The sequence below is a fragment of the Ercella succinigenes genome (assembly GCF_900002895.1).
This window is the reverse complement of record NZ_CDHP01000040.1, coordinates 1-57671: the sequence shown is the minus strand read 5'-3', so window position 1 is coordinate 57671 and position 57671 is coordinate 1. Positions and strand designations below refer to the sequence as shown.

Annotated in this window: 47 protein-coding genes, 1 tRNA gene and 1 riboswitch (1 of these 49 running past the window's edge); of the genes, 32 read left to right on the top strand and 16 right to left on the bottom strand. The window is 35.3% G+C overall.

The features are described 5' to 3' along the window. The 3 genes in view from AC0KSB_RS09000 to AC0KSB_RS08990 are tightly spaced (at most 29 nt apart) and all read right to left on the bottom strand, a layout consistent with a single transcriptional unit that may run on beyond the window. A protein-coding gene (locus AC0KSB_RS09000; RefSeq protein WP_472308435.1) for a sn-glycerol-1-phosphate dehydrogenase crosses the window boundary here: on the bottom strand, window positions 1-829 show its 5' portion. 626 nt of this gene lie to the left of the window's left edge; 829 of the gene's 1455 nt are visible here — the first part of the coding sequence; it begins with the start codon at window positions 827-829; the stop codon falls past the left edge of the window. 29 nt (window positions 830-858) lie between these two features. After that, on the bottom strand, window positions 859-1524 hold the full coding sequence (locus AC0KSB_RS08995; RefSeq protein WP_472308433.1) for an HAD family hydrolase: 666 nt from the start codon (window positions 1522-1524) through the stop codon (window positions 859-861). 11 nt (window positions 1525-1535) lie between these two features. Beyond that, complete coding sequence (locus AC0KSB_RS08990; protein ID WP_472308431.1) at window positions 1536-1799, bottom strand: hypothetical protein; 264 nt, start codon at window positions 1797-1799, stop codon at window positions 1536-1538. A gap of 157 nt (window positions 1800-1956) precedes the next feature. On the opposite strand from AC0KSB_RS08990, the gene dnaA reads away from it, so the two are divergent. The 8 genes from dnaA (at window position 1957) to AC0KSB_RS08950 (ending at window position 10575) form a co-directional block, all read left to right on the top strand. Then, window positions 1957-3309, top strand: coding sequence for a chromosomal replication initiator protein DnaA (gene dnaA / locus AC0KSB_RS08985; RefSeq protein ID WP_472308429.1), 1353 nt, complete (start codon window positions 1957-1959; stop codon window positions 3307-3309). A 316-nt stretch (window positions 3310-3625) separates the two neighbouring features. Then, window positions 3626-4729, top strand: a complete 1104-nt coding sequence (gene dnaN, locus AC0KSB_RS08980) for a DNA polymerase III subunit beta (RefSeq protein ID WP_472308427.1) — start codon at window positions 3626-3628, stop codon at window positions 4727-4729. Between the two features lie 2 nt (window positions 4730-4731). Further along, on the top strand, window positions 4732-5946 hold the full coding sequence (gene recF, locus AC0KSB_RS08975; RefSeq protein ID WP_472308425.1) for a DNA replication/repair protein RecF: 1215 nt from the start codon (window positions 4732-4734) through the stop codon (window positions 5944-5946). A gap of 160 nt (window positions 5947-6106) precedes the next feature. Next, the gene (gene remB, locus AC0KSB_RS08970) at window positions 6107-6376 is read left to right on the top strand and encodes an extracellular matrix regulator RemB (protein WP_472308423.1); all 270 of its coding nucleotides are present in this window, start codon (window positions 6107-6109) and stop codon (window positions 6374-6376) included. 28 nt (window positions 6377-6404) lie between these two features. Then, window positions 6405-8471, top strand: coding sequence for a DNA topoisomerase (ATP-hydrolyzing) subunit B (gene gyrB / locus AC0KSB_RS08965; protein WP_472308421.1), 2067 nt, complete (start codon window positions 6405-6407; stop codon window positions 8469-8471). 261 nt (window positions 8472-8732) lie between these two features. After that, the gene (locus tag AC0KSB_RS08960) at window positions 8733-9503 is read left to right on the top strand and encodes a ParA family protein (protein ID WP_472308419.1); all 771 of its coding nucleotides are present in this window, start codon (window positions 8733-8735) and stop codon (window positions 9501-9503) included. Window positions 9504-9522: 19 nt separating this feature from the next. Further along, on the top strand, window positions 9523-10395 hold the full coding sequence (locus AC0KSB_RS08955) for a ParB/RepB/Spo0J family partition protein (RefSeq protein WP_472308417.1): 873 nt from the start codon (window positions 9523-9525) through the stop codon (window positions 10393-10395). Window positions 10396-10483: 88 nt separating this feature from the next. Beyond that, window positions 10484-10575, top strand: a tRNA-Ser gene (locus tag AC0KSB_RS08950). Between the two features lie 215 nt (window positions 10576-10790). Here AC0KSB_RS08950 and AC0KSB_RS08945 read toward each other — a convergent pair. After that, window positions 10791-12422, bottom strand: coding sequence for a CotH kinase family protein (locus AC0KSB_RS08945; protein ID WP_472308415.1), 1632 nt, complete (start codon window positions 12420-12422; stop codon window positions 10791-10793). A gap of 260 nt (window positions 12423-12682) precedes the next feature. Next, a riboswitch (cobalamin riboswitch) is annotated at window positions 12683-12876 on the top strand. A 111-nt stretch (window positions 12877-12987) separates the two neighbouring features. Here AC0KSB_RS08945 and AC0KSB_RS08940 point away from each other — a divergent pair. From AC0KSB_RS08940 to AC0KSB_RS08855, 18 genes are all read left to right on the top strand, one after another. Further along, entirely contained in the window at window positions 12988-13662 is a 675-nt protein-coding gene (locus tag AC0KSB_RS08940; RefSeq protein ID WP_472308767.1) for an energy-coupling factor ABC transporter permease, read from the top strand. A gap of 25 nt (window positions 13663-13687) precedes the next feature. After that, window positions 13688-13990: an energy-coupling factor ABC transporter substrate-binding protein gene (locus tag AC0KSB_RS08935; RefSeq protein ID WP_472308413.1), complete on the top strand. Its 303-nt coding sequence runs from the start codon at window positions 13688-13690 to the stop codon at window positions 13988-13990. Beyond that, on the top strand, window positions 13980-14684 hold the full coding sequence (locus tag AC0KSB_RS08930) for an energy-coupling factor transporter transmembrane component T family protein (RefSeq protein ID WP_472308411.1): 705 nt from the start codon (window positions 13980-13982) through the stop codon (window positions 14682-14684). Before AC0KSB_RS08935 ends, AC0KSB_RS08930 begins: the two co-directional genes overlap by 11 nt. 2 nt (window positions 14685-14686) lie before the next feature. Then, window positions 14687-16765: a cobalt-precorrin-5B (C(1))-methyltransferase CbiD gene (gene cbiD / locus AC0KSB_RS08925; protein ID WP_472308409.1), complete on the top strand. Its 2079-nt coding sequence runs from the start codon at window positions 14687-14689 to the stop codon at window positions 16763-16765. Further along, the gene (cbiE, locus tag AC0KSB_RS08920) at window positions 16758-18083 is read left to right on the top strand and encodes a precorrin-6y C5,15-methyltransferase (decarboxylating) subunit CbiE (protein WP_472308407.1); all 1326 of its coding nucleotides are present in this window, start codon (window positions 16758-16760) and stop codon (window positions 18081-18083) included. Before cbiD ends, cbiE begins: the two co-directional genes overlap by 8 nt. Before the next feature lie 31 nt (window positions 18084-18114). Next, window positions 18115-18843, top strand: a complete 729-nt coding sequence (gene cobI, locus AC0KSB_RS08915) for a precorrin-2 C(20)-methyltransferase (RefSeq protein ID WP_472308405.1) — start codon at window positions 18115-18117, stop codon at window positions 18841-18843. Window positions 18844-18904: 61 nt separating this feature from the next. After that, window positions 18905-19657, top strand: a complete 753-nt coding sequence (cobM, locus tag AC0KSB_RS08910) for a precorrin-4 C(11)-methyltransferase (RefSeq protein WP_472308403.1) — start codon at window positions 18905-18907, stop codon at window positions 19655-19657. Between the two features lie 2 nt (window positions 19658-19659). Continuing rightward, window positions 19660-20727, top strand: a complete 1068-nt coding sequence (locus AC0KSB_RS08905) for a cobalt-precorrin 5A hydrolase (protein WP_472308401.1) — start codon at window positions 19660-19662, stop codon at window positions 20725-20727. 54 nt (window positions 20728-20781) lie between these two features. Beyond that, window positions 20782-22836, top strand: coding sequence for a precorrin-3B C(17)-methyltransferase (gene cobJ / locus AC0KSB_RS08900; protein ID WP_472308399.1), 2055 nt, complete (start codon window positions 20782-20784; stop codon window positions 22834-22836). A 1-nt stretch (window position 22837) separates the two neighbouring features. Continuing rightward, a complete protein-coding gene (locus AC0KSB_RS08895; protein ID WP_472308397.1) occupies window positions 22838-23539 on the top strand; it encodes a precorrin-2 dehydrogenase/sirohydrochlorin ferrochelatase family protein in 702 nt (233 codons plus the stop codon). Continuing rightward, window positions 23532-26099, top strand: coding sequence for a uroporphyrinogen-III C-methyltransferase (gene cobA / locus AC0KSB_RS08890; protein WP_472308395.1), 2568 nt, complete (start codon window positions 23532-23534; stop codon window positions 26097-26099). Before AC0KSB_RS08895 ends, cobA begins: the two co-directional genes overlap by 8 nt. Window positions 26100-26142: 43 nt before the next feature. Further along, a complete protein-coding gene (hemB, locus tag AC0KSB_RS08885; protein WP_472308393.1) occupies window positions 26143-27177 on the top strand; it encodes a porphobilinogen synthase in 1035 nt (344 codons plus the stop codon). Window positions 27178-27227: 50 nt separating this feature from the next. Beyond that, window positions 27228-28556 carry a glutamate-1-semialdehyde 2,1-aminomutase gene (gene hemL, locus AC0KSB_RS08880; RefSeq protein ID WP_472308391.1) on the top strand — a complete coding sequence of 443 codons (1329 nt, stop codon included), beginning with the start codon at window positions 27228-27230 and terminating at the stop codon, window positions 28554-28556. A gap of 38 nt (window positions 28557-28594) precedes the next feature. After that, the gene (locus tag AC0KSB_RS08875; protein ID WP_472308389.1) at window positions 28595-28972 is read left to right on the top strand and encodes a sirohydrochlorin chelatase; all 378 of its coding nucleotides are present in this window, start codon (window positions 28595-28597) and stop codon (window positions 28970-28972) included. 56 nt (window positions 28973-29028) lie between these two features. Then, window positions 29029-31353, top strand: a complete 2325-nt coding sequence (locus AC0KSB_RS08870; protein WP_472308387.1) for a cobyrinate a,c-diamide synthase — start codon at window positions 29029-29031, stop codon at window positions 31351-31353. Then, the gene (locus AC0KSB_RS08865) at window positions 31337-32959 is read left to right on the top strand and encodes a cobyric acid synthase (protein WP_472308385.1); all 1623 of its coding nucleotides are present in this window, start codon (window positions 31337-31339) and stop codon (window positions 32957-32959) included. Before AC0KSB_RS08870 ends, AC0KSB_RS08865 begins: the two co-directional genes overlap by 17 nt. 18 nt (window positions 32960-32977) lie before the next feature. Further along, the gene (locus AC0KSB_RS08860; RefSeq protein WP_472308383.1) at window positions 32978-33757 is read left to right on the top strand and encodes a precorrin-8X methylmutase; all 780 of its coding nucleotides are present in this window, start codon (window positions 32978-32980) and stop codon (window positions 33755-33757) included. A 49-nt stretch (window positions 33758-33806) separates the two neighbouring features. Further along, on the top strand, window positions 33807-34688 hold the full coding sequence (locus tag AC0KSB_RS08855; protein ID WP_472308381.1) for a PmeII family type II restriction endonuclease: 882 nt from the start codon (window positions 33807-33809) through the stop codon (window positions 34686-34688). Window positions 34689-34731: 43 nt separating this feature from the next. Here AC0KSB_RS08855 and dcm read toward each other — a convergent pair whose 3' ends face one another. The 7 genes from dcm to AC0KSB_RS08820 form a co-directional block, all read right to left on the bottom strand. Continuing rightward, window positions 34732-36027 carry a DNA (cytosine-5-)-methyltransferase gene (gene dcm, locus AC0KSB_RS08850; RefSeq protein WP_472308379.1) on the bottom strand — a complete coding sequence of 432 codons (1296 nt, stop codon included), beginning with the start codon at window positions 36025-36027 and terminating at the stop codon, window positions 34732-34734. Between the two features lie 259 nt (window positions 36028-36286). Then, window positions 36287-37123, bottom strand: coding sequence for a hypothetical protein (locus AC0KSB_RS08845; protein WP_472308377.1), 837 nt, complete (start codon window positions 37121-37123; stop codon window positions 36287-36289). Further along, a complete protein-coding gene (locus tag AC0KSB_RS08840; protein WP_472308375.1) occupies window positions 37110-38636 on the bottom strand; it encodes an AAA family ATPase in 1527 nt (508 codons plus the stop codon). Before AC0KSB_RS08840 ends, AC0KSB_RS08845 begins: the two co-directional genes overlap by 14 nt. Before the next feature lie 183 nt (window positions 38637-38819). After that, on the bottom strand, window positions 38820-39866 hold the full coding sequence (locus tag AC0KSB_RS08835) for a siderophore ABC transporter substrate-binding protein (protein ID WP_472308373.1): 1047 nt from the start codon (window positions 39864-39866) through the stop codon (window positions 38820-38822). Window positions 39867-39966: 100 nt separating this feature from the next. Further along, entirely contained in the window at window positions 39967-40722 is a 756-nt protein-coding gene (locus tag AC0KSB_RS08830; protein ID WP_472308371.1) for an iron ABC transporter ATP-binding protein, read from the bottom strand. A 55-nt stretch (window positions 40723-40777) separates the two neighbouring features. Next, a complete protein-coding gene (locus AC0KSB_RS08825; protein WP_472308369.1) occupies window positions 40778-41731 on the bottom strand; it encodes an iron chelate uptake ABC transporter family permease subunit in 954 nt (317 codons plus the stop codon). Beyond that, window positions 41718-42659 carry an ABC transporter permease gene (locus AC0KSB_RS08820; protein WP_472308765.1) on the bottom strand — a complete coding sequence of 314 codons (942 nt, stop codon included), beginning with the start codon at window positions 42657-42659 and terminating at the stop codon, window positions 41718-41720. Before AC0KSB_RS08820 ends, AC0KSB_RS08825 begins: the two co-directional genes overlap by 14 nt. A 198-nt stretch (window positions 42660-42857) precedes the next feature. Between AC0KSB_RS08820 and AC0KSB_RS08815 the strand changes: the two genes are divergently transcribed. Next, the gene (locus AC0KSB_RS08815; protein ID WP_472308367.1) at window positions 42858-43688 is read left to right on the top strand and encodes a helix-turn-helix domain-containing protein; all 831 of its coding nucleotides are present in this window, start codon (window positions 42858-42860) and stop codon (window positions 43686-43688) included. Here the strand turns inward: AC0KSB_RS08815 and AC0KSB_RS08810 are convergent. Then, on the bottom strand, window positions 43685-45499 hold the full coding sequence (locus AC0KSB_RS08810) for an AMP-dependent synthetase/ligase (RefSeq protein ID WP_472308365.1): 1815 nt from the start codon (window positions 45497-45499) through the stop codon (window positions 43685-43687). The genes AC0KSB_RS08815 and AC0KSB_RS08810 overlap by 4 nt on opposite strands. 614 nt (window positions 45500-46113) lie before the next feature. On the opposite strand from AC0KSB_RS08810, the gene AC0KSB_RS08805 reads away from it, so the two are divergent. Both AC0KSB_RS08805 and AC0KSB_RS08800 read left to right on the top strand, forming a co-directional pair. After that, window positions 46114-47523, top strand: a complete 1410-nt coding sequence (locus AC0KSB_RS08805; RefSeq protein ID WP_472308363.1) for a helix-turn-helix transcriptional regulator — start codon at window positions 46114-46116, stop codon at window positions 47521-47523. 152 nt (window positions 47524-47675) lie between these two features. Further along, window positions 47676-49592: a leucine-rich repeat domain-containing protein gene (locus AC0KSB_RS08800; RefSeq protein WP_472308361.1), complete on the top strand. Its 1917-nt coding sequence runs from the start codon at window positions 47676-47678 to the stop codon at window positions 49590-49592. 18 nt (window positions 49593-49610) lie between these two features. Here AC0KSB_RS08800 and AC0KSB_RS08795 read toward each other — a convergent pair whose 3' ends face one another. The 4 genes from AC0KSB_RS08795 to AC0KSB_RS08780 form a co-directional block, all read right to left on the bottom strand. Beyond that, window positions 49611-50900 carry an MFS transporter gene (locus AC0KSB_RS08795; RefSeq protein ID WP_472308359.1) on the bottom strand — a complete coding sequence of 430 codons (1290 nt, stop codon included), beginning with the start codon at window positions 50898-50900 and terminating at the stop codon, window positions 49611-49613. A gap of 55 nt (window positions 50901-50955) precedes the next feature. Next, window positions 50956-52143 carry a cation:proton antiporter gene (locus tag AC0KSB_RS08790; RefSeq protein ID WP_472308357.1) on the bottom strand — a complete coding sequence of 396 codons (1188 nt, stop codon included), beginning with the start codon at window positions 52141-52143 and terminating at the stop codon, window positions 50956-50958. 70 nt (window positions 52144-52213) lie between these two features. Beyond that, window positions 52214-52969 (bottom strand): elongation factor P 5-aminopentanone reductase, encoded by a 756-nt coding sequence (gene ymfI, locus AC0KSB_RS08785; protein ID WP_472308355.1) that lies wholly within the window; start codon window positions 52967-52969, stop codon window positions 52214-52216. A gap of 280 nt (window positions 52970-53249) precedes the next feature. Then, window positions 53250-54932 (bottom strand): LPXTG cell wall anchor domain-containing protein, encoded by a 1683-nt coding sequence (locus AC0KSB_RS08780; protein ID WP_472308353.1) that lies wholly within the window; start codon window positions 54930-54932, stop codon window positions 53250-53252. A 404-nt stretch (window positions 54933-55336) separates the two neighbouring features. Between AC0KSB_RS08780 and AC0KSB_RS08775 the strand changes: the two genes are divergently transcribed. The 3 genes from AC0KSB_RS08775 (at window position 55337) to AC0KSB_RS08765 (ending at window position 57494) form a co-directional block, all read left to right on the top strand. After that, the gene (locus AC0KSB_RS08775; protein WP_472308351.1) at window positions 55337-55987 is read left to right on the top strand and encodes a redox-sensing transcriptional repressor Rex; all 651 of its coding nucleotides are present in this window, start codon (window positions 55337-55339) and stop codon (window positions 55985-55987) included. Between the two features lie 6 nt (window positions 55988-55993). Beyond that, window positions 55994-56932, top strand: coding sequence for a LysR family transcriptional regulator (locus AC0KSB_RS08770; protein WP_472308349.1), 939 nt, complete (start codon window positions 55994-55996; stop codon window positions 56930-56932). 205 nt (window positions 56933-57137) lie between these two features. Further along, entirely contained in the window at window positions 57138-57494 is a 357-nt protein-coding gene (locus tag AC0KSB_RS08765) for a lactate/malate family dehydrogenase (RefSeq protein WP_472308347.1), read from the top strand. Window positions 57495-57671: the final 177 nt, after the last annotated feature.

The following is a 57671-nucleotide window of genomic DNA, read 5'->3' as shown; positions in this document are numbered from 1 at the left end:
TACAGGCTCTGCCTCTGGCTGCAAAATCTATTTCTCTTTTTACTTCTGATTTGTCTTTTATATCTTTTACTACCAAAGCATCGGCAAGATCCAGACAAGACTGTACTGCTCTATCGACAATGGCTGCAATTAAAGGACAATATGGTTCATCTTCTGCAACAAAAGCAAGTCGCCAGTCTATCAAAGCTATTATTTTTGCCAAAACATCGCCAAAACCTGCAGCAGTCATCTTTTCCGGTGCTTTTGCCAAAACCTCAGCATCATAAAATATGCCTCTTGGTGCTACTCCTGGATATGTTGTTTTAAAACCCTTATCAAGCAAAGGTGTTGTACCTGAAGCAAAACCATCAACAGATGCCGCTGTCGCATACGATATAAAAGGAATTCCTGTTGCATAAGAATTGTACCTTGTTATGTCTGTTATTGTACCACTGCCGCAGGAAACCATAAAATCCGGCTTATCTGAGAGAGCCATTAACAAACTTCCCAGTGAATGTTCATCTGCATGCAAATCTGCTCTTTCAAAAATTACCGTTTTAGGACTATATTTTTCCAGAGAATTAACAATTTTACTACCCGCTGCTCTTTGCGTATTTGTATCCATTACAATTACACATTTTCCGGAAAGACTAAGATCTGGCAAATATTCATTTATTTTTTCCGCCATATTATCTGACTCTGTCATCATCTGTGTACTTATACTATGAATCTGACCACAAGCTGGACATTTCATACTTTTACCAAGCAGTTTTTTTACGGAATTTAAATCTGCCTGATCATGCCAGTATTCAGGATTTTGTTTATCAGAAAAGTAATCAACCTTGCTCATTTTTACCCCCTTTTTTCGTAAACCTTATTTTAATGTATAAACCTAAGTTCTTTCAATAGTGCTAATAATTGCTCTCCACCAAATGAAACAAAGGAATTTATACCTAATTCCTTAGCAGCTTCTATATTTTCTTCCTTATCATCTATATAATATATGTTTTGCGGATTAACATTAATATCAGCCAGCATTGATTTATATATTTTTATGTCTGGCTTCATATATCCCATTTCATAAGAAAGATAGGCTTTTTCAAAATACTGTCCCAATTTCAACTCATCTCTACAATATAACCAATGCTTTTCACTTGTATTTGATAAAATCATAAGGCGGTATTTAGATTTAAGAATACTTAAAATATGATGTGTTTCTTCAAAAACATCTCCTATTATCTCTATAAAATATTTATTAAATTTTTTGTAGTCTATATTATTTAATCCCATTTGCTGAACTGCTTTTTCATAAAACAGATAAAAATCATTTATTTTACCTGTTTCAAGTTCATAAACAGCCATACAATCCGACCATCTTTGCTGACAAATATCAGATTCAACCATATTACTGTTTTCTTGCCACAACAAATCTACACTATTTAATCTAACCAGAATATTTCCAAGATCAAATAGTAAAACTTTTTTTTCTTCTACAACATTATTTTTAGTGGAATACAAATCTTTTTCAATTATCTTCGAATTCATATTTTACCTTTTTATTCAGATTGTTTATGAGTCCATAACAGTGTAAAAAGAACAAATAGCATTATTACAGGCACAGCTATATTTATAAAGAAATACAAAATAGCTATTCTACTGAATATATTTTGGTTTAATATATAAAATACAATTCCTGACAAAACTGCTATAATCCAGTGTCTGAGCAGAAGATCACCGTTGTTATGGCTCATTCTCCAGAATAACAGCAAAACTATCGCTCCAAAACAGATCGAATTTATGGCAAAAAACATATAATCCATATATTTGACCTCCTGACATTTACTTTTCGAGTATATCACAAACAAGGCTCATTATTGTTCTTAAAATAGATTAGTATTATATTTTAAGCTATTCTAACTATTGCCGCTTTCTGATAATATATAGGGTAGCTTTTATATTAATAGGATGGTGTAATCAATGATGCAACCTGATGCTGTAGCAGTTTGGCAGCGAGCTTTAAAATTACTGGAGAATGAGATTTCCGAGATCAGCCTTAACACCTGGATAGAACCCATGGAGGCTATTTCTGCCGATAATGGTGTTTTTGTTCTGTCTGTCCCTAATGATTTTCATAAAGGGTTTGTTGATCAGTATATTCCTTTGATAAAAAATACTATCAAAGTTGCAACATCTACTGATTATGATGTGGAAATAATGGTGGGTAAGCCTGATCCTGTTTCATTACCGGATATACCTATGGAGCCATGCAATCCAGAAAATAACAATGGTTCAGAAAGAACAACTAATCAAAGCAGACTAAATCCTCAATACACTTTTGATTCTTTCGTTGTCGGCAGTGGTAATAGGTATGCACATGCTGCCTGTGTTGGTATTGCCACAACTGAAGGTGGACGTAATTATAATCCTTTATTCTTATATGGCGGTTCAGGTCTTGGTAAAACTCACTTGATGCATGCCATAGGTAATCATATAGTTGAATCTTTTCCTAACAAAAAGATTCTTTATGTTCAATGCGAACAATTTGTTAATGAATTCATTTATACAATTAAGGAAAATAAATATGATGATTTCCGGAGTAAGTATCGTAATGCAGACATGCTTCTGATTGATGATATACAATTTATTGAAGGTAAAGAACAAATGCAGATAGAATTTTTCCATACCTTCAATACTTTATATGAGTCTGGCAAAAATATCATTATGACTTGTGATAAACCACCACAAAGTCTTGCTTCTCTTGAGGAAAGACTTAGAACGAGATTCTCAAGTGGTCTTACTATAGATATTACCCCTCCTGATTATGAAACAAGAGTTGCTATTTTGCGAAGAAGAGCACAATTAAGTAATACGATTGTTCCTGATGAAGTTTATGATTATATTGCAACAAACATAGCTTCCAATATAAGAGAATTGGAAGGAGCTTTTAATACTGTTTTATGCTATGCAGCTCTTGCTGGTAATATTACAATAGAAATAGCTAAAGAAGCTCTTAAAGATCAGATTCAACCTACTACAGTTAAAAAGGTTACCTGTTCTGTAGTTATGGATGTTGTTTCAAGATATTATCATGTCAGTGTGGAAGATCTTAAATCAAATAGACGAAACAAGGAAATAACAAATCCAAGGCAAATAGCTATGTATTTGTGCCGTAACATGCTCAATATGACCTTGCCGCAAATAGGACAGGAATTTGGTAATAGAGATCATACTACGGTGATGCATGCCTGTAACAAGATTACTGATGATCTAGAAAAAAGACCTGAAGTTGCAAGAGCATTGGAAGATATAAAAAAGAGACTTGCTGTATAATTTTTATGTAGTCTTTTTTGTAATAACGAACATTTGAACAGTTATCCACATACTAAATGTGTATATGTGGATAAAAGCCAGTGGAAAGGGATGTGGATTAGCTTGGGATAAAAGTTGTAGGGGATAAGCTGTATATAAAGCTGCTTTTTATCCATAGATATGTTAACACTTTTTCAACAGCATAAATTCACTGTTTTAAGGGCTCTACGCACTTATTAACATAATCAACAGCCTATAAGAAGAACACGAAGAAATATCATCCAGGATGATATAAACAGGACAAAAGATATAAACAGTAAATTGGGAGGAAAACCAGATGAAAGTTATTTGCTCCAGAGAACGCTTAATGGAAAGCATTAGTATTGTACAAAAAGCAGTTGCTACCAGGTCAACAATACCTGTTCTTGATGGTATTTTGATTGAAGCTGATCAGAATATTAAACTTACAGGTTATGATCTTGAAACAGGGATAGAATGTCTTATTGAAGCAGATGTTCCTGAATCAGGAAGTCTGGTTGTTAATTCACGTATGTTTGGAGATATTATACGCAAAATGCCTGAAGATGTTGTTACTATTGAATCAGGTGATAATTTATCTATAAAAATAGAATGTGGTAATGCACATTTTTCTATAAAAGGACAGGCTGCAGATGATTATCCTAAAATTCCTGTTGTAGACGATGAACAGCAACTTAAAATGAAACAACATATGCTTAAGGATATGATAAGGCAGACTATTTTTGCAGTAAGTACAGATGAAAACAGGCAAACTCTTAACGGTGTCTATTTTAAGAGTGAAGGTAAGTTTATTGAAATGGTTTCAATAGATGGTTTTAGATTAGCATTGAGAAAAAATGAATTTGAGGAAGATTTGCCAGATGTTAATTTTATTGTTCCAGGTAAAGCTCTTGCTGAAGTAGGGAGAATTCTTTCAAGTACTCAGGAAGATTTTGTAGATATATATACTTCTAGAAACCATATAATGTTCAATACAGGTAAGGTTAAGCTTGTAGCTCGTTTAATTCAAGGTGAATATATGAATTACCGCAGTATTTTGCCTCAAACAGCAGAGACAACTATTACCATTTCTCCACAGGCTATGATGTCTGCTGTAGAGAGAGCTTCTTTGGTTATAACATCTGAAGATAGAAGATATCCTGTTAGACTTACTACAACAGATGAAGATAATTTAATAGTTAGTGCCAGTACTGAAATAGGTACTTTGAGAGAGGAATTGCAAGTTTCTGTTCAAGGAAATAAAATTGATATTGATTTTAATCCCAGATATTTTATGGATGCTTTAAAGGTTATTGATGAAGATGAAATAGCTATTATTTTTAATGGAAATATGGGTCCTTGCGTTTTGAAACCTCTTGATAGTGATGAATTCTCTTATCTGGTATTGCCTTTGCGCCGCTGATTATGCAAATAGAGAATATAAAACTTGAAAAATTTAGAAATTATGATGATCAGTCCATTAAAGTAGAAAGTGGAATAAATGTTTTTTTTGGCGATAATGCTCAGGGAAAAACAAATATTCTTGAAGCAATTTATCTTTGTGCATGTGCCAGATCTCATAGAACAAGTAAAGATACTGATTTGATTTTTAATGGATCAGATCAGTATCTTGTTACTATTGATTATATAAATGATAATGGAAGTAAAGATACTCTTTCTATTCAATATTTAGATTCTGTATCAGGTGATTCTAAAAGATCAAAAGCAGTAAGGCATATTTTCCATAATGGCTTAAAAGTTGAGCGTATAAGTGATTTGATGGGTCTTTTTCATGCTGTTATTTTTGCACCTGAAGATTTAATGCTGGTAAAGGAAGGACCTTCTACAAGAAGAAGATTTATAGATTTGTTAATATCTCAATTAAGGCCATCTTATTTTAAAAATCTGCAATTATATTCGAGACTGCTTGCTCAAAGAAATAGATTATTAAAGGAATTAAAATCAAGTAATAATAAAATAAAAGAAAATGATCCAATGATGATCCAATTAGAGGTATGGACTTCTTCTTTATGTGAGACAGCCGCCTCTATAATAAAAAGTAGATTTGAATTTATAGAAAGAATAAGCATACAAGCTGAAAAATCACTTTTTCAAATCTCTTCCGGAAAAGAGAAGTTAATTGTAAAATATAAAACATTAAATGGTTTATCCATTGATATGAGCAAAAAAGACGTATCTGATAAATTGTACTATAAACTAAAAAGTATAGTTTACGATGATATTAATAGAGGTAATACAAGTTATGGGCCTCATAGAGATGATTTGGAATTATGGTTGAATGGTGAGCCGCTTAAACCTTATGCTTCACAAGGTCAACAAAGATCAGTAGTTCTTTCATTAAAAATGTCTGAACTTAATATAATTAAAGAGGATATTAATGAATATCCAGTGCTTCTTTTAGATGATGTTATGTCTGAGCTTGATATTAACAGAAGAGGTTGCCTTCTTGCAGGAATATCTGAAGCTCAGGTTTTTGTAACTTGTACTGAAGCAGAACATGTAGTTCAGGAAATGGAACTTGCTTGTAAAATAAATGATGAAAATTGTAAAGAAGATAAATCAGAACGTCTTTATTCCTTTTATAAGGTTGAATCAGGTAATGTTTATCCAACTGAGTAAAGTCGATAATAGTATAGATTTATGTTATAATTTGTTAGGTCTATCTGCCCGTTTTTCTAATATAAAAGGTTGTTATAGATCATATATATAAAAAGATAATAAACTAAAAAATATAATTGTTCAGCAAATATTTTATCTTTTTTAGAAAGGATATTAATTGATGTTTTTACATGTAGGCGGAGAATATAGTATCTCTGATCATTCAATTGTAGGAATATTCGATTTTGACGCTACTACTCAGGCAGGTTCGGATACGATCAATTTTTTAAAGACAGCTGAAAAGTTTGAGATAGTTGATAATGTATCTCCTGATATTCCTAGGTCTTTTGTAGTGACCTCGGATAAAGTATATTTGTCTCCAATATCTGCTCAGACTCTAAGACAAAGATTGGAATCTATAAATGAATATTATTTTGATGATAAATTATAAAGAACGGTAATAAAGAGGTGTAACTTACATGACAATTGATGACAATTTAAAAGAATTAGTGAAAAGAGCTGAAGAAGATGCTGTGTCTAGCGAAGATACAGTTGTTAATATTGCTGAAAATCCTCATTCGCTGATTGATGATGATTTTAAGGAAGAAATAAATTCTGATAGCTTGAATGACAAGTTTGATACTACAAATTCTTCTCAATATAGCGAAAATGATATACAAGTTCTTGAAGGTCTTGAAGCAGTTCGTAAGCGTCCTGGAATGTATATAGGTGATACAGGGCAAAGAGGTTTGCATCATTTAATATATGAAATAGTGGCAAACTCAGTTGATGAAGCTCTTGCAGGAAGATGCGATACAATTGATGTAACAGTAAATCCAGATAATTCAATAACTGTTATAGACAATGGAAGTGGTATTCCAATAGGTTTACATCCAAAGGTAGGTATACCAACAGTAGAAGTAGTACATACTATATTGCATGCTGGTGGTAAATTTGGAGGCGGAGCTTACAGTGTTTCTGGGGGTCTTCATGGTGTAGGGGCTTCAGTAGTAAATGCTTTATCTGAATGGATGGAAGTTACAGTTTATAGAAACGAAAAAACATATCAATTATATTTTGAGAGAGGAGCAACAATTAAACCTCTTACAGAAATAGGTGATTCAGATATAACTGGTACAAAAACAGTATTTAAACCTGATCCGGAAATATTTGAAGATGTGACAATTGATTTTAATTTAATGCTTTCTCGTTATAGGGAAATGGCTTTTCTTAATAAAGAAGTAACAATTAATCTTTGTGATGCCAGACAAGAGCCGGCAATTGTAAAGAATCTTCATTATGAGGGAGGAATTATTTCTTTTGTTGAATATTTAAATAAACACAGAGAAGTTTTGCATAAACCACCTATTTATATAGCAAATCAGATTAACGATAGTTATGTAGAAGTAGCAATCCAATATAATGATTCATATGCAGAAAATGTATATTCTTATGCTAATAATATAGCGACAATAGAAGGTGGAACGCATATGACCGGGTTTAGATCTGCTTTGACAAAGGTCATTAATGATTATGCCCGTAAATATAATATGCTAAAACAAAATGATAAAAATCTGCAAGGTGAGGATGTCAGAGAAGGAGTAGGGGCTATAATAAGTGTAAAACTTCCTAATCCTCAGTTTGAAGGGCAAACTAAAACTAAATTAGGTAATTCAGAAATAAGAACATTAGTAGAAAGTGTTATGAATGATAGATTATCTTCTTTCCTTGAAGAAAATCCATCTGTAGCAAGAACAATAATAGATAAATGTCTTTCTGCTTCAAGAGCAAGAGATGCAGCTAGAAAAGCTAGAGAAATGACTAGAAGAAAAAGTGTTCTTGATTCTAACACTTTGCCCGGTAAATTAGCTGATTGTCAGGAAAAAGATCCAACATTTTGCGAATTATTTATTGTTGAGGGAGATTCTGCGGGAGGATCAGCTAAAGGAGGACGTGAGCGAAAATATCAGGCTATTTTACCATTATGGGGTAAAATGCTTAATGTAGAAAAAGCAAGAATGGATAAAGTTTATGATAATGAAAAATTGCTACCTATAGTAATGGCTCTAGGAGCAGGCATAGGCTCAGATTTTGATCTTGAAAAATTGAGATATCATAAGATAATTCTTATGGCTGATGCTGATGTTGATGGATCACATATAAGAACTTTACTTCTTACTTTCTTTTTCCGTCATATGAAACCATTGGTGGAAGCTGGACATATATATGTAGCATGTCCGCCTCTATATCGAGTTTATGAAGGACAAACAAGTTATTATGCTTATACAGACGAAGAAGTTGAAAAAATAAAGCAGGAAACCGGTTGGAAAGATCCTAAACTTCAGAGATATAAAGGTCTTGGAGAGATGAGTTCAGATCAACTTTGGGAAACAACAATGAATCCTCAGACTAGGAAAATGTTAAAAGTAAAATTAACTGATGCTCAAACTGCTGATGAAACATTTACACTGTTAATGGGAGATAAAGTTGAACCTAGAAAAGAATTTATTCAAATTAATGCCAAATATGCTAATACAGATGTTTAGCAGGTAATTATTCTTTTATAAGCAGTATTTTTAGAAAAAAAACAGTAATAAAAGATCATTCTTGCAAAAAGAATGATCTTTTATGTTTCACGTGAAACATTTAATTATCAATTTGTAAATATAGAAAAAAAGGTTTATAAAAATATTAGTTTAAATGATTTTCTGAAATTATTATTTGTAAAAATAAAAATTATTCTCAATGCAGTTAGTTTATATATATGGTAAAATAGTAAGCACGCTGAAAAAGGAGAAACCCAAAATATGGCAAATGTTTTAGCTTTAGTTAATCAAAAAGGTGGAGTTGGTAAAACAACCACCTGTGTAAATCTTGCTGCTTTTCTTGCAAAAAAAGGAAAAAAAGTTTTATTGATAGATATTGATCCTCAAGGAAATGCTACTTCTGGATTAGGTTTTGATAAAAATGAAATAGAAATGACAGTTTATGATGTTTTGATTAATGATGTTAGTCTGGAAGATGTTTATATTGAAACAGGGAGAAAAAATTTAACTTTATGTCCTGCTAATATACAGCTGGCAGGAGCAGAAATTGAATTAGTATCTGTTGTTTCACGTGAAACAAAATTAAAAAAAGCTGTAGATAAGATTAAAAACAAATTTGACTATGTTTTGATGGATTGTCCTCCTTCTTTAGGTTTATTAACCTTAAATGCACTTACTGCTGCAGAAGGTGTTCTTGTACCTATACAGGGCGAATATTATGCTTTGGAAGGGGTTACTCAATTAATGGAAACAATAACTCTTGTAAAGAAAAACTTAAATACTTCATTAATGGTTTTTGGAGTTATTGTTACTATGTTTGATTCACGAACACAGTTGGCACATCAAGTTGCTAATGAGGTAAAAAAATATTTTGGTTCAAAAGTATTTCGTACAATTATTCCAAGAAATGTAAGATTAAGTGAAGCACCAAGTTTTGGACAGTCAATTTTGGAGTACGATATGAAATCAAAGGGTGCGGAATGTTATGATCAATTAGCAAGAGAAGTAATAAAAAGATCAGCAAATAAATAAAAAGGGGAGAAACTCAAAAATGGCAGCAAGTAAAAGTAAAGGACTTGGTAAAGGACTGGGAGCACTTCTTCAAACTATAGATATGCCAGATGATAAAATTCGTGATGCAATCATGGAATTAAAAATAAATGATATTAATCCTAATGCTGATCAGCCTAGGAAACGTTTTGATCAGGAGAAATTAGAAGAATTATCTGCATCAATTAAAGAAAATGGAATAATACAGCCAATAATAGTGTGTCGCAATACAGATAGTTCAGGATATCAAATAGTAGCAGGTGAAAGAAGATGGAGAGCCGCCCGTTTGGCAGGTTTGACCATCATACCTGCTATAGTAAGAGATCTTACTGATTTACAGATTTTAGAACATGCATTAATAGAAAATATACAAAGACAAGATTTAAATCCAATAGAGGAAGCAGATGCTCTCGATAAATTAATTAAAGAGCATAATATAACACAAGAAAAATTAGCAACAGTTGTGGGAAAAAGTCGGCCGGCAATTGCAAATACATTACGATTATTAAATCTGCCAGATACTATTAAGAAATATGTTATGAATGAAGATTTATCTGCCGGGCATGCTAGAGCTTTATTGACTATTCAAGATAAAGATATACAAATACAAACGGCAGAAAAAATTATAGAGAAAGATCTGAGTGTTAGAGAAACAGAAAGAATTGTAAAAAATATTGGAGAAGAAACAAAAAAGCAAAAAAAGAAAAAAGAATTATCAGAAGCATATTTGCTAAGTATACAAAATGTAGAGAATAAATTAACTAAGCAATTAGGAACAAAGGTTAAATTAAAAGACAGACAAGGAAAAGGAAGTATAGTAATAGATTATTATTCTAATGAAGATCTTGAAAGAATACTGGAAATATTAGGATGATTTAATTATAGAATATTAATAATAACAAATTATAATTATTTGACAAAAGTTATAGGATATATTAAAATATTTCAGCACGGCATTTCATGGAGAGATGGTCGAGTTGGTTGATGGCACCGGTCTTGAAAACCGGCGAAGGTTCATAGCCTTCCGAGAGTTCGAATCTCTCTCTCTCCGCCACAATTTATCCGAAAAGACGGATGTAAATCAAAAAAGCGCTCTAAAGGGCGCTTTTTTTGCGCCCTTTAGAAAGTAAAAAAGTATAAATTAAAAGATATTAAAGATGTTTTATTGAATGTGGTTAAAGAGATAATATAATACTTTACAAGTATTTCTGATATTTAAGGTAGACATTATAGTCTATTTTGATCATATGCTAATTAGCAGAATGTTTTTTATCTCATGTCTCTGCGATTACGGTTTTCTTCCTGACCTCTCCCTACAGACATACTTCCCATATCCTGAAGATTTATTTCTTCCGCATCGATTAACTCTGAAGTGTTTTCCTGTTGACTTTCTGAATCAGAAGGAATAGTTCCATTTAATTGACCACGAATACTTTCAGATCTTAGTAAACAGAAGCTTTTTAATGTTTCTACAGCTATATCAAATTGTTCAACAGTATAAAAAGCAGTTGGATCTGTTTCTACATATGGTCGAATCAAGTTATATAAAGTATTAATTTCTTCTAAAAAACGGTTGTTTTCAAAATAATTTGTTAAAAGATCATCAAAATAGGTATGATAAATTTCTAAATAAGTATTGTTAATAGCAAGCATACTCCACATAGGACGTTCATCCTCTAATGAATTGCTTAATAAAGGGGAATCAATAGGCCAGTTAACAGCTTCTGTGGAATTACTGCTGTTGAATCCGCCGAAAGCTAGATTGTAATCCCAAGGAAGCATGGTTAGTACACCATTTTCTTCGTATAAATAGTAATTATGAAGCATATTTCCAGTATAACTATCATAGTTAATAACAAAATTATGAGCTACAAAATATCGCAGGATAGCTTCTACATCTAAAACTTCTTCTAAATTTTCACCAGTGGAAAGTTGTTTTAAGGAGGCAATAACACGTTGATTGTCTTCCTCATCAGAATTAGTTTTTGAATTATCAAATATATCGCTATAACTTGTAATTTCGTCATCTGTATAGACTAAGCTAGAGCCATTGGAGTTGCCGCTGAAACCGCCTCCCTCCATACCGTTTCTGTCTGGTATATTAAAATCACCATCTTCGGGAAACATGAATTTATCTTCACCAATTATACCTTGTTTGTTGTCATCTGGCATTTGTCTGTCAGTGTCATCTGGCATTTGCCTGTCAGCACCATCTGGTATCTGCATTTCGCCACTGGAAGGAAAATTTTTATCCATATCGCCAGCAACGCCCATATTTTCAAATTGACTGCTTTCAGGTTTATACAGATTGCCGCTGTCTTCTCCATAATTACGTGTCAGAAAGGAATCACCAATTTCTTCTATTGCGATATAAAGACCATAGTATTCATTATTAATGGATAATGCCACAAAACTTACAAGAGGCGATGCTACACCACTTTCAGCCATAATGCGGTAGCTAAGATAATCTTTTAAGTAGGTGGCATCACTGTATAAATTATTTAAATGAAGTGTATCCAGACCGTCATATGTCTGTCCATCTATAAATTTATCAAATTTAATTTTAAAGCTATAGCGTTCAGAATTTGTATTTGCAACTTGAGAGAGAGAGGTGTTTCCTTTTGTTGCAAAAGATACTTCATTAACTTCTGTGCCGTCAAGAGTAACCGTTGTTGAATATTTTGTTTTCTCAGTAGGGTTTTCTAACAAATCTATCCAGTCATCTTCTGAAATTTCAACATTGATTTCGTGAACGAAACTGGTATCAAAGAGAGTTTCTGCATACTCTATTGATAGTAAGTTATTATTATCTTGGTTTTGTGAATCATTGATAGTAGTATTGCAGCCAATCAAATTTACTACCAGTAAAATAATAAATATAAAAGAGAATGTTTTTTTCATCAAAGAGGCCTCCTGATTAAACTTTTTGGTCTGTTAAAGTAACATTAGTATAGAAATTACATTTTGATTATCTTTGACGAAAGTGATAGCTATATGATACTTATGTGAAATTTACCAAATAAAATAAACAAACAAAATAATTAACAACAAAATTTTTCTAAAGAAAACAAATTATTGTATTTATAAAATGATTAAAGGTGATATAATCACGTTGTAAAAAGTAAATAAGAATTGTCAGTGTTGATTATTTGGCTTGTAGTAATAATTTTTTGATTATAAAAAAGATTAGGACATTCTGAATAATCAATGAAAAGGGAAGCAGGTTAGAATCCTGCACGGTCCCGCCGCTGTGATTCCTGGGATTTTTCTTTTATGCCACTGGTTTTTACTGGGAAGGTAAGAGAAATCTGCTATCAGGATAAGTCAGAAGACCTGCTGATAATAAGAAAGTCATTTTTTGCGGCGAACAAAAAATGATTACCATGTTTGTCATGGGCATTGCTGTAAAAACGGGCGGCAGAAAAGCAAAGGAGGCTTTACTGTGAACCTGTTTTTTATTTCTGCAATGCACATCATGGAAGGTTTTTTATCTCCATTCTGGTCTCTCTTATGGACTGCTGTAGCTATACCGTTTATAGTATGGGGATTATACAGCATTTCAAGCAAAATCAGGCATAATCCCAAATTACTAATGCTGCTTGCTCTCACCGGTGCATATACTTTTGTTCTCTCTGCTCTTAAAATTCCATCTGTAACCGGAAGTTGCTCTCATCCAACCGGCACAGGACTTACTGCCGTACTTTTTGGTCCAGCAGCTGCTGCGGTAGTAGGTCTTGTTGTTTTACTATTTCAAGCAATTTTACTTGCACATGGTGGATTAACAACTTTAGGTGCTAATACTTTCTCTATGGCAATAGCAGGACCTTTTGTTGCCTATGCCTTATTTCGTTTAATTGCCAAAAACGCTAATGGGAAAAAACTTTTAGTAGCGGTCTTTGTAGCTGCATCAGCTGGGGATCTCATAACCTATGTAGTAACTTCAGCACAACTTGCTTTAGCTTATCCATCGGCAGAGGGCGGTTTTTTGGCTTCATTTGCCCGCTTTGGTTCGGTATTTGCATTTACACAGATACCAATAGCAATAATTGAAGGAATACTTACAGTAATTATTTTTAATTATATTTACCAATATAACAAAGAAGAACTTAAAGACCTCAAGGTAATAAGTCTTAAAGTATGAGCTCCATGAAAGGCGAGGTTACAAAATGAAAAAATCTACTTTATTTATTTTAATAGGAATAATAATTCTAATAACTGTTTTACCTCTTATTATATCTGGTATAACTGGAAATGGTGCTGAATTTGAGGGAGCAGACGGTCAGGCCGAAGATGTAATAGCAGAGATTGCTCCAAACTATGAACCATGGTTCGAAAGTCTTTATGAACCGGCAAGTGGTGAAATAGAAAGCTTATTATTTGCATTACAGGCTGCAATCGGAGCTGCTCTCATAGGTTATTATCTTGGTAGTCGTGGCAGATTAAAAACCGCAAAAGCAAATGCTGATTGATCAACTGGCATGGGGAAGTCTTTGGAGAGATAAATCAGTAGGGAAAAAAATACTGATAACGTTAATTATTATTTTTCTTGCTTTTATAATAAAAAATATTTATTTGTATTTAGTGTTATTTCTTATGCAAAATATGATTTTATTTTTTGCTCTTAAAATAACAGGTAAAAATATTATTAAGCTCTGGAGATTTCCTTTTGTTTTTATATTGATGGGAGTTGTTCCTCTTTTGGTTGAAGGTAGCAGCAAGGAGGCCTTGTTTTCTTTTCAAATAACCCTGATAAATGTTCCTGTAATTAAAAATATTATCGGAAGAGCCATATGTGCTTATGGGGGAATAATGTTTCTTGCTATTACCACTCCTTTTAGTGATTTACTTGATCAGCTAACAAGATGGAAATTCCCTAAATTGTTATTATCTTTAATTGCTATAATTTACAATCAGATATTTATAGTACTTACATCTTTTGCAAAAATTATTTCTTCATCTGATTTACGATTAGGGTATTCAAGCATAGTTAAAACTATAAAAACACTGGGTATGGTAATGGGAAGTGTTTTAAGTTGTTCAATGAAAAAAGCACAGACAATGAGTCAGTCCCTGGAGTGCCGTTTTTATGATTCAGATAAAAATAATACTTGGCCACTTGAGAAAATAAATTTAAAAGAGTGGACAGAAAAGGAGAGTATATGAAAATGGAAATACAATTCACAGATGTTTCATATACTTATCCTGACAAAACAAAAGCCATTAATAAAATGAATTGCAAAATATGTAAAGGCGAAAAAATTGTTATCTTAGGAGCAAATGGAGCAGGTAAATCTACTTTTTTTATGCTTTTAACAGGATTAATACGACCAGATCAAGGTAAGCTTACACTTGATAGCAAGGAGTATCCTAAATCCAGAAAAGGATTACGGGAAATAAGGAAAAAAATAGGTCTGGTTTTTCAGAATCCTGAAGATCAGCTTTTTGCTATGACTGTTGAACAGGAAGTTGCGTTCGGGGCTATAAATTTAGGTTTACCCATGGAAGAAGTAAAAAATAGGACTGTTCAGGCTCTTGAGGATGTAAATGCGGTTGATCTTGCAGACAGGCCATTGCACAATCTAAGTTTTGGTCAGAAAAAAAGAATAAGTATTGCAGATTTGCTGGTAATGGATGTTGATATTCTTCTGCTTGATGAACCGACTGCATGGCTTGATCCAGAAAATGCCGCCGATCTGACGACTTTATTAAATACATTAAACAGTAAAGGTTGTACTATGATTTGCAGTACTCATGATGTTAATTGGGCTTATAGCTGGGCCGATCGTCTTTTGCTCATGAAAAATGGAGAAATTATTTATGACGGAGATATAGCTGCAGGATTAAATCAAAAATCTTTATTAGAGAATTCCGGATTGAATAGTCCCGTTTTGGTGGAAATTTCCGAAAAACTTAAAAAAAGAAACTTGATTGCTGATAATGCTTATCCTAGACATATAAGTCAGCTGGAATGGGAGTTAGACCGCATAAATAACAGCATTTTTGGCAAATTTTCAGATAATACAGATAATAATCAGAAAAATATCTTAAGAATGGGCTATACCACGGGTAGCTGTGCAGCGGCAGCTGCAGGAGCGGCTGTAAAAATGCTTTTAACAAACAGGATTATTAATTTTTTTAGTTTGGAATTACCATCAAAAGAAGAGCTTACTATACAAATTAACAAACCCCAAATAGAAAAAGCAAAAAAAGTGAAATGTTTTGTTGTAAAAGATGCCGGAGATGATCCTGATATAACAAATGGCATAAAAATATATGCAGAGGTTAGATTTGATAGCTTAATTAGTAAAAATGAGAAAACAAAAATTATAGTAGAAACTATTGATATAGAAAAAGCAGAGGAAAATGTTCAGGTAAAAATAATAATTGAAAGCAGTACAGGAATAGGAATCGTTACACGCAAAGGTCTGCCGGTAGAAGTAGGATTGCCGGCAATAAATCCACAACCGCTAAAACAGATTATGACAGCTATAAAAACTGCGATAGAACAATCCCTAAAATCCGATTCAGCCGCTTATGATCTGCTGAATAAAAATAAGAAACAAATAGTAATAGATATAAGTATTCCTGACGGTAAAGAAATAAGCCGCCGCACATATAATTCCAGATTAGGAATAGTCGATGGTCTTTCTATACTAGGAACAACAGGTCTGGTAAGGCCAATGTCTGAAGAGAGCTGGAAAGAAGCTTTGTATGCCGAATTAAAAGTGGTAAAGGCAAGTGGTAAAAAAAGAGTAATTTTCGCTTTTGGCCAATATGGATTAGCTTATCTGAAAAAAACAGATCTATATGATGAGCAAAGCGTTGTTATAATAAGCAATTTTGTTGGATATATGCTGGAAAAAGCAGCAGAAACAGGTTTTGAACAAGTAATACTGCTAGGGCATATAGGCAAAATGATAAAGGTGAGTGCCGGTGTTTTCCATACCCATAGTAGTGTAGCAGATGGTCGTTTGGAAACACTGACGGCTTTATCTGCTTTGGCAGGAGCTGGTAAAGATGTTTTAAGGCAAATATATAATTCTGCTACGACGGATGCGGTTGTAAAAATTCTCCAGGAAAATAATTTATTCGAAGTTTTTTCGATGGCTGCAGATCAGGCAGCAAAAAAATCAGAAATGCATGTTTATAACAGTTTGAAAGTTACTGCCATGTTTTTTGACGGTAAAGGAAATTTACTGGCAAAAAGTGCAAATGAAAATGAAGGAGGTTTTTCAAATGAATAAAAAAGGAAAATTTTTATGTGATAAAGAAAATCTCCATAAAAATACAATACACATGATAGGTATGGGACCGGGAAATCCTGATCTTGTGATGCCATTAGCGGTTAATACGATTCGATCATGCGAAATTATTTTTGGATCTCAGAGATTATTGGAAATGATAAAAAAAATGGATCCTTCATTACATATTAATAAGAAACTAATTGAAATAGATCATGATCTGGAAAAATTATCAGTTGAAATAATTAAGGACGTAAGAAAAGCAAAAATCGCAATTCTTGTTACGGGTGATAGTGGGTATTATAGTCTTGCTGCTTATCTTAGAACTAAATTTAATCAGCAGAAAGAAGAACTGGAAATTAGAACTATACCCGGAATTAGTTCACTTCAATATCTTGCAGCTTCAGCGGGCTTGTCATGGCAGAATATTAAATCAATCAGTCTTCATGGTAGAAATCCCGAAAACTGGTGGCTGCAGATCAAAGAAAACAAATATAGTGCTATTCTTTCAGGAAATGACCCGGATATGCAGGAAATACTAATCGAGCTTAGTAAAGTCGGCTTTGGAGATTGGACTGGCATAATAGGGCAACGTTTAAGCTATTCTGATGAAAAAATAGTGAAGGCTAAAGTAAAAACACTTATATCACAAAAATATGATTCCTTGAGCATAATGATTTTGGTCAGACCGGAACAAGAAATAAGTAATAATGGAAGAGAAGTATGGACATGGTTAACACCAGGCATAGATGACAGTTGTTTTGTTCGAGGAGATGTTCCTATGACAAAGCAAGATATACGTGCAGCTGTAATATGTCATTTGCAACTATCTGCAGATGACATTGTATGGGATATAGGAGCAGGCACAGGTTCTGTTTCAATAGAAGCTGCCAGAATATGTTCTCAAGGCAAGGTTTTTTCCATAGAAAAAAATGCTATAGGTTGTAATCTGATAAAAGAAAACAGTCATGTTTTTGGATTGAATAATATAGAAATTGTTCATGGAAATGCACCGCAGGCATTAACAGATATTCCTGATCCAGACCGAATTTTTATCGGTGGGAGCGGTGCCAATACCGGCGAAATAATAGAATATATAATTGAAACAATTCAATCTCGCATAAAGACAGATAAAAAGACACGACTTGTGATGACAGCAGTTACACTTGAAACTATTCCTAATACTCTTGAGATTTTACACAAAAAAAATATAGCAGAAATCGAAATAAAACAAATACAAATTAATTCAACACGCCCGGCAGGAAGTAAAACTATGGTCAGCGCTCAGACCCCGGTCTGGATTTTGGCAGCAGATTTGTAAGAGAAAAAGTAAGTTAACAGGAGTTAAGCAGATGGATCAAAAAAGTAAATTATATGGTATAGGCGTAGGCCCGGGAGACCCTGATCTCATTACGGTAAAAGCTTTGAACATCATCAGGGAAGTAGGCATACTGGCAATTCCATGTAGTGAAAAAGGGCGCGAAAGTATGGCTTTAAATATTGTTTCTTCTCATTTTTCTAATAGCCAAATGGCAGAAAAAGAATTATTAGAATTAGTTTTTCCGATGACGAATAATAGCAGCAAGTTAAAGGAAAAGTATGAACAAGCTGCTAAACAGGTAACGGAATATTTGAGAGAAGGAAAATCGGTAGCCTTCATTACCATAGGTGACCCGGGACTTTACAGTACTTTTCAGTATTTAGCTAAAGAAGTTAAAGAATATGGTAGCAATATTGAAATAATTCCTGGAATACCCGCTTTCTGCGCAGCTGCTGCCAGCTCAGGAATAAGTTTAACTGAAAAAGGCCAAAAGTTGACAATGATGGGAACTCCTGAATCAGTTGAAGAGATCTCTGGTTGGATAGAAAAAACTGATACTTTAATTTTAATGAAAGCCGGACAGAAAGTAGATACGATACAAAAAGCTTTGGCAGAAAGCAGGGGAAAAACAAAATATACAGCAACTGTAATTGACCGCTGTGGTTTACCGGAAGAAAAAATTCAAACTATAGAAGATGCAGCTAAAGCAAATAAGGAACACAGTTATTTTACGACAGTGATTATAAAAAGAGAAAAATGAAAATTTCTGAGCATAAAGAAGAGTAAAGATAATAAAAACAAGTCTAAAAAGGGAGATTAGGATGGTTTATTTTATTGGAGCAGGCCCGGGAGACCCCGAATTATTGACTATAAAAGGCAAAAAAATAATAGATAGCGTGGATATCATCATATATGCAGGCTCACTGGTAAATCCGGCTGTTTTGTCCGATGCAAAAGAATCCTGTCAAATATATGACAGTGCCGGTATGAGTCTTGATGAAGTATTAACCGTAATAAGAAAAGGATATAGACAAGGGAAAACGATAGCTAGAGTGCATACCGGTGATCCTGCAATTTATGGCGCTATTCGTGAACAAATAGATGCATTAAAAGCAGATAAAATACCGTTTGTAATTGTTCCGGGAGTAAGTTCTTTTAGTGCCGCCGCAGCAGCACTGGAAATAGAATATACATTACCTCAGGTAAGTCAAAGTTTGATTTTGACTCGGGCAGAAGGCAGAACGGCTGTCCCTGAAAAAGAAAAAATTCGTGCTTTTGCTGCACATCAGTCAACAATGGTTATTTTTCTCTCCGTACATATGATCGAAAGTTTAATTCAGGAATTAATTAATGGTGGTTATTCTCCAGAAACTCCAGTGGCCGTTGTTTATAAGGCATCCTGGCCCGACCAGAAAATTGTCCGAGGTATAGTCAAGGATATCGCAGTAAAAGTACAAGAAGCCGATATAAACCGCACTGCTCTTATCATCATAGGCAGAATTTTAGGAGATGATTATGAACTGTCAAAATTGTATGATAGTAGTTTTACACATGGATATCGCAAAGGGAAATAAGCATGACTGTAAAAAAAAGGTTTAAAGATATTCGCTATTTTGCACTCACAAAAGAAGCACAAATATTGGCAAAAAAAATACAAAAAGAGTTTAAAGGCAAAATAAGCACATGGCCTTTGACCCAAGATGATTTTGAATCTGCGGATGCTCTTGTTATGGTAATGGCAACCGGCATAGTTGTCAGAAAAATTGCTTGTTTTGTTAAAGATAAATTATCTGATCCAGCTGTTATTGTAATAGATCAGCAGGGTAAATTTGTGATTCCTCTTTTGTCTGGGCATGCCGGGGGCGCAAATCTTCTTGCCGGTAAAATATCGGATTTTCTTCAAGCTCAGGCTGTAATAACAACAGCTACAGATGTCTGTGGACTAATCGCCTGGGATAGTTGGGCTGCAGAAAATAGCATAATTATATCTAATCCCAAAGAATATAAAAAACTGGCATCTTCAATGCTGTCAGGTAAGCTAGTCAGCTTTGCAAGCGATATAGAAATAAAAATCACAAAAGAACTGCAAAAAATAGAGACAAAAATAATAACTGCTGCAAATGTGACTGAGGGGATATCTTTGTGGCAAGAGTATCAAAAAACAGGTGACCCCAAAAAAGATTATGTCTTGCTAAGTGTTATTAATACGGAAAATCTTTTTAAAACCGGAAATACTGTTTTACATTTGCATCCAAAACTTTTATGGCTAGGGATCGGCTGTCGTAAAAATACAGATACAGAAAAACTACTGCAGGCGGCAGAGGTTTTTTTGCGGCAAAACAGTATTAGCAGGCATTCATTAGCAGGATTGGCAACAATAAGCTGCAAAGCTAATGAAAAAGCGATTCTGGAGTTAGCAAGAAAATGGAAACTACCATTAGACATAAAATCTGTTGAAGAAATCAGTAAGGTAGAGAAAAACTTTACAGGCTCAGATTTTGTAAAAAAACAGATAGGTGTTCAAGCAGTTGCTGAGCCTGTGGCTTGCCTTGCAGCCGGATGCGAAAAAGTTTTTGTGCCCAAGGCTATTTTTGAAGGTATAACATTAGCTTTGGCCAAAGCTGATAAAGTGCTGGAAATTTAGTTCTTGTCAATTTTATACATTAAGAAAAGGCTATCTGGAAGAAAGTGGGTAAACATGTTAAAAACTGTTAATGAAAAAAACATTCAGACTAATAAAAAATATTCGGAACAGATTAATCTGCTTGCTTTAAGTATAAGTCATCAAACTGCAAATGAAAGGCAACGGGATAAACTGTCATTTACAGCAGAACAGAAAAGAAATTTTGAGCAAGCTGTCATTTCAGAAGAATTGGCGACGGAATGTTTTATTTTATCTACCTGTAACCGCACCGAACTCTATTTTGCCATTTGGGGAGAAATAAACAGTAAAAGAATTAATCAGATGCAGAGATATCTTAGTAAATATAAAGACATGGAATTAAGTGAATTGAAAGAAATCTGTAATATATATAGTTCCGGTATTCTTACAAGGCATCTTATGCGTGTTGCCTGTGGCTTGGATTCCATGCTTCTTGGAGAAGATCAGATCAAGGGACAGTTAAAAGAATCTTTTTTACAATCCCAAGAGAGAGGATATGCCGGTAAAAATTTGCAAAATCTTTTTCAGGCAGTTCAACATTGTGCGGCTTTAGTAAGAAATCAAACATCTTTATCTGGTACTCCGTGGTCAATACCTTCTCTGGCAATTAAAGCAGGGATGACCAAATTGCTTGAGGGCAAACAAAGTGGTCAAAGAATTAATGTTCTTGTTATTGGAGCCAGTGGATATACCGGTCAGATTATAATTCGTGATTTGCTTACTCGCTACGGAGAATCTGTGTATGTGATGGCAACTTGCAGAAGTCACTGTGCACCACTTAGTATGATGAGCAAAGTTCACTCTCAGCTTGAGCTTGTTGAATACAAACAGCGATATGATCTGATTGATTCTTCTGATTTGATTATAAGTGCAACACGTAGTCCTCATCTTACGATTAAAGCTGATTTATGCCAAAATATATTAAAAAGTACGCGCAAGCGAGTTTTTGTCGATTTGGCTATGCCGATGGATATTGATGAAAATATTTCAAAATCACCTGATTGCAGTTTGATACAGCTTGATCAAGTTAAAGAACTGGCACAGCAAAGTAATAGTATAAGATATCAGGCAGCAATAGAAGCAGCCGATATTATAGAGGAGCAGGCAGACAATTTTGAAAAAAGTTTATTGATGCGGCAGAAAAAAAAGATGATTGAACAGATTGCAAAACAGGCAGACAAATCCGGCCATTTTTATCAACCTGATGAGATGATGCGATATCTGATTTATAATGTTCGCGATAATGCAAATAAAGAGGAGTTTGAAATATTTTTAAACTGTCTTGATAAAGGCTTTAATCACAAAGCTTTAGGCAGGAGAGTCAATACAAAGCAAAAAAGAAGCGGCACCATCAGAATAGTCGGCTTTGGACCAGGATCGCAAAACCAGATGACACACCAGTCTTACAATGCTTTGAGCAAGGCGGATTATATAGTTGGCTATAAAACATATACAGACTTATTAAAACCGATTTTCCCAGAACATAATTATATTTCTTCAGGCATGCGTCAGGAAACGGCAAGATGCCAAAAAGCACTTGATCTTGCTGCTGAAGGTTACGATGTATCACTTGTTTCCAGTGGAGACAGTGGAATTTACGGGATGGCAGGTATATTGCTGCAATTACTAAATAAACATGAAGAAAGACAAATGATCAAATGGGAAGTGGTTCCGGGTGTAACCGCCGCGAATGCCGCCGCTGCTGTATTGGGCGCTCCTTTGATGCATGATTTTGCCATTATTAGTTTAAGCGACTTGTTAACTCCGATGGAACTTATTGAAAAAAGACTGGAAGCTGCTGCGTCTTCCGACTTTGTAATCTGTTTGTATAACCCGGCCAGTTCACAAAGACGTGAGCATTTAGCAAAAGCTGTAAATTTAATCAGCAAATATCGTTTGAAATCGACTCCTGTAGGCATAGTAACTCATGCCGGTCGTAGTGGTCAGCATAAACAATTAACAACACTTTTTCAATTACCGCAGGAAGATGTAAATATGTTTAGTGTTGTTCTAATCGGTAATTCTCAGACTTTTGTCGAAAATAATATCATGATAACCCCTCGTGGATATAAGTTTGCGGAGGATATTTGAGATGGCATTGTTTCCTTTTTTTATCGAAATGCAAAACAAAGCTTGTCTGATAACAGGAGGTGGAGAAGTAGCTGCCAGAAGAAGTCGGGCTTTGCTTGAGGCGGGAGCAGTTATTACAATTATCGCCGAACAGATTAATAAGGATATTCAAGAATTGCTTAAAACAGAAAATAATTATTCCGATAATATCAACTGGATACAAAAAAAACTGGTAAGCAGTAGAAAAGAAAAATTTGCAGATGACTTGATGATCGTAATAACAGAAGATCTTATAGACCCTTATTTTGCAGTGATAGCAGCAACAGGAGATCCTGAAGCAGACAAGCTGATAATTGATTTTTGCCAAAAGAAAAAGATATTAGCGTTAGCGGCATCCGATTCAGAAATTTCTGATTGTTATTTCCCGGCGGTTGTGCGCTGTGGCTCGGTGATAGCAGGTATTAGCAGCTCAGGATGCAGTCCTTCTCTTTCTGCGATTATTGCTGAGGATTTAAAAGAATGCTGGACACCATGGCTTGGTGTGCTTACCGGTCAGCTTGCTGATATCAGAACAATTTGCTTGCATAATCATAATATTTATCAGCGACGGAAATTACTTAAAGAAATCGCTTTAAAGGGTTGGAAACATAAAGCCGCATTTAATCAGAAAGAATTTGAAAAGATTCTCAAGAATTGCGAAGGAAAAGAGGGTAAAAATGAATAATGGTGTAAATGGAAATAAAGAAGAACGCCTTATACGTGTAGGTACCAGAAAAAGCCCTTTAGCCATGAAACAAACGGAGTTAATAATTGAGAGAATAAAAAGAAATTACCCGCAGCAATTATTTGAAATAGTTCCGGTTATAACAGAGGGAGATAAAAATATTGACATCAGTCTGGAAAAAATGGGAGGCAAGGGTGTCTTTATAAGTGAACTGGAAAATAAATTGTTATCCGGGCAAATAGATATGGCAATACATAGTGCTAAGGATATGCCTATGAATATTCCGGAGGGGCTAACTTTGGCAGCAGTTTCCAGCAGAGCAGATGCCAGAGATGTTATAGTTTATACCTCTGCTGATTTTGAAAAAGGAATTATAGGTACAAGTAGTTTACGAAGAGAGATACAGGCAAGGAGAATCTGGCCAGAAAGCACAATTAAGTCTGTTCGTGGCAATGTTCATACCAGATTAAATAAATTAGCATCCGGTCAGTATGATGCTTTGATATTAGCGTCTGCAGGCTTGACAAGATTAGGTTTAATTAATGAAAAATCAGATACGGGGATCATTGAGATTGATAATAAATCTCTCAATTATAGAAAACTTAGTTTTGAAGAAATGTTACCGGCAGCAGGACAGGGCTTTATGGCGGTAGAAACCAGACAAAATGATACATCCCTGATTGAATTTCTACAGAAAAATGTTTCTGATATTGGTGCTGAAATATGTCTTGCTTGTGAAAGAGCTTTTATAAGCTTTTTTGACGCAGGTTGTAATGCTCCCTTGGCAGTAATGGCTGAATATGATCAACAAAGATTAAAGACGAAATCATTATTTACAGGAAATGAAAAAAATAGTTCCTGCAAAGATCAAATAAAATTGACTGTGTTAGACTGCAGGCCGGCTCAGAAAATTGCTCTTGAAACAGTTGTAGATAATCCGTCTGCAGCTATTAAGTATGATTTTCTAATAAAAGTTTCAGAAAATATTCCGCAGACAAAAAAATATGCACAAGAGCTTCCTCAAGGAGAAGTTAGTCTTGTAGGTGCAGGACCTGGCCGTAGAGAGTTGATGACACTTAAGGGTGCACAAAAACTTGCACAGGCGGATGTAGTTGTATATGACCGTCTGGCAGCTCCATCTTTGCTTGGTATGGCAAAAGCTGGTGCGCATTTGATCTATGTAGGTAAGTCTGCAGGGCAACACACTTTGCCACAAGAGCAGATCAATCAGTTGCTAGTTAGATTATCGCGTCAAGGGTTAAAGGTAGTGAGACTCAAAGGTGGTGATCCGTTTGTTTTCGGGCGCGGTGGTGAAGAAGCAATGGCTTTAAGGCAAGCTGGTCAAAGTTTTGAAATTGTTCCGGGCATCAGCTCTGCGGTAGCTGTGCCTCTTTATGCCGGTATACCTGTAACACATCGAGGTGTAGCAAATTCTTTTCACATAATAACAGGGCAGGACAAAACTGATAGTCATGTCCTTAATCTTGATTTTGCTGCTTTAGCACAAGTCAAAGGAACTTTGGTTTGTCTTATGGGTCTGCGAACCCTGCCACAGTTGGCGACAGGATTGATTAAAGCAGGTATGAATCCGGCAACTCCGGCAGCCACTATTAGCCAGGGAACAACCGGTTCTCAGAAAATAATTAAATGCAGATTGTCAGAATTGGCAGCAGAGGTTGAAAAAGCGAATCTTCCCACTCCTGCTTTAACTGTGATAGGTGAAGTAGTAAATTTAAGCTCAGACTTGGCTTGGTTTAAAAAAGGGCTGCTTGCAGGCAAAAAAATACTTGTTACCAGAACCAAAACTGCTGATAAACCTACACGTTTAGGCTCTTTAATTGAAGCAATGGACGGAGAAGCAATAGAAATAAGCTTGATAGAAATTATAGAAATTATTGATAGCAAAGCTGTTAAAGAGGCAATTAGTGAATTAGCAGGAGGTAAAGTTGATAGGCTTATTTTAACCAGTGAAAATGGAGTAAAAGCTTTTATAAAAGCTTTTCAAGCTGCAAAAATAGATATTAGATCAATCGGCGGCTGCAAAATAGCAGTTGTTGGAGCAAGTACCGCTCTGGCTCTTTCTAATCACGGTTTGCAGGCTGATTTTATTCCATCTGTCTATACTTCGGAATGTTTGGCAGCAGAGCTTGTTCCTCAGATAGATCAAAGAGAGAGAGTAATTCTTTTTGGTGCGTCTTCTTCTTCAGAAACTATAGCTGTTTCACTTGCTAACAACGGCATCAGCTATAGAAAAGTAGATGCTTATATAACGAGGCCTAATTCGACTCAAAACCAGGCATTGATACAGTTGGTTGAACAAGTAGATGCTATGACTTTTGCCAGTGGTTCAGCTGTACAAGCTTTTGCCGACAGCCTGCAGGATCTTCCTGATGACGAAAGAGAAATTATTCTTAAAAAGCTGCCATATATTTACAGTATAGGGCCTGTAACAACTGCAGCTTGTGAAAAGGAAGGTTTTGATGTCAGAAAAACTGCAGAAAAAGCTAGTGCAGAAGCTTTATTGGAAAGTATGCTTGATGATTTGCTGCGAGCAAAATGATGATTCTAGTCTAAACATAATATAACAGTAAAAAGAGGTAATTATGGATAAAGAGGCAAATATAAATCAAATCAAAAGTGTTGAAGTATATCAAAGACCGAGACGTTTGCGTAAAAATGCTGTTATCAGGGCTTCTGTTCAGGAAACAATCCTTTCAGCAGAACATCTTGTTTTCCCGATCTTTGTGGTGGAAGGTATAAATATTAAAACAGAAATTGATTCTATGCCGGGAATATTTCGTTTTTCATTAGATTTGCTTTTACCGGAAATAAAGAGAATCTGGGACGCTGGTGTACGACAGATAATTTTGTTTGGTATTCCAGATAAAAAAGATAAAGACTATTGTGGCAGTAAAGCATGGGATGCACAAGGTCCTGTTCAAAAGGCAATAAGAGCAATTAAAAAAGAGTTTCCCGATCTGATGATCTGGGCAGATATTTGTCTTTGTGAATATACTGACCACGGACATTGTGGTTTGCTAAAAGATGGACAGATACTAAATGATGAGACTTTACCTTTATTATCCAAAGCCGCTTTAAGTTGTGCACAAGCAGGTGCAGACGGGATTGCTCCATCAGATATGATGGATGGGCGAATTTCTTTTATACGCCGGAGCCTGAATAAAGCTGGTTATGATAGTTGTATGATTATGGCTTATAGTGCAAAGTTTGCGTCTGCCTTTTATGGTCCTTTCCGCGAAGCTGCCGATTCGGCACCGTCTTTTGGAAACAGAAAAAGTTACCAGATGAATCCTGCTAATCGTAAAGAAGCTATGCGAGAAGTAAGACTGGATATTGAAGAGGGTGCAGATCTTATTATGATTAAACCTGCTATGGCATATCTTGATATTATTCGTGAAGCTGCGAATATTTCAGATCGTCCTATTGTTGCTTATCATGTGAGTGGTGAATACAGCATGATAAAAGCAGCATCATATAATGGTTGGATTAACGAAGCCGAAATTGTTCTTGAGGCACTTATGGCAAGCAGACGCGCCGGTGCCAGTATTTTGATTACATATCATGCACCAGAAGCGGCAAAATGGCTAAAAAATAAATTGCAAGACAATTCAAATTAGTAAATATTTGCATGCTTTTAAATGCATGCATTTAAAGGGAGGACAAAATAATGCTGAAAACCCCGGAACATATTCTTGACAGTGTTCCTATAAAATCGGAAGAATTATTTGACAAGGCAGAAAAAGTTATACCTGGAGGTGTTAATAGTCCGGTTAGAGCATATAGGGCGGTAAAGCAAACACCAAAATTTATAGATAGAGCAAAAGGTTGTCGCATTTGGGATGCAGACGGAATTGAGAGAATTGATATGGTTGGCTCATGGGGGCCAATGATATTAGGACATGCAAATGAGGCTGTTATTACGGCCGTTAAGCAAGCTGCAGATAAAGGTCTCTCTTATGGTGCGCCAACCGGAGGGGAAATAGAACTGGCGGAAATTATTTGTGAACAGGTTGACTCTGTAGAAAAAGTCCGTCTGGTTAATTCAGGTACAGAGGCCGTGATGACCGCGTTACGGCTTGCCAGAGCTTTTACCGGCCGTGATTATATCGTTAAGATGGATGGTTGCTATCATGGTCATAGTGATTCTATGCTCATTCAGGCGGGATCGGGTCTTATGACGGAAGGTATTCCTGACAGTGCAGGAGTGCCGGGAGTTTTTGCCAATCTGACTTTAAGTCTTAAATATAACGATATTGAGGGATTACAAGAATTAATCAAAAAAATGGGATCGAAGATTGCAGCCGTAATAATTGAACCGGTGGCTGCAAATATGGGCGTTGTACCACCATTGCCTGGATATCTTGAAAGCATAAGATCACTTACTCAAAAAGCAGGTGTATTATTAATATTTGATGAGGTTATTACTGGTTTTAGATTATCAGTTGGAGGAGCACAAAAATATTTCAATATATCTTCTGATATAACAGTTTTCGGCAAAATAATCGGTGGTGGTATGCCCGTAGGAGCAGTTGGAGGCAGAGCAGATATTATGAATATGCTGGCTCCTCTTGGTTCTGTATATCAGGCAGGAACATTATCGGGAAATCCATTGGCTGTAGCTGCCGGAAGGGCTACCCTAACAGAATTGATAAAAAACCCGGAAATATATTTAAAACTGGAAAGAAACGCGGATATGTTGGTGAAAAGCATTTTACAGTCTGCTGAAAAAACAAATATTCCTGTCAAAGTAAACCGTTGCGGATCATTGTTCAGTGTATTTTTCAGTCAGACAGATATTGAAAATGATGCACAGGCTCAGGCATCAGATAGAGAATTGTATTCAAAGTTTTTTGATCAGATGATGCGAAGAGGTGTTTATCTGCCGCCTTCGATGTTCGAAATGTGGTTTTTAAGTCAGGCACATCAGGACTCAGATATCAAGCATATTACACAGGCTATAGATTTAAGTTTGCAGGCAATTGGCGAAAAGAAATAGAAGATCGATATTAAACAGAAAAAAGAAAGAGGTAAACTATGGATTCATGCATTGTTTTAGCACATGGAAGTATAAGAAAAGAAACAAATGAAGTTATGGACAAAATACTTAGTCAGCTTGAAGAAAAATTTTCTGATCAGAAAATAAATTTAAGTGTGGCATATTTACAGCTTGCGCAGCCCAGTTTGGAGCAAGAAGTAAAAAGACTTTATGAACAAGGAAGCCGAAAAATTATTCTGGTACCAATGTTCATTTTTGACGGTGTGCATGTAACCAAAGATATTCCTGATGCGTGTAGGGAACTGGAAGCAGAATTTAAAGATTTAATTTTGATTCAGGGCGACCATATAGGTGCTGATCCTTTACTTGCACAAATAGTAAAAAATCGTATTGAGCAGGTTTTATCCAAAAGCTAGAAAAGTTTTTAGCTGTGTCAAAAAGAAAAATACTGAATGCTTTGGAGTGAAAATATATGTCAAGCAAAAAGACAGGTGAATTGAAATGGCTTATTATCGGCGGTACTGCTGATGCCAGGCAATTGTGTGAGCAAATGCAAGAACAAGGTATGATTTTGCAAATATGTGTTGCAGAGCAAAATGGAGCGGAAGCATTATCACATTTACCTGCCGATACTCTAATTCATATTGGCAGAAAGAATCACCTGGCTTTTGAAAAACTTATTTTAGAACAACAAATAAACAGAGTTATTGATTGCAGTCATCCTTATGCCTATGAGGTTTCAAAGGAAATAACGATTGCCTGCAATAATTTAAATATAAAATGCTGGAGATTAAATCGGGCGGAAGCTATTTCTGAAACAGATTATAAAATTAATCTTGAATTAGACAGCATAGTTCGTGCTGCAGATATAGAGCAGGCTATTAGTCTGGCGAATCAGATAAGTGGCAATATTCTTTTGACAACAGGTGTAAATCATCTTGAAAAATATGCCGTGGGTATAGAAAACTCCAAGAATAGATTGTATGTCCGTGTGTTACCTGTGATTCCTTCTTTGAAAATCTGCCTGAAGAATGAAATAAAAACTGATCATATTATCGCCCAGCAAGGCCCGTTTAGTGTAGAAATGAACCGGGCTCTTATAAGACAATATGATATAAAACTCGTGATCAGTAAAGAGGGTGGCGAGTTATCTGGTATTAAAGAAAAGATCAAGGCAGTACAGCAAGAAAAGGTGAAACTTGCTTTAATAAGAAGACCGGAAAAAGCTTTTGATTATGAGTTTGTTTTCGATAATGTAGAGCAGCTGCTGGCATCATGTATTCAGATATTTAAAGCAGAAGAAGATAGCAATGAAATTAAAGAAGAGGTAAATGAAAAAGTAATAGATAGAATAAAGGAACAAAACACAAAACAAAAAGCTGTTACCGCCCAAAAAGCTTTAATGCTGGCAGGAACAGGCAGTGGCTGTGGTAAAACTACGATAACTGCTGCCTTGTTGGCTGCATTTGCACAAAAGGGAAAAGAAATTCAACCATTTAAGACAGGACCTGATTACATTGATCCGATGTTCCATCAAGCTGCCTGTGGTATAACAGGTATTAATCTGGATAGCTGGCTGCTTGATGCAAAAACGATAAACAGTCTTTTTGCCGAAAGAATGACCAAAAATGATAGAAGCATGGCTCTGATAGAAGGAGTAATGGGACTTTATGATGGTTTGTCGGATACTATGGAAGGTAGTACTGCGACGCTGGCCAATATACTAGATGTTCCGATAATTCTTTTGATTGACGGATCGGGTCTGGCGCTTTCTATTTGTGCGATAATAAACGGTTATATAAATTTCCATGAAGAGACCGGAAAGCGGATTGTGGGTGTTATTCTCAATAAAGTATCGGCAGGCGGATATTCCTATCTTAAACCTTTGATAGAAAAACATTGTAATATTACTGTGGTAGGGTTTTTGCCGAAAGTTAATGATTGTGAGCTTGGAAGCAGACATCTTGGTCTTATTCCACCACATGAAGATCAGAACTTAAAGATGAAAATTGAAAAACTTGCCAGAATTGTGCAAGAGACGATAGATATTGAAAAGCTGGAAAAACTGGCAGAAATGAATTCTTTTGATTTATCTGAAAAAATTTCGTTTGTTGAAATAGAGAAGTTCAAGCATAAGTTTAATTGTAGAATAGCCATTGCAAAAGACAAGGCTTTTAATTTTTATTATGAGGATAATCTTGATTTGCTGAGAAAAATGGGTGTGGAACTTATTTTTTTCAGTCCTTTGGAAGATAATAATTTGCCAGATAATATAGATGGTCTGTATTTAGGAGGAGGTTATCCGGAAGTTTTTGCTGCACAATTATCAGTACAAACAGAATTGCGTTGCCAGATAAGGAAGAAAATCCTCTCAGGATTGCCTACTGTTGCCGAATGTGGAGGATTATACTATCTAAGCCAGACCGCAGAGGATATGAAAGGCAAAATTTTTGAAATGTCTGGTGTTTTGCCGATTGATATTAGGATGACAGATAGATTGCAGAATTTTGGTTATCAGACTTTAACTTTGCAGCATGATGGTCTTCTTGGCAAAAAAGGTGATATTGTACGGGCACATGAATTTCATTATTCAGCAAGTAGTAATTATGGTGACTCCTGTGTTGTAAATAAATCTTCCGGACGCAGTTGGCAAAGCATTTTTCACAGTAATAGTTACTGGATAGGATATTCGCATTTGCATTTTTATAGTCAACCTTCTATGGCAATATCCTGGCTTAAAAAATGTTTGGAATACCAAAATTCTTTGAAAGAAGGAAATTATGAAAAATACGAATAAGCAGGCAAAACCTTTAATGATTCAGGGAACGATGTCTTCATCCGGTAAAAGCCTTATTACAGCTGGTTTGTGCAGAATTTTGCATCAAGACGGTCATGATGTAGCTCCATTTAAATCGCAAAATATGGCTCTCAATTCTTATATTACACTTGACGGCATGGAGATGGGAAGAGCACAGGTTTTGCAGGCTCAGGCCTGCGGTCTTGAACCGGATGTAAGTATGAATCCTATTTTGCTTAAGCCAACAAGTGATATGGGATCACAGCTTATAGTTCATGGAGAAGTAAGAGGTCAGTATAGTGCTGTTGACTATTTCAAAATGAAAAAACAACTTATTCCTGAAATAATGGAATCTTTTGAAAAGGTAAAGCAAAATAGAGATTATGTAATTATCGAAGGTGCAGGTAGTCCGGCAGAAATAAATCTCAAGCAGGAAGATATTGTCAATATGGGTATGGCCAAAATGGCTCAGACACCGGTTTTGCTAATTGGAGATATAGACAGGGGAGGTGTTTTTGCTTCTTTATACGGCACGCTTTTGTTACTTTCAGAAGAAGAGCGAAAAAGAGTAAAAGGTCTCATTATTAATAAATTCAGAGGGGATGTTGAAATACTTAAACCTGGACTGAAAATGCTGGAAGACTTGACAGGAATCCCTGTGATTGGCGTAATTCCTATGATAGCAATTGATTTGGATGATGAGGACAGCGAATCTGACAGGCTGAAAAAAACGAGTCTGCCGGAGGCTGATTATCTTGATATTGCTGTTATCAGGCTGCCTAGACTGTCGAACTTTACGGATTTCAACGTTTTTGGACAGGTAGAAAATGTAAACTTACGATATGTTGATCAGCTTAGAAAATTAGGAAATCCTGATTTAGTTATAATACCAGGCAGCAAAAATACTCTTGCTGATCTGGAATGGCTTAATTACACAGGCTTGGCAACCGCTATATCAGAACATGCAGCAGCAGGCAATCCTGTAGCAGGTATTTGCGGAGGCTATCAGATGCTTGGGGAAGTTCTTCATGATCCAGATAATGTAGAACAAGGAGGAACACAACAAGGCCTAGGACTTTTGGCTGGCAAAACAGTATTTTGCCGTGAAAAAACAAGAACCAGAATTAAAGCTAAGATAAATCCGGAAGCGAACCTGTTTTATACTAGTGATTTGATTTGCTCGGAAAACAAATCAAAAAACATATCAGAAGATGTTTATGCCAAAGACAAAACTGCTAAAGAAAAAGATGTGTTTGAAGGTTATGAAATACATATGGGAGTAAGTGAAATTATTGATAGAAGTAAGTCTTGTCCTTTGTTTATTCTGGAAGATGGCAGAGAAGATGGAATGATTAGCAGTTCAGGGCTTATCTGGGGTACATATTTGCATGGCATATTTGATAATTCAAAAATTCTGATGAACCTTTTGAACTGGTTATGGAAGAGAAAAAATCCTGATCAAAATTATGACACTTCAATTTTCCAGTCTATTGATGTAGCTGCAATAAGAGAACGGGAATTGAACCGTCTGGCCGATACAATGCGCAGATCAATTGATCTGCAAGCTTTGTATCGTATTATTAATGAACATTCTGAGATAATGTGAAAGGCTTAGGTGATAGCAATGATTGATATACGCCAGGATTATAATGATTTTCCAAATGAAGATAGAGGCATTGCCAAAAGAGAATTGAAGAATAAAGAAGATAATAATTATTTACAGAATGAAACAAAAGAGAAAATAGGCTACAGGCATGTGAAGCCGCAGGAGATAGAGAGAGAAAGCTTTGCCATAATAGAAAAAGAGCTGCGTAATATTTTGCCAAAAGGGCATCGGTTTCATCCAGATATTATAAGTGTGCAGGCAAAAGCAGTGTTATATAGAATAATTCATACAAGTGCAGACTTTGAATATGCAGACAATCTGCATTTGTCGGATAATCTTTTTGCCGTTTGTCAAGAAATTTTACAGCAAAAGCCAATTATAGTGACAGATACATCAATGGCGGCTGCAGGAATAAACAAACCTTCTTTGGCAAAACTAGGCGGAGAAGTACATTGTTTTATCAAGGATGAGGGGGTAGCGGCTTTTGCCAAGCAAAAAGGAATAACAAGATCCTCGGCAAGCATGGATAAAAGCCTGGAACTTCTGGCAAAAGGTCGTCCCATGATCTATGCGATCGGCAATGCTCCAACTGCTTTAATCAGATTATCGGAATTAATTCATCAAGGGCAAATTACACCTGATCTTATCATCGCTGCTCCTGTGGGGTTTGTAAATGTGGTGGAATCCAAACAACTAATAAAAGACTTAGATGTCTCTCAGATTATTGCAGGAGAAAGAAAGGGTGGCAGTAACATAGCTGCTGCAATCTGTAATGCTTTGATATATCTTAATATATGATAAAATAAACAATAAATAGATGTTCTGAAGGCGAATTAGGAGTAGCATTATGCGAGAAAAAGAACGATTTATTGATTTGTATTTTAGTGGTGAATGTAATCTAACAAATGTTGGAAATTATATTCTAAACGATGAAGTAGAAGATATTGATGAGTGTGATAAGCTTGGGTTTACTCCAGAAGAATATAAATTATTTAAAGAAGGTAATACTAAAGATCTTGAGGAGCTATTAAGAATAAGAAAAAGAGCTTTCATTATAGAAAAAGCAAAACAATTTTTTAAGGATGAGATTGTTAGAAATCATTTTAATAATGCAAAAAAACTTGTTAACCTCAAAAACTTCCAATTGAATCCTTTTCTGGATAAGTATAAGGCCAATTTTTTGAAAGGCAACAGTTCGCCTGAAAGCATTGCTCGTATTTTGGTATATCCACGTGTTCTGGGAACTTCACTTAACACAACTTTTGGTAATAGTATGCAAAAATTCTGTAGCAGGGTTCTTGATGGTTTTGCCTCTACCACTACTGGTATGGATATAGAATTTGTTGATGCAATGGATGGAAGAAGAAAATATTGTCAGATAAAAGCCGGACCTAACACGATAAACAAAGATGATATTACTACAATAAACAATCATTTTTTGAGTGTGAGAAATCTTGCAAGGACTAATAATCTTGATATAAGACTGACAGATATGGTGGTTGGTGTGCTATACGGAACACCTGATCAGCTTAGTTCAAGTTATAGAAAAATTGATGAGACTTATCCTGTCTATGTAGGTCAGGAATTTTGGCATCGGCTGACAGGCGATCAGGAATTTTATCAGGATCTTTCTGACGCGATGGCAGATGCTGCCAGTGAATATGATGGCAGCCAGCTTCTGGAGGAAATCATTCAAAAACTGGCTGAAGAAATAGAATTATTAATGTAAAAATTTGTTTAATGTAAGAAAGTCTTACTGGTGAATGTTTTGATTATTGATCAGATATCTGATTGAGCACTGAAATAATTGATAAGCCAATTGCTTTTGCCATTTCAACAGGGACAGCATTGCCAATTTGCTTATATTGTGAAGAAAGCGACCCTACAAACTGCCAGCTATCAGGAAAAGATTGAATCCTTGCATATTCACGTATTTTAAAAGGTCTTACCTCGTCAGGGTGGCATCTTTCGGTCTGTTTTTGTGCAGGACTGCATGTAAGTGTAAGGCAGGGCTCATCCCAAGAGATTCTTCTTGCCATACCTGTTCTTCCTCCACCGGAATAATAGCTTTTTCCCATATAATCTTTGGCAATTTCTTCAGGAAGGTCACGCCAGTATCCTCCCGGAGGAACAAGCGACAATACTTTAAGTTTCTTTTCTGGATATTTATCGCCAGGTGAATCGGGCACGTTTTTGAGAGCATCACGAAGAACCGGTGTGTAATTATAAGGCTCGGGAGGCTTATAGTTTACTGATAAATCTTCACGAATTCCTATTATGACAGCTCTTTCTCTTTTTTGTGCTACCCCATAATTTGTTGCTTTAAGAATATGCCAGCAAACCTTGTAGCCGGCATTTTCAAAAACTTCAATCATTGTAGATAGAGTTTTTCCATTATCATGTGAGATTAAGCCTTTAACATTTTCAGCAAGAAAAACTTTAGGTCTGACTTGTTCAAGTATTTTTGCATAATAATAAAATAAAGTTCCCCTAACATCTTTTAAGCCTTTTTTTTGACCGGCATAGCTGAAAGATTGACAAGGATATCCACCTGAAAGAACATCTATATCTATGTTTTCCGGAATATAATTTTGTATTCCTCTCTCAACAACATTAACTATATCATCTTCAACAACATTCCAGTCTGGACGATTTAAACGTAAGGTTGCTGCTGCATCTTTATCAATTTCAATCAGACAAGAAGTATTAAAGCCAGCCATTTCAAGACCACAGGCAAGTCCGCCTGCTCCTGCAAATAACTCCACAACATTATACTCACGCATTGGTTTTATTTTGGAAGTATCAACAAAAGAAACCTGCTCTCTTTGAGCAACAATATTTTCTTTGGATTGTTTTTTAGAAGACTTAGTTATTATATCAACAGGAGATACCTCAAGAACATCAGAAAGCATTTGAACATTCTGTTTGATAGGAGAAGTTTTTTCCGAAAGCATTACAGATAATTGGTTTTTGGTAATTCCCAGAATAGATGCAAGTTCGGATTGTGTTTCAATATTTTTCTTTTTCATAATCTCTCGAACTTTTGTCTTGTCAATACAGCAATTCATAAAAACCCTCCCAAAAGTTATGAAAATATATTAACATAAAGGAAGGGTTTTGTATAGATAAAACAAACAAAAGTTCTTTTAGGTTTTATTTTTCTTTAATATTGAGTATAATTTTATTTGACGTTTCATTTTAGTCTTTCGAATTTCCATCAAATACTAAACCCTTTTACGTACATGAATGCACAGCACGTGTGTAGAACAGATAAAATGTTTAGGTAGGAAACACCTTTAAGAGGTGCTCAAAAATTAGGTTATTATTTTATATTGATCGTAAAAGAAAAATACTGCATATTAATGCTCTAAGTAAAGCTGTTTTCCATGTATTATATTGATACGCTTCGCATGAGTTTAATTGTTGTTCAAAAAATCTTAATAGTTTTTTTTCTCCCCATAAATTATAATTAGCTTTCCATTGCTTATAATTGTCTGCTATTTCAGCCGAACATTGTATTCCATATGTTTTACTCAATTGATATATATCGAAATGGTAACACAGTCGGCAATACAGATCAGTATTATAAGATTTTATTTTTTTATTTATAAAATATTGTGCAACTAATTGACTGTTTTCTATTTTCAGCTTTGCTTGAAGCCACTCTATATTATCTATTACATCATAGTATGGGTGAAATGGAGCAGAAATAATTTTATCAACCTTTTTATCACGTTTATTGTAGTTGCAATCTCTGCAAATAGGTATTAAATTAAAAGGTGTAACTGCGTATGTCGGGTAAATAGATTTGGCTAAATAATGGTCTAAATTTGAAACTACACCTACTCCACAAATAGGGCATCTTCCCGCTGAAGAAACCATTATTTTATCATAGTATTTAGATCGCACTGAGGAATGTTTTGCAAACTTATCCGAATATAATTTCTCCATGTCAGTTTTTGTTAAAATATTATTAACTTTATCGTGTGGTTTTATTTGTTTCCAAGCTTGCTTTGTTGCAATTTTGTTATAATTATCACTTTCTTCAGCAATAAAATCAGCACATTTCATATAATTTGCTTTTTTTGCTTTATCTCTAAAACTATCGGAACATACATCAACTATTTCTTTGGTACTATAAGGTGGTTTATCAATTTTTCGCATCTTCATTTTCCTTTAGAATTAATAATGTTTGCAGTAAAGCTCTTGCTTCTTCGCCTAATTCGTTATTATATAAATCCATTATTTTTTCATAATTATAACCATTGGAAACTTCTTCTGAGAGCAATTTATTGAATCCTGATTTACTCACTTCTAATCCAAATATTTCTCTTGTCAAAGAACCAATTGTTGCTCCAAATGTTTCAATTTCTACCCTGCTCGTTAATAATTGACTACCACTTCTGCATAATTTCCAAACACAACTTTTAGGGACTTCTTGTAATATTACAGGAGAGTGGGTAGATACTATTGCAACACTATTGCGGGTTGTTAATAGATAAGAAAGAGCTCTAATGAAAGCAGACAGAAGTGGTGGATGAAGATGGTTTTCTGGTTCGTCCCAAAAAATAATGCTTTTTTCTTCAAGCTTGTCTACACAGGCAGTAATAATTAACAAAACAACCTTATGCCCTGAACTTAGTTGATTAAAATTACTTTTTAGAAATTCTTTAGCAACTGTTTTATTATTGTCTTTATCTTTTTGCCATTTCTTCAGAAAATTATATACTTGTGACTCGCTGAAGGTTGGATCGCTCTTTAGCAAGGCGATTGTGTTTTCCCATCTTGCGACTTTAGTGTTACTTCCCATGCAGTTAGAAAAATTTTCAATAAACTGACTTAATATGTTCTGCAGTAAATTAGATTTTTCCTTGTTAAGTCCAATGTATGAAAAAGGCAGTTTGTTATTTGCAAATTCTGTTAGTTCCGAAAAGTCATCAAATGGACTGAAAGAAACACATAAAACATTTGCAAAACAAAAAAACTCTTCATTGTTAGAATGTAGTGTTTCTTGATCGTAATATTTACCAAAGTGTACTTGTTCTGATATTAATGATTTAACCATGTTTTTAATAAGATATGTTTTTCCCGCTCCGTTTCTTCCTATCAAAACATGAATATTTGTTGGTGGATTTGAGTCCGGTGTAATATTAAAATCAAGATTGATTGAAGAGAGGTTACCAGAGATATTTGGAACATAATTAAAATTATAGGGTGTTAGTTTTACTCCCCCAAGTGCAATTCTGTGTAATTGATGCTTAACTGAAAAAATTGAATGTCCTCTTAGTAAAGATGTATTTAATACATCTTCGTTTTGATATAAATCAAATAACTCTAGATTATAAGCTAAATCACTAAGAAGGAGAAAAATTTTTTTAGCAAAAGACGCTCCGAAAGAACAAATATTTATATAATAATCTTCTGATGTTCCAAGCGAAAAAAATTTTTCTGGCAATGCATCAAAACTTTCTGGAAGTTCATCACTAGTTCTTTCGCTTTGCATTCCTGAAAACCCTATCTTAATGGCACCAAGATGCTTATATTCTCCAGTTTTATTTTCATAACATGCATGGAATGTAGTTTTGTAGCCAAAATCATCCCAATTGTCATATGAAAAATCAATCCATTCAAAAGGTTCTTTAGGATAAGAATTTGTATAGGATATAATTAACTTCATATTGAATCCTCTAAAGAAAGTCAAATATAATATTTGATATAAATTATAGCAAATAATTAACGATTCTCAAATTAATAATCAAACTCTTTTTTCCTAATCTATATTATCAAACTTTGATTTGAAAAAAAACAACCCGATGTCTAAATTCATCGAGTTGTTTTGTAAAAAAGGTATTGTAAAAATTTATTCAACAGCGGCAGCGATTTCTGCAACCATGGTATTGGTTGAAGTTATTCCTCCTGAAGCTACATACCAGTTTACTGCGTCAAGATAAATGATATTGTTATTTTGTGCTGCTTCTGTTTGATTTATCAGATCATTATCCAATACGCTGCCTGCATTATCAGCTGCATCTGAACCTGTTGCGGCACTACGGTCAACAACGAAAATAAATTCAGGGTTTTTCTCGGCTACATATTCGAAACTTGCGCTTTGACCATGAGTTGATTCTTCTATGCTTTCATCAATTAGCTTAAAGCCAAAATCGTTGTATAAAAGGGCAAAACGTGATCCATAACCAAATACACTGAGATTTCCTTCGTTTACCATTAGCATAAGAGCACTGGAACCATTGGCTGTAACAGTTTCTTTTATAGATTCAACATCGTTTTTTATTCCCTCTAACTCTGCTGAAAGCATAGATTTTTTTGTTGGGAAAATCTTTGATATAGTTTCTATATTTTCTTCGAGTGTTTCTATATAGTCACTTGTAGGCATTGGCAGATAAACCGTTGGTGCGATTTCACTAAGTTCATCATAAGCGGTAGATGCTCTGGCACTTATTAGAATGAGATCTGGTTCAAGTTCGAAAACTGCTTCAAAATCAGGTTCGTGTAATGAACCTGCAACTGTGTAGGCATCAGAATCATATTTTGCTAAATGATCTGGCATACTTCCGCCTTTGCCAAAACCAATTATATCTATTCCGGCAAAATCAAGAATATCCAATGTCCCGAAATCAAATACAACGATTCTTTCTGGATTTGTCATTAGTTCTGTCGTTCCCAGTTCATGAGTAATGCTTATTGCAACAGATTCTACACTTGCATCGCTATCTTCAGTATCGTTTTGATCTTCGTCTGTTTCTGGAGTTTCACCATCTGCTTCAGTAGTTTCTGCAGTTGACTCAGTTGTTTGCGGCGCTGTTGTTTCTGAGGCTGAATTGCCTCCACATGCTGTAAGTGAAAGAATCATGCAGATGCTTAAAATAATATAAAGTGCTTTTTTCATTTTATAGTCCTTTCTTTTATGAGATCTAAGCTGGTTTTAGGATTGCTGTAAAAGAAATAAATTTGCTGATAAGGCATGTTGTGTGCTAATTATCGTTAATCTATTTGAAATACATGCAAATCTTGTCCCCATCTATGTCACAGATATCTATGTCCATGTCATAAACCTGTTTCAATGCCTTCGAGTTAATCATCTCATCAGTTGTTCCATGTCCCACTATTTTTCCATCTTTCATCGAAATAATATAATCAGAGTAGAATGAAGCATAGTGAATATCATGCAAAACCAGGATAATTGTTTTATTTTTCTCATCGGCAAGCTTGCGAAGCAGTTTCATAATCTGAACAGAATGTTTCATATCCAGATTATTTAGTGGCTCGTCAAGCATAATGTACTCAGTGTCCTGAGCGATTATCATTGCTATAAAAGCTCTTTGTCTCTCACCTCCTGACAATTGATCAATAAATCTGTTAGCCAGATTATTTAAATTCATATATTCAATCGCTTCGTCTACTATTTTTTCGTCATTATTGTTAAGACGAGTGCGTGAATAAGGGTATCTGCCAAAACTGACCAGTTCACGAACGGTCAGCCGTACATTAATATTATTCGTCTGGCGTAATGTTGCCAGCTTTCTTGATAGAGTTAGATTTTTGTAGGTTTTTAAGGAGATGCCGTCTATTTTTACATCGCCTTCTCCTGTGATTAAACGGCTGATTACAGAAAGAAGAGTGCTTTTGCCGGCTCCGTTTGAACCGATTAAAGTAGTAACTGCATGCTTTTTTATTTCAACAGAAATATTTTCCAGAATTTTCTTTTCACCATAGCTTTTGGCTAAATTTTTTGTGCTAATCATTGCAAATCCTCCTGACTTGTTTTCTATTACGGTTTTACAATCGTCTTAAAATCTGTTATTTAATTCGTGCTTCTTTTAGCAGTAGATATAAAAAGTACAAACCTCCTATAAAATTTATAATTACACTAATGGGAGTGCTGAACTGGAAAATTCTTTCGACAATTAACTGGCCCCCGACAAGAGCAATTAGAGAAATTAAGATGGCTGTGGTGATGATGTAAGAGTGCTTATATGTTTGTAGCATTTGTCTGGCAACATTTGCAGTTAGCAGTCCGAGAAAGGTAATAGGCCCAACCAGAGCTGTAGAAACTGAAATCATTAAGGATATCAACAACATAAATATTCTAACAGTAGACTCGTAATTGATGCCTAGATTGATAACGTTGTCACGTCCTAGTGAAAGAATGTCCAGTTTTTGAATTTGTGAAAAACCAGCTAATCCAGCTATTGTCATCAAAATTACAGATATTCCCAGTAAAGAAGAATTCACTTGATTAAAACTTGCAAACATACTTGCCTGTACAATCAGAAATTCATTGGGATCAATCATTACCTGCATAAATGTTGCTAGACTGCTGAATAGGCTGCCCATGACCATACCTATTAGAATAATCATAAATAGTTTTCTGTTTTCACCGCGGAACAGAACTTTAAATAAAAACAAACTGAAAACAACCATGGCAGAGACAGATATCAGAAAATCAAATGATCTGGACATTTGCACAAGCGATCTTGATCCCATGGCAAAAACAACCAGTGTTTGAATAAAAAGGTATAAATTATCTAAACCAATTATTCCAGGTGTAAGGATATTATTTCCAGTAATGGTTTGGAAAGAGACTGTTGAAAAAGATATTGCTATACCTGTCAGCCCGATTGCGGCCAGTTTTACGGCTCGCCTGGGGAGAAAATAATGCCAGTTGCTTTCCGTAAGTCCCCACAATAGGAAAAGTACAACTATCGATAATAGAATAGTACCGGATATAATAATGACTTTAGTTGGTTTCATAACTTTTCCTTCCTGCAAGAATAAAAATGAATACAATACAACCTATAACCCCTGAAGTCACACTTACCGGGATCTCGAAAGGATAGATTATAAGACGGGAAACAATGTCACAGGCAAGTAAAAAACAAGCTCCTGCCAGAGCGATATCCAACAGACTTTTTTCAAGATGATCACCACGGTACATTCTGACTATATTAGGAATAATTACTCCAATAAAGGGAACCGTGCCGACAGTAACAACAACGCTTGCTGATATTACCGCAACAATTATTAATCCTATATAAACAGTTGAATAGTAGCTGATACCTAAATTTAAGGACATGTCTTTACCCATAGCTATAACAGTAAAATTCCTTGCATATAAAAAAGCAATTACTATAAAAGGAATAACCAGATAGAGTAGCTCATAGCGTCCACGCAGAATCAAAGTGAAACTTGACTGCATCCAAGATGAAACCGTTTGAACAAGATCATGTTGATATGCCAAATAGGTACTAACGGAACCAATAACAGAACCAAATAAAATACCTACTAAAGGCACTATTGCCGCATCCTTCAACTTGATTTCTCGAAGTAGTTTCATGAACATTGCTGTGCCCAAAAAGGCAAAAACAAAAGCTATGAGCATTTTTACCATTGAAGAGGCTTGTGGGAAAAACAAAATAGCAGCCAGAACACCAAAACGTGCCCATTCAATAGTTGAACCTGTTGTAGGTGAAATAAAACGGTTGGAAGATATTTGCTGCATGATTACACCCGCTACTGACAAACCAATGCCTGCTAGCAAAATACTCATCAGGCGAGGAATTCTGCCAATAAGTAATATTTGCAATTCTTCAGCACTTCCGCTTAACAGTCCGCTTATAGTAACATCTTTTACCCCTATAAAAAGTGAAATCAGACTAAGCAGAATCAGCAGACAGCCCATAATTATTGCAGGGAAAACTTGCTTTGCTTTTTGATTAGTTATCATAACAGTTGACAATAAACCTAAACTTTCTATAAAATACAAGCTGTTAACCGTGGCTAACAGTAGTGGAAATTATAGCAAAAAACAAACTAATGGTTGGTACAATTTTGATTTGTTTTTAACCAAATTAAACGGAGTCAGGAAATATAGATAAATATGGACATTTTGACAATAGATAATTTTGTAAAGCAGACAATAGATCACTTTTGTGATTGCACTGAAATGAACGCATACTTTTGCGATTCAAAAGGTGAGATATTTTATGAAGGAAATAGACATAATCTGGATAATTTTTGCTGCTTTTCTTGGCGGCACCAACTTCAGGAAACTATTAAATCTTTTACAACGGCAGGTGTTGATGACTGGGTAATGATAGAATGTGAAAAGATTTGTGAAGATAGTGATAAGTGTAGATTTGCTGCAGCATATTTTGACAAGAAAGATTCTGACGCTGGGATTTTTGCTTTTGGTCCATATATCAAAAGAGGGAATAGTGTTAATTTGCCGGTAAAATCTCAAACAACAATCAAATATCTCATAGAGTTAATGAGAAAAATATTCAAAGATAAAAAAGATAGTAATGCATGTGGAGAAAATTGTCAGTTCAGGCATGTCAAAAGAGAAGTTTATTCTGAAGAAAATAATTGTTGTGGTGAAGATGTTCTGAGCTATCAGGTACAGAGAATCATCAAATATATTGAAAAAAAACTGCCAGGTGAAATAACACTTGCCCAAGCCTCCGTTGATTTGAACTTAAGCAAAGCTTATATATGTAGACTGTTTAAGAGAGAACTTAATATGAGCTTTGTTGATTTTGTAAATAAAAGAAGAATAGATAGAAGCAAAAGTTTATTAGCAGATTCAGAAATATCCATGCTGGAAATAGCCTTGGAAACAGGTTTTGCAAGCCAAAGCTATTTCAGCAGAGTTTTTCGTAAGCATATGGGTATGACTCCTAATAATTACAGAGCCAGAAATGTAATTTAAAGAGATTCAAGGAATTTATTTTGGGCTTTTTGGATAGTAAGATTTTTCTCTTCCAAAGTTTTTTGAATCATTTTATATTGTTTCGGTCTTTTGATTTTTAGAGTTGTAGTTTTTATAAGTTCCTGATCGGTTAGAAAAATATAGCGAATACCTTTGTAAACAGGCATTCCCTGATTAATTGCCTGAATTGCCTTCTTAATATGCTTTGCCCAGATTTCGTCACTGGCTTCTGTTAATTCCGGCAGTTGTTCTCTCTCTATGCGAACAAGTGCACAGATATCTATGCCGTCCCGGTCATTATCCTGCCCCCATACCATACTTTCGCTAATACTTGGTATCTGATTAAGCAGCTGTTCAATTTCTTCCGGGAAGACTTTTTTGCCGTTATTAAGTACAATCATAGACTTAACACGACCGGTTATGCGCAAGGCTCCTTTTTCGTCTATCTGTCCTATATCACCGGTACGAAGCCAGCCTTCCGGTGTTATAACCTCAGAAGTTGCCTCAGGATCATTATAATATCCCAGCATGACACAATCACTTTTGGTTAGAATTTCTCCTATTGCATCGGTCTGCTCTTCCGAAGAATCAATCATGATCTTAATATCCGGCAAAGGCGGTCCCACCGTTCCAATTGTATTGTGCTGCCTATGGCAGGCTGCAATAACTGGAGAGGCTTCAGTCATACCATAACCCATGTAGAATTCTATACCAAAGTCGTTAAATGTTTGAATAATCTCCGCATCTATGTTTGCAGCACCTACAACAACGAGTCTTAATTTACCTCCAAAAGCTGCCAGTATTTCGCTAAAAATTCTTCTTCTGACATCAAGCCCTAGATATGACAACCTTCTTGCTATAGGTCTAAGCAAACTTATAAGACCTGCTTTGCCGCTGCTTTTGAGATTTTTTTGCAATCGGGAATACATGTTTTCAAAAAGAACAGGGACAGCTATCATACATTCAATCTGCCACTCCTGCATGTTTTTAAGAATATGCCTCAACCCGTCGGTAAAGCAGATGCAGACGCCACAGTAAAGCATGTATAACATTCCTACTGTATTTTCAAAAGTATGATGCAAAGGCAAAAGTGACAGTGACCTTTCGCCTGGATATAGAGGAAGTATGCCGCTGATGCTGCGGATATTTGTGCAAATATTTTTATGATTTAGCATAACTCCTTTGGCAGAAGCAGTTGTTCCTGAAGTAAAGAAAATAGCAGCAAGTTTTTCTGAATCAATTATTGTGCTGATATATTCTTTATCACCGCTTGCAAGCAATTTTTTCCCTTTGGCTATAAGATCTTGCATACTAAGGAATCTTTCGTCTATATCGATATCTTTTGTTTTATCTTCTTCATGGTCCAGACAAATCATATATTTTAGATCAGTGTTTTTTTCGGCTATTTTACGCACAATTTCTGCCTGCTTCAAACCATAAAACAAAATTTTGGCTGATGAACGTTGAAGAAGTATCTCAATTTCGCGAGCCGGTAGGAGTTTATCAAGAGGGACAACTACACCACAACCATTAATAGTACAGTTATAAGCAACCGACCATTCATAACTATTATCACCGTATACTGCGATTTTGGTGTCTTCATCAGAAATTAGTTTTTTGACTGCTGTGCCCAGAGCTTCGATATCTGATAATAAATGCTTGTAACTTTTTGTTATCTCTGAACCTTCTGGTGTGCGGCGAAAACGATATGCGGACAAATCCCCGTGTCGATCAGCACATTGCCTTAACATATCCATAAGATTGTCAAAAGGCCAAGCCTCATAATATCTCTGTCCGGTTATAATACGCATAAAGTCAAGCTCCTTTTGTCAAAAAATAAAATCTTAGTAAATTGTAACATTCAGACTTTAGCATGCCAAGGTTTGTAAAAAAACAAGTGAAATCTTTGATTTTATTGTGCAATAAGAACAAGTGATATCGTTAAAATGCTGATTGTATAACTATGTTGCCTAAAAATATTGACAAAAAACCTCATTGAGTTATAATTAAGACAAGCTCCAGGGATTACCAGAGATACTTACTTAAAAGGTAAACCGCCACGAAAACCAAGTGGAAAGCGAACATAGTGATTAAGTAGACATCTAAAAAATGTATACAGATTACTAATCAGAAAAAAACAAATCAATCGATAATTAATTTAGAAAAGAGATGTAACCTCGGATCTAAAAGAAATTAGAGAAAGAAAAGTTAAAATCTGATGAAGAATTCGCAACAAAGGGTAACCAAGAAAGTAAAAAGTCAAAAGGGTTCGCTGGAGCTTCTTTATGCTCCGAAAAAGACTTCCTCTTTTTGATTTGAAAAAATCATAGAGGAGGTTTTTTTTGCAAAATTGGCAGGTAAAACAGTGTATAATATTATTAATTGTTATGCAGTAAAATAATTGATTTGAAGATGGAAGCAAACTATGACAAAAGAAAATAAAATTTATATTCTTATTCACGGTTTGTATCTAGGATTTGCCAATGTTTTTATTTTTGACGGATCCCTTTTTGCTTTGCTGGTAAGTCAGGCTGATACACCAAAAGCTGTTACTACTACAGTTATGTTTGCGGGATCTCTTATAGTTTTTTTGTATTCAATTCTATTTACAAAAAAGGATTCTTTTTACGAAAAATTATTTTCATTTTCTATAGCGGCTACATTAATGCTTCTGCTAATGTTTATTTTTTTATGGCTTTTTCCGCAAAACGTTATTAGCATTTATCTCTTACCTGTTTTACAGTTTTTTATTTCTGCTGCTGCTATGCTTTACATGATTAGTACAATTTCCTGTATGGTTAGAATTGTGCCTGTTAATAAAATACTTATCAGTATGATTTTTATAACTTTACTTACATATCTTATCGTATATATTACAGAAGTACTTATGGCAAGAGGTCATGATAAATTGGCAATGATATTTGCTCTTGCAATTTTAGCGACAGCGCTTTTGTTAGCTGTAAAAATAAACGGTAAGGAAAAAGAGGTTTTATATCTTTATAAGATCAGTGCAAATTACAAAATGATCCTGCTCATTGTTGTGGCTACTTTTCTTTTGAATTTTAGCACATGCGGGATATCTATGCCGGCATATAAATCAATTTTGCTGGAGTATTCTGAAATAACAATATATTTATATATGATTCCCCTGTTCATCATTGCTCTTTTGCTTTTGCGAAAAAGCAAAATACTGCATAAATTGATGGATGTACTACTAATACTTGCAGCATGTGTTTATGCAATCGCTTTTGCTCTTTTAATTTATTCAAGCAGCAATGTTTTGCTGGCTAATCTTTTATTACAGGCAGCGTATCCGGTAATAGATGTAATTTTATGGAGTCTGGCAATTCAGATGATTCATTTTTTTGGCAAATCCAATCGAATTGCTGCTCTGATGACTTTTGCAATTGTTTTCTCTGCTTATCTAGGAGTGACTGGCGGAGAGCTTTTAATTTTTTTGTCAGAGCGACCGCAGTTAACATTAGCTTTTGCCTCCCTTATAGGTGCTATTGTCGCAATAATGCTTATTCCAGTTTTGAACCGGGCATGTTCGCCGCATATTGATAAATTGCAAAAAAGTTATGCCCAGATGATAGAGACAAAAAATTCAGCCGATAGAATACTTCTTCTTACTAAAAGAGAACAACAAATTGTTCGATATCTTTCAGAAGATTATCTAAATAAAGAAATAGCAGATATGCTTGGAATAAGTGACAACACAATTAAAACACATGCTAGAAATATCTATACTAAGCTTGATGTAAAAAATAAACGGGAGTTAAAGATCTTACTTGATAGTATAGAAGAGATGCAATCTTTTAAAGAAAACTCTTAATATGGACAAATATAAATGAAAATCACCCTTTTCTAAAAAGGATGATTTCTTGTTTATGATAATAAATTTATTTTTATCATAAAAAATAAGACCTGGTCGGATAGTTTCTATTATGGATTAGAAGCATAATCAAACCAAAGGGGGTCTTATATATGAAAAAAACAAATAAAGATTTCAAGAAAAAAGGAAAAAAAACGGGTAAGTTGATAAAAGTAATAATTACTTTACTGCTGATAGGTCTTATACAGAGTATGTTGTATCTGACGGCGGCAGCAGAAACTTATACTGATGGCAGTCATGTTTATACCTACTCCATAGTGGGTGGCAATGCGGTAATAGAATCATACAGTGGTCCTGGTGGTGATATTACAATTCCTAATAACTTCGATGGCAATCCTGTTACTGAAATAGCAGACGGAGCTTTTTACGAAAAGCAACTTACAGGTGTGACATTACCGGATAGTCTTGAAAAAATTGGAAGTTCTGCTTTTTATGGCGGTTATAGTGTATCTTCAAGTGGGCAGAACAATATAACAAGCATAAGTATTCCCGCAAGTGTAACCCATATAGGGCAATCTGCTTTTCAAAGAAATGAAATAACTTCTGTCAGTTTCCCTGACAAAGTTATTGATTTCGGGTCACATATTTTTGCTCAAAATAAAATATCCTCTGTAACAATTCCCTCAAGCTGGACAGAAATACCAAATTTCATGTTCAGCAGCAATGAGCTTACACAAATAACAATACCTGCTAATATAACCAGGATCGGTATGCAGTCATTTTATGATAATGAGTTGGAAGAATTAGTAATTCCAGAATCCGTAACGGAGATTGACGAATCCGCTTTCTTTTCAAATAATTTAACCAGCCTAACTTTACCGAATAAGCCTAATGACCAATTAGAGATAAAAAATGGAGCTTTCGGATTTAATGAATTGACTTCTGTGACAATTCCTGCAAGCTGGGCATATATTCCTGCAGGAATATTCATGCAAAATAATATAGCAAGTCTTGAAATACCTGTAAACATTGCTTCTATAGGGAATTCTGCTTTTTCAGGCAATAAACTGCAAACTTTGATTTTGAATGAAGGCTTGCAGGAGATTGGCAATTATGCTTTTGCCGGGTCAAGTGATTATACAGGTAATAGAATAAGCGAGTTAATTTGCCCTGACAGTCTTCGCTCTATTGGTGAGTATGCATTTGAATACAACTTAATGTCTTCGCTCGATTTGAATGATGGTTTGGAGTCAATTGGTGATTATGCTTTCAGAAGGAATGCTTTGCCGGAAATAAATTTACCGGATACTTTACTTTATCTTGGTAGCGGTTCTTTTATACAAAATCTGCTTGAAGAAGTTGTAATTCCAGAATCAATTACAGATTATGGTAATAGCTGGAATTTTGCCTATAACATAATTAGTCAGATAGTCTTTCCTTCTAGTATGACCAGTATTCCTGAAGGCATGTTTTATTCCAACAGACTCACATCTTTAATTATTCCAGAAAATATAACGAGTATAGGAGAGGAAGCTTTTGCCAGGAATCGAATAGAAACAGCTAGAATACATGCAGGTGTCACATCCATAGGCAATGATGCTTTTGCTGAAAATACCATAGAAGGAATACCCCTTTTGACTATATATGGATTTGCAGGCTCAGCAGCAGAAGCATATGCACTAGCTAACGAAATCCCGTTTATTGTTCTGGAAGAGGAAGAGGTGCCCACAGGTGGAGGCGAAACAACTTCTACAGAACCTGTCGCTGGAGAAAATGAACCCGAGGGATCACCTGTTGGAGAAGATACGGTTGCTGCAACTGATAATACAATTAGCAGATCCACATCTGAAACTGATCCTGCTGAAATTGCTGCAGCTGGGGAGCAGGGCACGCAACAAACCTCACTAACTTCACAAAATCCTGCTGAATTAACTAGAACAGGAGAAAGTATAGAACATAAGCCCAAGATAGTAGTTTTAGTTGCCGCTCTTATTTTTATTGTAGCCGCTAAATGTCTATATTTGATTTTTACAAAAAAGAAGAGGACAAAACTTTCAAGTAACAAATAATAATTATTCTGTGCTCGTTTAATGTTTATTAATTTTCATTTTCCGTGTGTAAATTATTAAAATAAAGCACATGGAAAAAAGAACTATATTAAGAATAAAAGGCAGGCTACGATTATGTTGTGATAATTCTCCTGCTATCCAGCCAAAGGGCGAGGAAAAAGCAATCATTGCCATGTAAATGATTGAGCTTATTCTCGCTCTTTCGTCAGGGTCAACAAACATCACCAACATGGAATCTTTCTGTGGAATTACTAATGCATAAGCAAAAGCCTCAAATAAAACATAAATAATCAAAGGCACTATTTGATCTGGTTTGGTAGAAATAAGCACAATCTGACTTATGATATAAAACCCAAGTCCGGTCAGTACAGGAATACGGAAAGAATGACGATTCAGAGCAGTCTGAATCGTAAAAATAAATATAAGCATGACAATGGCTCTGCCGATCGGAAAATAAGCCAGCCAGGAATCGGGAACATTTAAGTTCTGAGTGGCGAAAATAGCAAAGAAGTTGCCACTTATCGCAGCTGTTATATTAAGAATGACCATTACTGCCAGAATAAGCATAGTTTGAGGTGTTTGCAAAACTTTCGGTATCAATGATTTGTATTCAGCCAGAAGTTTTGTGATTGGTATGCCTTTTGTTTGCTCCATTCTGATTTTTCCTTGTTTAGTCTCTTTTGAAGTAAAATAGAGCACAACAAATTTGGTGGTCATCATTACAGAAGTAAAGATGAAAATAATACGCATAGCTGGAACAATTGTGAGCTGATTAACAAGTAAACCTGCTGCTGGTGCAAAAAACACAGCAAGCAAACCAGAAATAGTACACCAGGTAAAAATATTAACCAGTAGTTTTTTATCACAGTCTTCAACCATTAGACAAGTCCATGAATTCATAGTTATCTGCCACATGCTATTAAATACAGCGGCAACAAGAAACCACCAGAAATTTTGGGAAAAAGCCCATATTATGGTAGGAATTGCCCATGATAAGGCATCAAAAACAGCAGTTGTTTTGCGCCTTCCCAGTTTATCGGTAAAAACGCCACCGAAAAGTGCGGCAAAAAACTGAAAAACCATGCCAACACTCATCAAAATACCAATCTGACGGTCATTAACCCCCAGAGCATACATATATACAGTCAGAAACGGAGAATAAAGATTAAAAGGTATGCCCCAAAGAGGCTCAGTATAAACACAGGCTCTCTCATTGCCACGAATGTTTACGAGCGTTTCAATCAGAGGATGATGTTTACGCTTACTAGCTGAAGTTTTTGCATTAAAATCGTTATTTTGTTTTGTCATAAAAACTTTTCCTTACGCATAGGCTGATTACAGTGTTAATGCATTATGTTGTCTCTTAGATTTTTTCTCCTTGCTGCAACAGCTTTTTATGACTAATATCTATGAGGATGGCTCCAAGAGGAGCACTAATCATAATAGCCAAGACAGCACCGGTTAAAATAATATTACCTGCTGACACCCCCGCTGCTAAAGGCAATGCACCGATAGCTGCTTGAACGGTTGCCTTTGGCAAATAAGCAAATATGCAAAAAAGTCTTTCTTTAGCAGTTAGACGAGTTCTGCTGACACTTATAATAACACCGATTGAACGGAATGCAAGAGCTCCAGCAATAACCGCAACAATTGCAAAGCCGGCACCCCTGACATAAGTTATATCAACAACTGAACCTAGCAATACAAATAATAATAATTCGGCACCAACCCATATTTTAGAAAATTTACCAGATAATCTGCGGGCAAGTTTATCATCGATTTTTAGAATAGTACCATTTATAGCGATAACAGCCAGCAAACCGGAAAATGCAAACCAGTTAGCAATATATGATTCAAGTCCCATAATCAGAAAAGAAAGACCCAGAATTAAAAGTACTTTTACCGTATCTCGCATATGGCGTTTCTTAAAGATTTTAGACAGTACAAAGCCTAAAGCTATTCCCACTAAAAGTCCGGTTATAATTGAAACCGGAACATTTAATAATACGGCTGGATTGAAGTCCTCACCAGCATAAATACCCATAAAAGATGTAAAAAGAACAATTCCGTAAATATCATCGACAGAAGCACCAGCCAGAATAAGCTGGGGAATACTGTTTTTTCGTCCATAGCCTGACTCCATAAGATGAAGCATTTTTGGAACAATGATTGCCGGAGAGACCGCTCCTAGAATAGTTCCTAGAATAGCTGCTTCAAGATAAGATATTCCTAAAAGCGGAGGAGCAAGTAAAACAACTGCCAGTATCTCAAAAGTGGCTGGAATGAAACACATCATTACAGCAGGTCTGCCTACTTTTTTCAGGTCTTTCAAATCAAGAGAAAGTCCTACTCTTGTAAGAATAACTATCAGAGCAATTTCTCTAAGATCAGCAGAAATATTCATTATTTCTGGACTAATTAGATTAAGTACATGTGGACCTAATAAGATTCCTGCAATTAGCATGCCAAGTAAACCAGGCAGTTTTAGTTTCTCAAATATACCTTTGAGCATAAATCCAAGCAAAATAATAAGCGATAAACTAAGCAGCATATGTTCTCCTATAAAAAATAGCATTATGATAAGTATATTAGTATTTCAGAAAGAAATAAAACGCAAAAAACTAAACTACAAGTCCTCCGTTTGGGCTTATAACCTGTCCTGTAAGATAGGTTCCAGCATCCGTTGCCAAAAAAGCCACAAATCTGGCAACATCGGCCGGTGTACCGATGCGCATAGCAGGAATTTCTTCTTCCATGGCTTTTAAGTCTCTTTCTGTAAAGTCCTTAAGCATAGCTGTTTTGATAATTCCCGGAGCGACGCAGTTTACTTGTATACCTGAAGGTGCTAATTCTTTTGCCAGTGCTTTAGTAAAACCTATGATTCCTGCTTTAGCAGCTGAATAATGAACTTCACAAGATGCTCCGACCATTCCCCAGATTGATGAAATATTAATAATTCTGCCTTGATGAGCTTTTATCATGGCAGGAACAACTGCCTGGGAGCACAAAAAAGTCCCTTTAAGATTTATATTCATCATATTATCCCAGTCTTCTTCAGATATATCCTGAAAAACAGAAGACTGAGCTATACCTGCATTATTTACCAGTACGTCAATTTTACCAAACTTTTGCAGCGTATACTTTATCATTTCTGAAACTTCACTTTGATTGGCGATATCGGCTTTAAAAGGATATGCAGTTAAACCAAATCTTTTCAGATGCTTGCAATGGGTTTGCGCTGCAATTTCTGAAGAATTATAATTTGCAACAACATGGAATCCTTTAAGGCATAATGCTGTTGTAATAGACCTGCCTATTCCACCGGAGGCACCAGTTACAATTGCTATTTTTGATTCTCTGTCTTTTATATCTATCATTTTAATTCGCTCCAGACTTATTGATAAATAATTTTCAATGCCGCTGCTTAATAATAAAACAAGAAGCTGTTTAAATCTGAAAATTTGTTTTTGCATTATAATGATACCATAAATGTTAGAGGGTTAATGACTAACACCATGAGTGTTTTTGCTTTTGTTTATAAAAGTATTTTCGATCAAGGGGAATTGACAGATCGCAATGCAAAAGAAGAGGCTGCCCACTAATTATACTAGTTAGACAGCCTCTGATAGATCAGGTCTTATTATACTTTTCACAAACCTATTTGCTGATATCTTCTATTTCATTGACATCTATTTTATTTTTACTTTTCTTATATAATACAAATCTGATAATTACTAGAACGGCTGCTGCTGCTAAAACAATATATACCCATAAATTAACCGACTCGCCTGTTTGAGGAAGTTCGCTAGCGGAAGCTGTTTCAGAAGAATCTGTTGTTTCAACCGCAGTAGTTGTTGTTTGCGTTACAGTGGTTTCGGCTGTGGTTGTCTCTTCTTCTGCCAGAGGAAGATTGCTACTACGTGATATCAGATAACTGGTAAAATGTTTTACCGGCAAAATCAAAATATCATTTTGTTCATCGTATTCAATAAGGCTTAAATCGATATAATCACTGATATCGGCAACCGGCTCTCCTTGATCAATTATGGTCAAGTCTATGTATTCCATAATATTATCGGGATCTATGTAATCAAGCTCTAAGTTTATAGATGCGTCTACAAAGTAGATTGTCGCTGTTTTATTTTTTAGGAACTCAAGCAGATTAGTATCTACTGTAGCAAAAAATTGACCTGATTCGGCATCAAATCCTATTTTTATGTGTTCATCTATATTTGCAAACATCGGAAGGGAATCGTAAATATTTAAGCCTGAGTCAAATGTAATTGAACCAAACCCCTGATTTATGAAAGAAATATTCTGCTGAGTGTTAAGAAGATCCCCTAAATCTTTAAGCTCCGGGTATATTCTAAAGTTCTGTGTAGCAGGTAATTTGGCTATTACATAGGGAATATACTCTCCATAAGTATCAAGAATAATCGGTCTTGGACCAACAATTAAATTTTCATATCCTTCCGGTGCAGGCGAAAGATGAATCTCATAACCTATATAGCCAGCAGGTATATTCTGATTAATTTTCCCTGTAATATCAAAAGCCCCTTGTTCAACCTGATAGTCAATATAATATCTGCCATTTTCTTCGGTCGTACCTTCAAAAACAGGTGCATCAATTGTGGGTGGAGCTTTGTCAGTAGAAATCATAAAGTATACTCTGGCTGTAGTAAAGAAATTACCGTATACTTCAGCGTCTCTATTAGGTCCGTTTTCATCAAAATAGCCTGGGAAATTTGAGAATGACATTTCTAAAGTGTCGCCGGCAGAATAACCGAGATTGACCTTATCAGATACAACGTTTTCGTATATAACAGATGTGCTTGTTGAACCATTGAATATGTGTATATTTTCATCATCATCGGTAATGCTGAAAACGACGTTTGCTGTACGATTACCAAAATAAAAACCGCGCCAGGTTCCAGGCTGGCCGGTGCTGATTCTGGTAATAACCTTAGTTTCACCTGGGGCTATTTCAAGAGTTTCATTTCCCGTATAAGTTTCACCACTGACACCGAATATTTCATCTCCTGAATTCACAGGATCAAGTGGATGCCAGCCTTCCCCTAAATTAACCCAGAAAGCCTTTTGACCATCATATTGAGAATTAATCCAAGAAACATCTTCTCCTTCAGTTAAGGATACAGTTATTGGAAAAGCTTCATTGTTGGTTAATCTAATTTCAAAATCATGCCCTTGCCAGGTTCTGGCCGGACTGGATAAGGTTACATTAATCGAATCATTATTTTCTTGTGCCACTGGAATCGCTGTAGATAAAGCAATAACCATGGCAAAAACAATTATAAGTGAAAGTAATTTTCTGTTTTTCATTTCGCGCCTCCCTTTTAGACGACATCATCAGATCTGTTTTGACCGCCCAGGAGCAATATATAATAATTATCCGGCGAGCAAAACGGATCATATTTGTTTATCTTCGAGTTTGTGCGATTTTCCCACCTCCTTATCAAAAAGCACAAAAATTCAGGTAGCATTAGCTAATCCGAATATGATACAAAATCAACTTAGCTATGATTATGTATCATAATTCAATTATAACATCATAAAAATGATAAAAACAGCGTAATACCAGGTGTTTTCCTGTCTAAAAAATTTGTCACAGCGATTGGCATAGAGTTGACAACATGACAAATTTTGCCTACAATCGATATTGTGACATCGATATCGCAATATCGAATAGAATAAAGGATATATTGTTATATGCGAAAGGATTAATTATGGACAGGAATCAAAAACCATCGGTTGTTGTCTCGGTGCAGGCATTGCAAAGAATGCCTTATTATTTACAGCTTCTGAAAAAATATAGAGATTCTGGAGAGTCAGCAATTGCTGCTAAAACAATTGCTTTGGAATTAAAGTTGAATGAAGTACAGGTTCGTAAAGATCTGGCAGCAATTAGTTCCAGCAAAGGCAAGCCGAATACAGGCTTTGTTATAGAGAATCTGATTGAGAACATGGAAGACTATCTTGGTTATAATAATCTCATGGATGCAGTAATTATAGGTGCAGGATCTCTGGGAAGAGCTTTGATTTCTTATAAGGGATTTGAAAACTATGGTTTAAATATTGTGTCGGCTTTTGATAACGATAAAAAGTTAATTGGCAGTGACATATCTGGTAAAACAATCCGTAATATTTCAGAGTTGCCTGAATTTTGTAAACGTTTGAGAATACATATAGGGATAATTGCTGTGCCAGTATCTGTAGCACAACAAACATGTGATCTTTTGTTGGATTCGGGTATACTCGCTATATGGAACTTTGCCCCCGTTCACCTTACAACCCCTGATAATATTCTTGTGCAAAACGAAAATATGGCTGCTTCCTTGGCTTTGTTGTCGCGTAAGCTAAAAGAAATAACGAGGTAAAATGCGATGAACACCCTTCATTTAAAATATGTAATAGAAATAGAAAAAGCTGGTTCTATTACTAAAGCGGCAGATAACCTTTTTATGGGGCAGCCTAATTTGAGCAAAGCTGTAAGAGAATTGGAAGAAAATCTGGGGATTACAATTTTTAAAAGAACCTCCAAAGGGGTCATTCCTACGGAAAAAGGTGAAAAATTAATCAAATATGCCCGAAGCATATTGGCACAGGTTGATGAACTGGAAGCGCTTTATACCGGGGATTCTTCTGAAAAAATAAAATTTAATATATGTATTCCCAGAAGCAGCTACATAGCACGAGCTTTTACCGAATTTGCAAGAAAACTGGATCGGCGCAAAGAAATGGAAATTAGTTCTCATGAAACTAATGCCATACAAGGAATAGACTGTGTTGCAGATGGCGATTGTAATATAAGTGTGATTCGTTATCAGGCTAATTACGAAAATTATTTCCTTGACTATCTATATGACAGGAATATTATTTTCGATCCAATCTGGGTATATGACTATGTATTATTAGTGCCTGCACGAAGCCCGCTTGCAAATAGAGAAGAAATAACTTCTTGCGATTTGCATAAATATTTGGAAATTGCTCATGGAGATGACAATATACCTTATGTTAATCAGAGCAAGCAGAAGGATTGTTCAAAAGAACAAACTACAAATAGGAAAATATATGTTTATGATCGATTCACTCAGTTTGAGATTCTTAATAACCAGATCGATTCTTATATGTGGGCTTCACCAGTTCCGGCTGATTTGCTTGAGCGATATAATCTTGTTCAAAAGCATTGTGTGGACATCAATCTAAAGTTTAAAGATGTTCTGATTTATGAGAAAAATTATAACTTTAGTGAGTTGGACAAACAATTTTTGGGAGAGCTTTTTACTGGTAAGCAAGAGCTTGAAAAAAGCATAATTTTCTAGCAATATATACAAATTGCACAAATCTAATTGTCAGAAAAGCATATCGATATTCTACAATCGATAACTACATATCGATAACAGAATATCGATATGCTTCATTTATATAACCATTAAACAGTGTTCTGCTTTATAGTATTTAGTGAAACAATTAAGAAATATAAATTACTGCAAACGTTTGCGTGAAGTGATAATGGAGGTACAAATTATGAGTAAGAAGGTAACAATTATTGGTACAGGTAATGTTGGTTCGACAATAGCATATACAATGGCAGTAAATGGAATTGCATCTGAAATTGTCATTATTGATGTTAATAAAGAGAAAGCACTGGGCGAGGCGTTGGATATACGTCAGGGTATTCCTTTTTGTCCACCTGCTACAATTTATGCTGGTAGCTTTAGTGATGCTGCTGAATCAGATATAGTCGTACTTACATCTGGTCTGCCAAGAAAACCTGGACAGTCACGTCTGGATCTTGCACAAACAAATGTTGACATTACAAAAAGCATTATCCCTGAAATTACCAGATATGCACCGGAAGTCAAGTCCAAAAAGTTGGTGTAAATTGTCTTCCGGTATCTGCATGAATCAGGTGACAACATGCAGGTATGCTGCTCGTTCTGCTAACGCTTCTTTTCTTGCTGTTTCTCTCTCATCAAAGTAGCGATCCATTATGAAATACTTTTTGCCGGTCAACCATTTTTCATGGTGCTCCATCAGAACTGCTCCCATCAGTCGGAT

What these genes read in the sequence shown, in the direction of transcription:
- cbiD (WP_472308409.1), top strand. Translation starts at nt 14,687, where the DNA reads ATGGAAATACAATTCACAGATGTTTCATATACTTATCCTGACAAAACA.
- AC0KSB_RS08860 (WP_472308383.1), top strand. Translation starts at nt 32,978, where the DNA reads ATGATTGATATACGCCAGGATTATAATGATTTTCCAAATGAAGATAGA.
- AC0KSB_RS08845 (WP_472308377.1), bottom strand. Translation starts at nt 37,123, where the DNA reads ATGCGAAAAATTGATAAACCACCTTATAGTACCAAAGAAATAGTTGAT.
- AC0KSB_RS08940 (WP_472308767.1), top strand. Translation starts at nt 12,988, where the DNA reads ATGCACATCATGGAAGGTTTTTTATCTCCATTCTGGTCTCTCTTATGG.
- AC0KSB_RS08990 (WP_472308431.1), bottom strand. Translation starts at nt 1,799, where the DNA reads ATGGATTATATGTTTTTTGCCATAAATTCGATCTGTTTTGGAGCGATA.
- recF (WP_472308425.1), top strand. Translation starts at nt 4,732, where the DNA reads ATGCAAATAGAGAATATAAAACTTGAAAAATTTAGAAATTATGATGAT.
- AC0KSB_RS08810 (WP_472308365.1), bottom strand. Translation starts at nt 45,499, where the DNA reads ATGCGTATTATAACCGGACAGAGATATTATGAGGCTTGGCCTTTTGAC.
- ymfI (WP_472308355.1), bottom strand. Translation starts at nt 52,969, where the DNA reads ATGATAGATATAAAAGACAGAGAATCAAAAATAGCAATTGTAACTGGT.
- AC0KSB_RS08830 (WP_472308371.1), bottom strand. Translation starts at nt 40,722, where the DNA reads ATGATTAGCACAAAAAATTTAGCCAAAAGCTATGGTGAAAAGAAAATT.
- AC0KSB_RS08865 (WP_472308385.1), top strand. Translation starts at nt 31,337, where the DNA reads ATGAAAAATACGAATAAGCAGGCAAAACCTTTAATGATTCAGGGAACG.
- AC0KSB_RS08780 (WP_472308353.1), bottom strand. Translation starts at nt 54,932, where the DNA reads ATGAAAAACAGAAAATTACTTTCACTTATAATTGTTTTTGCCATGGTT.
- dnaA (WP_472308429.1), top strand. Translation starts at nt 1,957, where the DNA reads ATGATGCAACCTGATGCTGTAGCAGTTTGGCAGCGAGCTTTAAAATTA.
- hemB (WP_472308393.1), top strand. Translation starts at nt 26,143, where the DNA reads ATGGATAAAGAGGCAAATATAAATCAAATCAAAAGTGTTGAAGTATAT.
- AC0KSB_RS08835 (WP_472308373.1), bottom strand. Translation starts at nt 39,866, where the DNA reads ATGAAAAAAGCACTTTATATTATTTTAAGCATCTGCATGATTCTTTCA.
- AC0KSB_RS08945 (WP_472308415.1), bottom strand. Translation starts at nt 12,422, where the DNA reads ATGAAAAAAACATTCTCTTTTATATTTATTATTTTACTGGTAGTAAAT.
- gyrB (WP_472308421.1), top strand. Translation starts at nt 6,405, where the DNA reads ATGACAATTGATGACAATTTAAAAGAATTAGTGAAAAGAGCTGAAGAA.
- cobI (WP_472308405.1), top strand. Translation starts at nt 18,115, where the DNA reads ATGGATCAAAAAAGTAAATTATATGGTATAGGCGTAGGCCCGGGAGAC.
- AC0KSB_RS08905 (WP_472308401.1), top strand. Translation starts at nt 19,660, where the DNA reads ATGACTGTAAAAAAAAGGTTTAAAGATATTCGCTATTTTGCACTCACA.
- AC0KSB_RS08805 (WP_472308363.1), top strand. Translation starts at nt 46,114, where the DNA reads ATGACAAAAGAAAATAAAATTTATATTCTTATTCACGGTTTGTATCTA.
- AC0KSB_RS08935 (WP_472308413.1), top strand. Translation starts at nt 13,688, where the DNA reads ATGAAAAAATCTACTTTATTTATTTTAATAGGAATAATAATTCTAATA.
- cobM (WP_472308403.1), top strand. Translation starts at nt 18,905, where the DNA reads ATGGTTTATTTTATTGGAGCAGGCCCGGGAGACCCCGAATTATTGACT.
- remB (WP_472308423.1), top strand. Translation starts at nt 6,107, where the DNA reads ATGTTTTTACATGTAGGCGGAGAATATAGTATCTCTGATCATTCAATT.
- AC0KSB_RS08765 (WP_472308347.1), top strand. Translation starts at nt 57,138, where the DNA reads ATGAGTAAGAAGGTAACAATTATTGGTACAGGTAATGTTGGTTCGACA.
- AC0KSB_RS08820 (WP_472308765.1), bottom strand. Translation starts at nt 42,659, where the DNA reads ATGGGCTGTCTGCTGATTCTGCTTAGTCTGATTTCACTTTTTATAGGG.
- AC0KSB_RS08955 (WP_472308417.1), top strand. Translation starts at nt 9,523, where the DNA reads ATGGCAGCAAGTAAAAGTAAAGGACTTGGTAAAGGACTGGGAGCACTT.
- AC0KSB_RS08875 (WP_472308389.1), top strand. Translation starts at nt 28,595, where the DNA reads ATGGATTCATGCATTGTTTTAGCACATGGAAGTATAAGAAAAGAAACA.
- AC0KSB_RS08855 (WP_472308381.1), top strand. Translation starts at nt 33,807, where the DNA reads ATGCGAGAAAAAGAACGATTTATTGATTTGTATTTTAGTGGTGAATGT.
- AC0KSB_RS08930 (WP_472308411.1), top strand. Translation starts at nt 13,980, where the DNA reads ATGCTGATTGATCAACTGGCATGGGGAAGTCTTTGGAGAGATAAATCA.
- AC0KSB_RS08795 (WP_472308359.1), bottom strand. Translation starts at nt 50,900, where the DNA reads ATGACAAAACAAAATAACGATTTTAATGCAAAAACTTCAGCTAGTAAG.
- AC0KSB_RS08995 (WP_472308433.1), bottom strand. Translation starts at nt 1,524, where the DNA reads ATGAATTCGAAGATAATTGAAAAAGATTTGTATTCCACTAAAAATAAT.
- AC0KSB_RS08815 (WP_472308367.1), top strand. Translation starts at nt 42,858, where the DNA reads ATGGACATTTTGACAATAGATAATTTTGTAAAGCAGACAATAGATCAC.
- AC0KSB_RS08800 (WP_472308361.1), top strand. Translation starts at nt 47,676, where the DNA reads ATGAAAAAAACAAATAAAGATTTCAAGAAAAAAGGAAAAAAAACGGGT.
- hemL (WP_472308391.1), top strand. Translation starts at nt 27,228, where the DNA reads ATGCTGAAAACCCCGGAACATATTCTTGACAGTGTTCCTATAAAATCG.
- AC0KSB_RS08895 (WP_472308397.1), top strand. Translation starts at nt 22,838, where the DNA reads ATGGCATTGTTTCCTTTTTTTATCGAAATGCAAAACAAAGCTTGTCTG.
- dcm (WP_472308379.1), bottom strand. Translation starts at nt 36,027, where the DNA reads ATGAATTGCTGTATTGACAAGACAAAAGTTCGAGAGATTATGAAAAAG.
- AC0KSB_RS08840 (WP_472308375.1), bottom strand. Translation starts at nt 38,636, where the DNA reads ATGAAGTTAATTATATCCTATACAAATTCTTATCCTAAAGAACCTTTT.
- cobJ (WP_472308399.1), top strand. Translation starts at nt 20,782, where the DNA reads ATGTTAAAAACTGTTAATGAAAAAAACATTCAGACTAATAAAAAATAT.
- AC0KSB_RS08870 (WP_472308387.1), top strand. Translation starts at nt 29,029, where the DNA reads ATGTCAAGCAAAAAGACAGGTGAATTGAAATGGCTTATTATCGGCGGT.
- dnaN (WP_472308427.1), top strand. Translation starts at nt 3,626, where the DNA reads ATGAAAGTTATTTGCTCCAGAGAACGCTTAATGGAAAGCATTAGTATT.
- AC0KSB_RS08825 (WP_472308369.1), bottom strand. Translation starts at nt 41,731, where the DNA reads ATGAAACCAACTAAAGTCATTATTATATCCGGTACTATTCTATTATCG.
- AC0KSB_RS08790 (WP_472308357.1), bottom strand. Translation starts at nt 52,143, where the DNA reads ATGCTGCTTAGTTTATCGCTTATTATTTTGCTTGGATTTATGCTCAAA.
- cbiE (WP_472308407.1), top strand. Translation starts at nt 16,758, where the DNA reads ATGAATAAAAAAGGAAAATTTTTATGTGATAAAGAAAATCTCCATAAA.
- AC0KSB_RS08960 (WP_472308419.1), top strand. Translation starts at nt 8,733, where the DNA reads ATGGCAAATGTTTTAGCTTTAGTTAATCAAAAAGGTGGAGTTGGTAAA.
- AC0KSB_RS08770 (WP_472308349.1), top strand. Translation starts at nt 55,994, where the DNA reads ATGAACACCCTTCATTTAAAATATGTAATAGAAATAGAAAAAGCTGGT.
- cobA (WP_472308395.1), top strand. Translation starts at nt 23,532, where the DNA reads ATGAATAATGGTGTAAATGGAAATAAAGAAGAACGCCTTATACGTGTA.
- AC0KSB_RS08775 (WP_472308351.1), top strand. Translation starts at nt 55,337, where the DNA reads ATGGACAGGAATCAAAAACCATCGGTTGTTGTCTCGGTGCAGGCATTG.